Below are 43,271 nucleotides of genomic sequence, written 5' to 3'. Positions count from 1 at the left end.
AAGCAAGACAAACAGGACAAACACGATAAACAGGACAAGCAAGATAAGCAAACACCATTTGAGCCTACAATAGAAACAAATTCACATAACTTAGATATATGGGATGAAATTTCCCTAAAAGAAATACAAGCTGGCGAGCATACAAGTTTATTTGAAGAAAAAAGCAATTACCAAAATATTAATTTGCTACAAGTAAGCGATGTTCGTTTATATTTGGACAACCAACTACAATTTAGTTCCGTTGATGAGCAAATTTATCATGAAGCGCTTGTACATCCAATCATGTCTAAAGTCATTGATCCAAAACGTGTCCTCATATTAGGTGGCGGCGATGGTCTTGCCTTACGAGAAGTTTTGAAATATGAAACTGTGCTACATGTAGACCTTGTTGATTTAGATGAGGCGATGATTAATATGGCACGTAATGTTCCAGAAATAGTATCTTTAAACAACAATGCATTTTTTGATAATCGCGTGAATGTGCACGTATGCGATGCGAAAGAGTTTCTAAATTCTCCTTCATCCTTATATGATGTAATTATTATTGATTTTCCTGATCCATCAACAGAGTTGTTAAGTACTTTATATACAAGCGAACTTTTTGCTCGTATAGCTACATTCTTAACAGAAGATGGTGCATTCGTCTGCCAATCTAATTCACCTGCTGATGCACCTCTTGTATATTGGAGTATCGGTAATACAATTGAAAACGCCGGATTAACTGTAAAAAGCTATCATATCATTGTTCCTTCTTTCGGAACTGACTGGGGATTTCATATTGCTGCTAACTCCTCACATGTACTCAATCAAATTGAACAATTATACGTAGTACCAACTCCTCGAACATTACCTTCCCTTCTTGCTCCTTTATTTCAATTTAAAGAAGAGCATTTAGAGCACCATAACAACTCCCTTTTAAATTCAGATTCGAACCTTATCCTGCATCAATGTTACAAAAAAGAAATGGAATTTTGATCATTTTATAATAAGGAGTGCTACCCTATGGAATATTCTACTTTCGGTAAGCATATAATAGTAGATTTATGGGGAGTAGATTTTTCCCTATTAAATGATATTCAATTTTTAGAGCATCATTTAGTTTCTGCTGCTGATTACTCTGGTGCACATGTTTTAAACGTAAGCACAAAAAAATTCCAGCCATATGGCGTTACAGTATTAGTATTACTATCAGAAAGTCACCTTTCCATTCACACTTATCCCGAAAAAAACTTTGCAGCGATTGATTGTTATACGTGCGGTACAACCGTTGAACCGCAAATAGCAATTGATTATATCGTAAATATATTAAAACCAGAGCGGATGCATATAAAAAGATTAATTCGTGGTGTAGGAGAAATTGTTACTGTCGATTAATTATCACTCTTACTCATCCGTAAAAAGGAGGATTGCAAATACCATCAGTGGAACGAAAGCTCCACTGATGGTACGCACACATACATACATAATTCTTTCATTTTAATTGATGATTTAATGTTTCTATTTTTCGTTTCCAATATAGTGTCATCACAAACCATATAATGAAGTAAATAATAATAAAGCCTACTATACAAACAAGAATCGGACCAAGACGATTCGGAATCCACCCGATCCAAATTGCTGTAGGCAAAAATGTCCCTAGTAAAATGATAAAGTGAATACTTGTCTGTTTTAATATACTCCATTCTTCTTTTTCAAAAATAAATGAAGCGAAAGAAAAGATCAGTCCTACTATACTAGCTGTAACTAAATACATAATTAACGTTTTCATTTCTACTGTTTCTATCCCTTTTATATAACCGATCCATAAAAACAATAGACTATATATCATCGCCATCCCTAATCCAAAAGCGACTTTGTTTATAACTCTATCAATCATCTTTTAGCCTCCTCCTATATTTAAAGCCTCTTTAATAAGCGGTACATATTTCCTCGAAACATATTCTTTCATTCCATTAGAAAAGTGAGCACACATACTACCACTAAAAGACATTTCAAAACTTTTTACATGCTCTAAATTCGCAAGTATTGACTTAGAAAATCTGGCAAAACGCTTTCTAGCTAACTGTTCCTCTAATTCATATAAACGAGCCTTCACCTCAAGATTCCCTTTTTTCGTTTTTGCCATAACTTTTCTTTCCTCTGTATAAAACCAATAAATATCATGTAAATGCAACAAATAATATTGCTGATCTAACACACCAACGATTTGACTCGTATTTCCACCTTCTATTATTTTTAAAAGTTGCTGAATTTCGTCCGTTACTTCTTTTGTTTTTATAATTATTTCTACATCTACTTGTGATGGGTCTAACTCGATGCGAACTTTCATCTATTTCCCACCCCCTTTATACTTTTATTTTTACATAAAATTGAAAATAATAAATATAACCTTGCGTAAATGGTCTTCATTTCGTCATAACAGAATCTTTTCAAAACATAAAAAAACCTTGCATACGCAAGGTTCATTCAGCTGCTGACATCTTCCTATATAATTCTACAAACTCACTCGCTAATTCCTTTACCGTAATTGCATTCATTAAATGATCTTGCGCGTGCACCATCAGAAGAGTAACTTCTGTCTTTTCACCACCAGCTTCCTTCTGTATGAGCTCCGTTTGTACACGGTGCGCCTCTTGCAATTCATGTAAAGCTTCCTGCAACTTCGCCTTAGCTCCCTCGAAGTTTCCACGCTTTGCGCAATCAATTGCTTCCATTGAACAACTTCTTGCATTTCCCCCATGCAAAATTAAATGAAAAACTTTCGTCTCTATGATATCCATTTTAGTTCTTTACTCCCCCTTTTCTTCCGCCACTTTTTGTTTATCCCATATTTTTAAGAATGGTAAATAAATGAAAAATGCTAGTGCAAAGTTAATAAGCTGCAAAATAACACCAGAAATTTTCCCGCCCGATCCTAAATATCCACTAAAAAAAATCGGTGTAGTCCAAGGAACAGCAGCTCCGCTCGGACGGGCAACTAATCCCCATTCCATCGCAAAGTAAGAAACAATTGTTAACACAACCGGAACTAATATAAATGGGATAAGTAAAAGTGGATTCATAACAATCGGCATACCGAAAGTCACCATTTCATTAATATTAAAAATACCAGGTGCAATCGACAATCGACCGATACTTTTTAACTGCTGACTTCGCGCAAACAATAGCATTCCTACAACTAAAGCTAATGTTGCACCAGAACCGCCCATATAAATCCATAAATCAAAGAACTGTGCGGTAATCGTATTCGGTACGTCTTGACCAGCCTGAAAAGCAATTCGGTTTTGATCCATTAACGACAACCAAACCGGGCTCATTACACCACCAACAATTGCAGCACCATGAATTCCGCACGCCCAAAGTACATGGACAATAATAACTGCGATTACTGCCCCCCCAAGGCTAGCCCCTAGTACACTAAGTGGTTCTTGCAAAAGCTTTCCTACAACATTATGAATACTACCGAAAGTCGTTTGTTCAAAAATCAATCTAATGATCCAAACAACCGTCACAACAATAAAACCTGGAATAAGCGCAGCGAATGAACGCGTTACTGCTGGTGGAACTGTCTCTGGCATTTTTATAATTATCTTTTTTTGTACAATAAATCGATAAATTTCAGTAGATATAATTGCAATAATCATCGCCACAAACAGTCCTTGGCTCCCCATTAACGCCGCTGGAATTGCCCCATCTACAATCACACTTTCCTTCGTGCTTGGTATGATATATGCAACTTGAAATGGAGTTGCAAGCAAAAATGTCACAAGCGACAATGCCCCAGATGCTAAAGCATCCACTTTATAATACTCACCAAGCCTGTAAGCGATTCCAAAAACAGCTATTAAAGACATTATATTAAAAGTAGCACTTACTGGGTACCCTAAAGCTTTCTGCCAGTTCTCCCCAAACAAACCTGCCATAAAATCATTATACCCCGGTATTGGTAAAGCGCTAATAATAAGAAAAAAAGAGCCTATAATTAAGAATGGCATCGTTAAAATAATTCCATCACGAATCGCTTGTAAATGCCTCTGCTCTGCAACCCTGCCTGCTACTGGCATTACATATTTCTCTAAAAACCGTATCATCTATCCCACTCTCCTCATGGTTTCATCGACAAAGCTGCTTGTAAGATAGCTTCTCCATTACAAAGCCCGTAATGGACAGATTGAATAACATCGACAGGTATTCCTTTTTCCTTACATAATTCTTTCATTTTCGGTAATAAATAACGTACTTGCGGTCCAAGTAAAAGTACATCTGCTTGGTCGATGTGGCTATTCACTTCTGAACCCGATACAGCCCAAATCTTTACCTCTATCTCCCTCGCCTCTGCCGCTTTCTCCATTTTTGTAACAATCAAACTGGAAGACATTCCCGCCGCACAGCAAAGTAAAATATTCATCCCGCTTCCCTCCCTCTTTTTCTACACCTAAGTTATGGTGCAACCCTTGCCACCACTTAGGTTACAAATATATATGTCTAGATTTCTAACTGTATGCCGAGCTTAAAAACAAAAATTTCTCGGTTTTCACGCTATTCCATCTATCGGTATTTTCCTAGTAAAGAGGACTCTAACTCGCTATAATAATTCAGTATGATTTTTTTTATAATTGATAGGAGGGTATATTTATGAAGGCATATCGCTTTCCACTTATTTTATTATCTTCTATCCTAATTGGTGGTTTCATTGGTTATTTCATGGGTGCCGATGCCGTTGCTTTAAAGCCGCTTGGTGACATTTTCTTAAACTTAATGTTTACGATTGTTGTACCGTTAGTGTTCTTTAGCATCGCGTCATCTATTGCTAATATGGATGGATTAAAACGTTTCGGTAAAATTATGTCTAGTATGGCTGGGACTTTCTTATTTACAAGTATTTTAGCTGCTATTTTTATGATTATTATCGTGAAAGTATTCCCGCCAGCACAAGGTGTTGTATTAGAATTAACACAACCTGATAAAGCTGAAAAAGCTGTTAGCGTTGCTGATCAAATCGTTGGTATTCTAACAGTATCTGACTTCTCAAAGTTACTATCTCGTGAAAATATGTTAGCACTTATTTTCTTCTCTATATTAATGGGGATTGCAACTTCAGCAGTTGGTGAAAAAGGAAAACCATTCGCTACATTCCTACAAGCTGGTGCAGAGATTTCAATGAAAGTCGTATCTTTCATTATGTACTACGCTCCAATCGGACTTGCTGCTTACTTCGCAGCATTAGTTGGTGAATTCGGACCACAACTTCTTGGAACTTACTTCCGAGCAGCAATGGTATACTATCCAGCATCTCTAATTTACTTCTTTGTATTCTTCACGTTCTATGCATACCTTGCAGGTCGCAAGCAAGGTGTTCAAATTTTTTGGAAGAACATGGTCTCTCCTACAGTTACATCTCTTGCAACTTGTAGTAGTGCTGCTAGTATTCCAGCGAACTTGGAAGCAACGAAGAAAATGGGTATTTCTTCTGATGTTCGTGAAACAGTTGTCCTTCTTGGATCTACACTTCATAAAGACGGCTCTGTTTTAGGCGGCGTAATAAAAATTGCTTTCTTATTCGGTATTTTCAACATGGAATTTGAAGGACCGAAAACGTTAGCAATCGCACTTGTTGTTTCTCTATTAGTAGGAACAGTAATGGGCGCTATTCCAGGCGGCGGTATGATTGGTGAAATGTTAATCGTTTCTCTATACGGCTTCCCGCCAGAAGCATTACCAATTATTGCAGCAATTAGTACAATCATTGACCCTCCTGCAACGATGTTAAACGTAACAGGAGATAACGCTTGTGCCGTAATGACAGCCCGCCTTGTAGAAGGTAAGAACTGGATCAAAAACAAATTTGCTTAATAGATAGAAAGAGGATGCTCCAAACGAGCATCCTCTTTTTTGTCGTTATTTGTTGATAAGTCGATATCCCTTGTCGAAACGTCGATATATTGAAAAAATCGTTGGTATATTTGAAGTTGTGATAGATATATCCGAAAAATCATTGATATAATCTCATTCATCTCCTCCCGCCACAAATTTGTTAAAATCTTCACAAATATTCCACACCTCTCATCCTTACTCCGTACTATAATCATGTATGGAAAAGGAGATGGAAACAATGAAACAAAGCGCACCAGAGTTTAAAGTTTTGCAAAGCATTGCATTTCTTGCTGTCGTTTTGCAAAGTTCCTTATTATATACAATGAATCAAGGTAATGTCTTACTTGAACAATCCCTCATTATGGGTATGTTATTTAATCTTGCAAAATTTTCGGCACCTGCATTCATATTTATCGTTGGATTTCATTTAATTGGTCACTATACAAAGCAATTAGTATACAAAGAATATATTTCTGAAAAAGCCACACACTTACTCATTCCTTATTTCTTTTGGTCTATTCTTTACTTGTTAACAACAAACGATATGATTACATTACAAGGCGGAATAAAAAGTTTATTACTCGGAACGGCCGCACCTCATCTTTGGTACGTTATTATGATGTTCCAAATTCACTTATTGTTCCCTTTACTTTGCACACTATTTTATTGGTTTCAAAAACGAACAACAAATAAAAAAGACATATATACATATATGACTTTTTTCGCGTGTCTATACTTCCTATTAATGTGGTTCTCTTCTCACTATATTTTTAATGGAGAAAAATTAACGAGTTCGACCATTTTACATTATACAGATCGATCATTTCTATTCTACTCATTCTATTTCGTTATGGGCGGTATTGCCGCTGTAGCACTAAAAACTTGGCGTCTATTCGTCATGAAACATATCCCGCTGATCACAATATTATTTTTCATCTTATTTTTATTTATCAATTATGAGTTATTTAGTTTTTACGGAGCAAACTCTATCCATTTAACCGTTTCTACTTATTTAAAACCGTCTATGTTTTTATACATTGTCTGTGAAATTATGATACTGTACGTGTTATCTATTACAATTGTACAGCGCCGAGGCTTTTTATATAAAACGTTACGATTCATTGGAAACTACACGTATGGCGCTTATTTAGCACATTTTTTCTTCTTGCAACTATGCACACAATTTCTTTCCTTATTCACATTGCAAGAAAATACTATACTATATAGTTTATTACTCTTTGTCTTAACAGCTGCTATATCTATTTCAACAATGGTCATTTGCAGTACACTACCATTTCATATATGGATTACAGGACCTTCGCCTACAAAAAGTATAAAATGGGCAAAGATTGCACTTCGAAAAAACCATGAAAAACTATTCAAACCATATATTTGATATAATTATACACATATAAGAAAAGAAAGCAGGAGACATCTATGATTAATCAAGTTGGACAAATTATGCTATATGTAAATAACCAAGATGAAACCGTACAATTTTGGACAGAAAAAGTAGGATTCCAAATCATCGCAGAAGAAAATAACGGAAAAGGATTTCGCTGGATTGAGATTGCACCAGCAAAAGAAGCTGGAACAAGCATCGTCCTTCACGATAAAGCGTTAATTGCGAAAATGCAACCTGAATTAAACTTAAATACACCTTCACTTATGTTCTTCTCTAATAACTTAGATCAACTGTATAAAGATCTTTCTGAGAAAAACGTAACAGTTGGACAAGTTGTAGATTTACCTACTGGTAGAGCGTTCAACTTTGCGGATAATGAAAATAATTACTTTGCGGTAATGGAAAAGAAATAAGAAAAAGCTATCCGAAAAAATCGGATAGCTTCTTTCATTTTAAGAAATTTGTTCTGCATTCGTTTTTCTATGCTGTATATGACTCGTGATCCAAGCAATTCCGCCAGCAACCACGAGGTAACATAACAATATTAAAATTTGCATTTGTAATTGCGACCAATCTCCTAAAGAGATAACATCTTGTAATCCTCTAAGAGAATGAGACATTGGAAGAAACTGTCCGATTTTGCTAAGAACAGCTATATTTAATTCTCCCGGGAAGGTACCTCCACTCGTCGCTAATTGCAGGACAAGAAGCGTTACTGCCGCAAACTTCCCAACAAGACCAAATACCGTTACTAACATAAGAATAAATGTCATAAACGTAAAGGAAATAACAATACTTGATAAAACAAAGAGCGGCACACTTGCAACTTCTAATTTCATAACTCCTAGCACTACCACATCTACAAGTAGCGCTTGAATGAGTCCAATTAAATATACCAATCCTAGTTTATTAACAAAATGTACCGTTCCGCTTACCTTCATATTTTGTCTACGGCCAAGCGGTAAAATATTTGATGCCATAATTCCGCCAACATAAAATGCAAGCGATAAGAAATATGGTGCAATACCTGAACCGTAGTTAGGTACGTCAGACACTGTTGACTTCACTAACTGAACTGGCTCTGAGAACATCGTATTGCGTGCATCATCATTGCGAACATCCGCTATCTTCTCTGCGCCCTCTCCTAATTTCGTAGAAAGTTCTTTCGCACCATCGTCAAGTTTAACAAGACCGTTCGTTAACTTCCCAGCGCCATTATTCAGCTCCGTTCCACCGTTTGCAAGCTGATTTACACCTTCTTGCAAGGAAACAAATCCACTACTCCACTTCGTAAATCCATCAGCCAAATTCGAAGTACCATCTGCTATCTTCTTCGTTCCAGCAGTAGCTTCATTTAACTTAACTCCGAATGTATTCATGCCTTCTTCAATCTTATGTTGACCGTCAGCAATCTTCTTCGCACCTTGTGTCAATTGTTGTTGGCTATTATTTAAAGTATTTGTTGCTTTAGCTAATCCATTAGACGTAGCAACGATTTTTTGAAAGGCAGGATCTTGCTGCACTTCCAGATGACTTTTCACGTACTCTTCTAATTGTTTCTTCACACTACTTGCTGCATCATCCAATTTCACTTGCCCCTCAGCAAGTTTTTCACTTCCGCTCACCCATTCATTTGTACCAGCACTTAATTCACTAACTCCTGATTGTAACGTTTTTTCACCTTGTGCTAGTAACTCCATACCACTATGAAGTGATGTCGCTCCTTGACTTAACTCATTTGCTCCCCCGGTTAAAGCAGATTGGCTAGACGCAAGCTTGTCACTTCCCTCTTTTACTTTCGACGTCCCATCACTTAAACGATGAATACCATCTGCAAGCTGATTTGCCCCATTTCTTGCATCTGTCGTCCCTTCATGTAACTTCCCAGCACCGTTACTTGCATCACTCAAACCTTGTGCCAAATCTTGAAACTTTGAAAAGACACCTTCTGTATAAGATTTCGTAATACTATTTGAGATTTTTGTTTTCATATTTTCAACAGCTGTCGTTCCAATTTGAGCTGCTACAAAGTTTTTACCTGGATTTACTTTGTACTGCAATTGTGCCGGCTCTGGTTTCTCATCCATAAGCGTACTTACCTTTTTAGAGAAATCCTCTGGAATCGTAACAACCATATAATACTTGTCTTCTTTGAGCCCTTCATCAGCATTTTTTTCTGATACGAAATGAAAAGCCAGTTCCTTATTCTCTTTTAAATTTTTAACAAAATCGTCCCCTGCATGAATTGTTTTTTCATCCATCGCAGCACCCTTATCTAAATTCACAACTGCAACAGGTAATTTATCTAATTTTCCGTACGGATCCCAATATCCAGCTAAAAAGAATCCTGAATAAATTAAAGGAACGATTAACAAAAAAATTAAAGCGATACGCCCATGTTTATGGTGCCACATCGCTTTCCAATCTTTAAATATAAGCTGAATTCCCTTCATGAAACATACTCCTTCTCCTAATTTAACACCATTAGAATGGTTTAACAGATTTACTATACACGTCACTTTCCATACTGTATAATACATCTTTAATTATCAATTCATTCCTTTTGATCTATAGAAAGGAGAGTCAAAATGGAACTTCTTCAATTAAAATACTTTCAGACAGTCGCACGACTAGAACACATGACAAAAGCAGCTGAAGAATTACATATCGCGCAGCCTTCACTCAGCAAAACAATCGCTAGACTAGAAAAGGACTTAGGCGTCCCTTTATTTGATCGCCAAGGTCGACAGATTACATTAAACTCTTTCGGGAAAGTATTTTTAAAACGAGTAGAGCGCATTTTTCATGAATTAAGTGAAGGCGAACGAGAAATTAAAGATTTAGCTGACTTACAACAAAGCTCTATTACGCTAGCCGTTTCTATTCCAAGAATATTACCAGAACTACTCGGTTCTTTTTTACTAGAACATCCTAACGTTCGATTCCAGCAATTTCTCGCATCTACTCCTTCTATGAAAAGACAACTAGATAATATGGAAATCGACTTTTGTATCTCTTCTGTGCCAATTGAAGGAGAGGAAATAATTTGGGAACCACTTATTACAGAAGAAATTTTCTTAGTCGTTCCTTCAGGCCATCGGTTATCAAACCGCGAAAGTATCTATCTGCATGAAGTAAAAGACGAACCGTTTATTAGTATGAACACTGGTTACGGATTTCGGCACTTAACAGATGAATTTTGTAAAGAAGCTGGTTTCACTCCGCATATTGCTTTTGAAGTAGATGAACCAACTGTGATTAGCGACCTCATTAAACAAGGTCTCGGTGTCGCATTTGTCCCAAGCTTAACTTTATTGAAAAACTCTACTTTAGCATCAAATAAGTTACGTATTATTGAACCTAATTGCGCGCGAACCATCGGCTTAAGTTGGTCAAAAAAACGCTATTTATCAAACACCGCCCAGCAATTTCGTGAATTTGTAATTGATTACTTCTCCAATATTAGGCCATGAAATTATATCGACGATTTGTCAAATATATCGATCATAACTTCAAATATATCAACGATTTTTTCAATATATCGACGTTTCGACAAGGAATATCGATTTATCAACAAATAACGACACAAATAAAAGGTGCCATCCCCATAGGGTGGCACCTTCTATTTCTTACTCTTCTCTAATTCTATTTCCGCTAAAAGCGGCAAAACATTATCAAAAATATGAGTATTATTATTTTCACCTGTGACGTATCCACCGTAATATCTACTAAACACATTATCATTTCGGAATGTAGTCATTCGCTCATATAATTCCTTTGCAAAATTTGTATCCCCTGTGTGTAATACGTATAAAATTGTTAGTCCGTAAGCAGCCGGTGATTCATAATTTACAGTTTGTTTTCCCGTTTCTACATTGTATCGACCGTATAACTTCCCGTCCTCCTGGAACTTCTTCTTTATAAATTCCAAATATGCATCTGATGAAAGACCCCCTAAACTACGATGGTAAGCAACGTATGATTGGTCAATAAGACTCACTTCTTTATCGTATGTAAATGTACCATCTTCTTTATACTCTTTTGGGAATGCCCATCCATTTCTCGGATAATCAGCTAAAAACTGGATTACTTCTTGATACTGCTGAGCAGAAACTTTCCCGTACTTTTTCATGTAAGAAAATGCGTGCGGGTTTATGTAGGATGTTGTGACAGAATTATTTTGTTTACCTGCATCTGCATCATAATAATCAACGTACGTACTACCTTTTTTATTATAACGAAGTACAGCATCACTCAATTGATCTGCAAGATTTTTATAACGCTCTTCCTTATACATTTCATAAGCACGATATAATTGTTCTATAATACGAAGGTCATCTATAAGTGCATTTGTAGCTGACTGCATTTCTCCCTTTTCAGAGATTTTCCATACAACGATGCGATCCTTATGTAAAAAGTTATTTTGAATCACCTTTACTTGTTCATCAAATAACGCTTGGTCATCTTTATCAAGTGTATATTGTAACCATAGTCCTGCTGATTCTGATAAAGCTTCACGGCCTTTTGCTTCCCCCGTGCCAGCCTTTGTATCTGCTAAACGATATGTAGCAAGCGTCCCATTTTCATTGACCATATGTCTTAAAATAAAATATTCTGTACGGTTTCCTTGTAATGCTGACCAAAATACAATTCCACCTAAAGCGATTAAGAGCATAACTCCAATCCCTATATATAAACGTTTCCGCAATCTTTTCACCTCTCTAATAAGGCTAACCTTAATTTTAGCAGAACATACGTCAATTTAAAAAAGACAATCTATTAGATTGTCTCCCGTTCCTCTATCCCTCATAAGCCTCTTTAGAAGGTCTATATAGCGATTCCACAAGTCGATCATATTCACGACGCGTAATTTCTTTATTGTACAGCTTTAATAATAAATCTCTATGCTCTTTTGAAAATGCCATCTTTTTAATGACTTCAGGATACATAAAACATCCTCTCCATTTCACATAAACTTCTTCATCCCGAAAACAGAACTCATGTTCGCATAAAAGATTATAAAAGATTCCTAAACAAAAAACAAACAAAATATTATCAAATATTTATTTCTTTCTCTTCTAAATATTCAAACATTATATTACCATATTCACTTTTTAAATACACATATATTTTTGGTAGTTTTTTTGAATAAATCTTCCAATTCAATCAGAAAATAATGGCAAAAAAGAAGAGGAGTTTACATATGGATACCGTAACATTAGCAAGAGCGTTTTTTGGTTCTTCATTAGCATTCCACATTATCTTTGCAACACTTGGCGTCGGGCTTTCATTGATGATTTTCATAAGTGAAATACTCTATCACTGGAAGAAAGATTCCGACTATGCCATTATGGCGAAAAGATGGACAAAGGCATTTGCAATCCTTCTCGGTGTAGCAATTCCAACCGGAACAATTGTTGGTGTGCAAATCTCACTTCTATGGCCTGGTTTCGCCAAAATTGTTGGGCAAGTTATTTCTGTTCCCTTTCAAATTGAGATTTTCGCCTTCTTTTTAGAGGCTTTATTCATGTCTATTTATGTATACGCAGCTGATAAACTCCCTCCATTTATGAGATTAATCTCGCTTTTTTTTGTTATGCTTGGTGCCACGGCATCCGCCGTGCTTATTACATCAGCAAATACATGGATGAATACACCTGCAGGCTTTTCAATGGGGCCAGATGGATCAGTTTTTAACGTTGATCCGTGGAAAGCTTTCTTTAATCCAAGCTTTGGCACAAGTGCATTCCACGTTGTTATTACGGCCTATGCAGCCGGGGCAGCTGTCATTGCCTCTATCGCTGGATTTAAATTATTAAAGAAGAATTTGAGTGAACGTGAAATTGCTTACCATAAAAAAGGATTACTGTTAGGACTTGTTGTTACATTCATCACAGGTGCTACGATGTGGATTTCGGGACATGAATCTGCGATTGCCTTACATAAACACTCACCAGAAAAACTAGCATCCGCTGAAGCTTTGTTTGAAACGACATCACACGCACCTTTATCAATTGGTGGGGTTGTTGATCCGAATACACTTGAACTAAACTATGCACTCGAAATTCCGAACATGCTCAGCTTATTAGTAGGGCTCGATCCTAGTACCGTCGTAAAAGGGCTCAATGAATTCCCACAAGAAACGTGGCCACCATTTTATACACATACACTGTTCAACTTAATGGTCGGCACAGCTGCTTTTACCTTCGCAGTTGCCGCAATCGCTCTCTTGTATTGGTACTTTGTTTACCGAAAAAAAGGAGCAGAGTTACCGAAATGGCTTCTTTGGGGAGCTGCCGCCTGTGGACCAGTTATGATGCTCGGTATTGAGTTCGGATGGGTCTTCAGCTGTAGCGGTCGTCAGCCATGGACCATTTATGGTATGCAACGTACGATGGACGCTTCTACACGCGCTGATTTCGTCGGTCCTTTATTTATTCTATTCATCATTTTATATATTGGACTCGGCATTTTAACCGTCTTTGTACTACGGACATTCTTTAAGAAACATCCGTTAAAGAATGATTTGCATAACCAAGGAGGCGATTCTCGTGCATGAGGAAAGTATTGCAATCATCATCTTGTGGGCTCTGATTTTTGTTTATAGCATACTAGGATCCATTGATTTTGGAGCTGGTTTTTGGGGCATGGTATATGCGAAACATCCGACACTTGCTGCTAAACTTGCGAATCGATACTTATCACCAACTTGGGAAGTAACCAATACATTTCTCGTCTTTGTCGTTGTCGCTTTTCTCGGTTTCTTTCCGAAGGCCGCCTTTACCCTTGCAACCGTTATGTTCGTACCAGTTATGCTAATTCTAGTACTCGTTGCAATTCGCAGTACATTTATGGTATTTGCTTATTCACTGCCAAAATACCAACATCTTCTTCGTGTTATTTCAGGTATTACAGGGCTTTTAATTCCAGCTCTATTAATTACCGTTCTACCCGTTACAGAAGGTGCTTATATTACAATGTCTGAAGGAAAAGAAGTACTCCTTTATGGAAAACTTCTTTCTAGTCCTGTTATTTATTGTTATATGCTCTTTGGACTAACTTCGGAACTATTTCTATCTTCTCTCTTTCTTGCTGATTTCGCGAGAGAACAAGGTTCAGAAGATGCCTATAAAATTTATAGAAGAAATGCCATCATACTTGGTCCTGCAACGCTCGTTGCTGCTATTATCGCCCTCGTTGTAATGGACCCAGAAACACACTGGCTTATGGAAGGGCTAATAAAGCAATTCCAATGGTTTACCGTTTCTATCGTTTTATTCGTTATCGGGTACTCTTCACTTTGGTGGACAAACAAGAAGTACGACACACTTGGATTTCCTCGCATCGCCGTTTTAGCTGTCGTTGCTCAATATGGATTTGCAAGCTACGCTTACGGCATCGCCCATTTACCGTATATCATTTACCCGGACGTAACTGTATTTACAAGCTTTACGACAGTCGAAACATTCTATGCATTGCTTATTTTATATGCAATTGGGATTGCAATTTTACTCCCAGGATTCATTTTCTTCTGGAATTTATTCTTGAAGGATCGAACTTTTTTGAAGGAAAAATAATCTAACCTTGGAGTCTGTCCCAAAAATCATATTGGGATGGGCTCCTTTTGTCATGTTTTGTCGATAAGTTGATATATTTTAAAAATCACTGATATATTTTAAGTTACGCCGATAGATCTCCATAATCGCCCATATAAATTTCATTTACTATCTTACTGCCCATCTAATTTATAGACTCCTCTCACAATAGTTATTTCACTATTCGTGACACTTGTCCTTTCGCTTGAAAAACACATATTCACTTTATTCCATTATATGTCTAGTTCTTCCTATTTTCCGCTGAATATACTACTAATACAAACCTTGAGACAAGCTACATTCGTTCAAGGAAAAATAGAAAGGTAGGCAAAATATGAGTACTGAAATATGGATTACTATTATTGTATTCTTCTTCACGATGATTGTTATCTTTTGGCGACCTCGTGGTTTAAATGAGGCGTGGCCAGCAGCAATTGGTGCTGGCATTATCCTGATTACTGGACTTGTATCAAAACCAGATGTCATGGACATTATCAGTAAAATTGGCGGTGCCTCCATAACAATATTAGCGACCATCGTTATGGCGGTTATATTAGAAAGCTTTGGCTTCTTCCACTGGGCCGCAGCGAAACTTGCAAACTTAGCAAAAGGCTCTGGTCGCCGTTTATACTGGTATATTCAATTATTATGTTTTCTTATGACTCTTTTATTTAATAATGACGGTAGTATTTTAATTACAACTCCAATTTTAATTCTTCTTCTAAAAAACCTTCAATTAAAACCGCATCAACAAATTCCTTATTTATTAAGCGGTGCTTTAATCGCTACTGCATCTAGTGCACCAATTGGTGTAAGTAATATCGTAAACTTAATCGCATTAAATATCGTGAATATGACTCTTTATATGCATACCGCTATGATGTTTGTACCAGCAACATTAGGACTATTATTTATGTCATGGCTCATGTATACAGTTTTGAAGAAAAAACTCCCGAAAAAATTACCTGTTTCTTCATATGATATTGAAGAAATATTCTTCACGAAAAATTTTCATCCGTTAAAAGGAAAAAATTCTGTTGATACGAAACAAAAACGTACAAAATTCATGCTAAAAGTATTAGGCTTCGTCTTCCTTATGCGCTGTCTTCTATTCGTTGCATCCTTCTTATCGATTCCAATCGAAATCGTTGCTGTACTCGGTTCACTCGTTCTTCTCATCTGGAGATGGTACTACTTACGAACAAACCCTATCGATATTTTGAAAAAGACACCGTGGCACATTTTAATTTTCGCTTTCTCTATGTATGTAATTATTTATGGACTTCACAACGCAGGACTAACAGCTGCGCTTGTAAATTGGCTTGAACCAGTTGTAAGTCAGCATCTACTTTATGCTAGCTTTGCAATGGGCGGACTCGTTTCTCTCCTCTCTAACGTATTCAATAATCACCCAGCACTTATGATTGGTACAATCACATTAACAGAAATGGGACTAGATCCAGTCACATTAAAAACAATCTACCTCGCAAACATTATTGGTAGTGACATCGGTTCACTATTACTACCAATCGGTACGCTAGCTTCCCTCATTTGGATGTATATCCTGAAACAAAACAAAATCAAAGTAAAATGGAAAGACTATTTAAGTGTATCTCTTATCGTTATCCCACTCACAACAATCGTCACATTATTCCTCTTATTCTATTGGGTACACCTCTTCTTCTCCTTGTAGACAACAGAAGCCCCCTTTGCTACCGTCTTAGCAAAGGGGGCTTCTTCTATAATTAAGTTAGGTACTACAGTGTGATCAATCAAGTAAAGAGGTGTAACGTGTTATTGATATAAATGACTACCAGTTTCTTTAAATTCTTTCGCCTTCTCTTTCATACCTTTTTCAATTGCTTCTGTCGTTTCTAAATCATTTTCTTTCGCATATTCACGAATATCATGTGAAATTCTCATACTACAGAACTTCGGTCCACACATCGAACAGAAATGAGCTGTTTTCGCTCCTTCTGCTGGCAACGTTTCATCGTGATATTCCATCGCGCGTTCAGGATCTAAAGATAAATTAAATTGATCGCGCCAACGGAATTCGAAACGTGCTTTCGAAAGTGCATCATCACGCTGATGAGCCGTTTTATGCCCTTTTGCAAGATCAGCCGCATGTGCTGCAATTTTGTACGTAATAACCCCCGTGCGAACATCATCTTTATTTGGCAATCCTAAATGTTCTTTCGGTGTTACATAACAAAGCATTGCAGTTCCAAACCAACCAATCATCGCAGCTCCAATTGCCGATGTAATATGGTCATAACCTGGTGCAATATCTGTCGTTAACGGTCCAAGTGTATAGAATGGCGCGCCCTGACAAATATCAAGTTCTTTTTCCATATTCTCTTTAATTAAATGCATCGGTACATGTCCAGGTCCTTCAATCATCACTTGCACATCATGCTTCCAAGCAATTTTCGTTAATTCACCAAGTGTTTCAAGCTCTGAGAATTGTGCTTCGTCATTTGCATCTGCAATCGATCCTGGACGTAATCCATCTCCAAGAGAGAACGAAACATCGTACTGCTTCATAATTTCACAAATCTCTTCAAAATGAGTATATAGGAAGTTTTCTTTATGATGGAATAAACACCACTGTGCCATAATCGAACCACCACGCGAAACGATACCTGTCGTACGCTTTGCAGTAATTGGAATGTAACGAAGTAATACACCAGCATGAATCGTAAAGTAATCCACGCCCTGCTCCGCTTGCTCAATTAACGTATCACGATACACTTCCCACGTTAAATCTTCTGCAATTCCATTTACCTTTTCAAGCGCTTGATAAATCGGCACAGTTCCAACTGGTACAGGCGCATTACGAATAATCCACTCACGCGTCGTATGAATGTTTTTACCTGTAGATAAATCCATAATCGTATCTGCACCCCAGCGAGTAGCCCACGTCATCTTCTCTACTTCTTCCTCAATAGAAGAAGATACAGCAGAGTTTCCGATATTTGCATTTACCTTCACGTGGAAATTACGCCCGATAATCATCGGTTCCGCTTCCGGATGATTAATATTCGCTGGTAAAATAGCACGACCTTCCGCAATTTCCTTACGAACAAACTCAGGCTCTACTCCTTCACGAATCGCAACGTATTCCATCTCAGACGTAATAATGCCATTACGCGCATAATGCATTTGCGTAACATTTGCACCTTGCTTCGCTCTAAGCGGTTTGCGATCCATTTGCGGGAAAACAGGTGTATGTTTCGAAGCCACCTTCACACCGTCATCCTCTGGTTTTACTTCGCGCCCTTCATATGCTTCTACATCCCCGCGCTCCATGATCCAAGAATGACGCGGCGCCTCCAACCCCTTTTCCAGCTCCACTTTATACGCCGGATCCGTATAAGGACCGCTCGTATCATACACGCGGACTGGCGGATTTGGGACGCCGTTCGTTTCGCTTTGTTCAATCTCACGCATCGGCACTTTCATACCTTCTCGTGGTCCATCCACATATACTTTCTTACTCCCTGGTAAACTTGATTTCAATTCAATTTGCTCAGCTGAAACAGATTGTTTCATAACCTTTGTTGCCTCCCCTGTTCGTGACAAGGACGAGATATGGCCAGCGCATGCCAAAATAAAAAGAGCCAGGTCCATAAAAAAATAAGGACCTGGCTCATAAAAGACATCATTATGTAAAGCCGTTAACTTCCCTACGCTGGTACGAGCCAGATCAGGTCCAAAGGGTTAAGAAGATCACGCGCTTCTCTCTCAGCCTACGCATACGTTAGGCACCCCTAGTTTATCACTGATTTAATTTTCAATACTTTCCCATCATACACGATAATCTGAAAAATGCAAAGGTTATTTCTTTTGCTCTTTACGGAATCATCCACGTTAAATAATATGCTTGAACATACGTCATAATACCAACAATAATTACGAAGAACAAACTATGCTTCACTGTGAAGCGGAACAAGTCTGATTCTTTTCCAGCAAGTCCAACTGCCGCACAAGCAATTGCAATCGATTGCGGAGAAATCATTTTTCCTGTTACACCGCCCGTTGTATTTGCTGCAACGAGAAGCACTTCAGATACACCGACTTGCTGCGCTGTAATTGCTTGTAAGTTTGAGAACAGTGCGTTCGCTGACGTATCGGATCCTGTTAAGAATACGCCAATCCAACCTAGGAATGGTGAGAAGAACGGGAATAGTCCGCCAGTTCCAGCCAGTGCTAACGCTAATGTAGAAGATAGCCCAGAATAGTTTGCGATAAATGCAAATCCTAATACGAATCCGATTGATAGAATTGGCATTTTCAGTTCATTTAACGTTTCTTTAAATGTCACTACTGCATCTTTTGCACTCATTTTCAAAATAAACATGGAAATGATGCAAGCAATTAAAATCGCTGTTCCAGTTGCTGATAATACATCAAGCTTCAAAATCGCCTCATAAGGCGTCGGTTTATTTACAATTGGCTCTGCTTTCATTACTAAATTGTGCAAGCCTGGAATTTCAAACTTAAATACAAGACTTTCTAAAGCGCCCCCTGGGGCGAATAATGCCTTAAAGAAACTTTGACTCCAAATGACTACCATAACTGTTAATACGATAAATGGAGACCATGCCTTTACGACTTTTCCTAACGTTAATTTCGGCATCGATGCCGAAGTCGTTGCCGCAGCTACTTCACTATTTGCTTGCCCGGATTGATAGATTTCTTTCGGTTGCCATACTTTTAAGAACAGCGCCAAACTTACTAAACTTACAAGCGCCGATGTAATATCCGGAAGTTCTGGTCCTAAGAATGTCGCTGTAATGAACTGCGTAATTGCAAATGAACTACCCGCTACAAACAGCGCAGGCCAAGTTTGCTTTACCCCTTTAAATCCATCCATTAAAAATACGATAAAGAACGGAACAAATAATGATAAGAACGGTAACTGATGTCCAGCCATTTGTCCGATTTTATGTGGATCGATACCCGTCACTTGTCCAGCAACTGTAATTGGGATCCCCATTGCGCCAAACGCTACTGGTGCAGTATTTGCGATTAAACAAAGACCAGCTGCATATAAAGGATTTAACCCAAGACCTGCAAGAAGCGCCGCCGTGATCGCTACCGGTGCCCCAAATCCTGCTGCTCCTTCTAAAAATGCTCCAAATGAAAACCCAATTAAAATAACGAGTAAACGGTGATCATTTGTAATAGATAATACAGATGCACGAATCACATCGAATTGACCTGTTTTCACAGAAATTTTATATAAAAATACCGACATAATGATGATCCAAGCGATTGGCCATAATCCGTATAAGAAACCGTATCCGGTTGCTGCCATTGCCATCGTAAACGGCATCTTATAAGCGAACAGCGCTACTAAAATTGTAAGTACAACCGTAATAAATCCTGCCACATACCCCTTCATGCGGAAAACTGCTAAAGCTAAGAAAAAAAAGATAATCGGAATAAGTGCGATCGCCGCCGAAATCCAAATGTTTCCGAACGGATCATAAACTTGTGTCCATGTGTTCATTGTTCTCTCCCCCTAAAGAATCCCCTTTTAAATAGAATAACCTCATCAATAGACTATCAGGTCATCATACCTTTTAGCCTAAAAATAAAAAACGTTTAGGAAAACGTTTTCAATAACTTTCATTTATACTTTAGCACATTATTTTCTTTCAAAAAAGATTTTTTTGAAAATTTTATTATTTCACTAGAAAATCTTACAAAAACGTCACGTTCTTGTAAGGTTCATCGATAGTACGCTCGCAAAAATTATTGCATAATAATAGTATAACAACGGACATTATTTATGAGGTGATATATATGAACGGAAACAAAATATTAGCTGCTTTATCATACTTTAGCGTACTATTTGCCCCTATCTTATTCCCAATCATTGTTTGGATTGTGGGCGACTCTGAAACAAAACCACATGCAAAACGAGCCCTATGGACACACATTATTCCAAGTATCGCAACATTTATTGGAATCATTATTCTAGGAATTATGGGTATCGGATCGGATCAAGCAGACGTAACACTTGGAATCGGGGCAATGATTGTCTTATGTATTTGCGGCATCATTAGCTTATACTACTTCATTTGGAATATCGTGAAAGGTATTAAAGTGCTAAAAGCTTAATTTCCTTTTTAAACAAACGTTTGATTAAAAAAAGACACTTGCAAATTGCAAGTGTCTTTTTATCTTCTGCGTTTCTTCTTTTTTCTCATCATTTTCTTTCGGCGCGTGTTCACTTTATCCGCTATAATGTGGAGCGTACTCGCTACGACAATTCCCATTACGAACGTTACAAGTTCAACCTCATGTTCCTTCGCAATTTCTATTAAATTCCCGTCAAGTGCGATTACATTTAATAGGAATAAAAACGGAGAAAACACAATTAACATGTAAGCGATACGAATTATATCACCAAGTATAATTGTGTGCGTAAAAAAGGAACGATGCGGCATTATCCTCTTATACGGGTACCAGAATATACGCAAAAATCCCCATTTATTGTACGCATTACTGTACGTATCTAAATCCGGTGTTAAAAATGAAGTGCCCACTAAAAAGCCAATTGCAAAAGTTAATAAAAAATCAAAATCTGTTAATCCATACGAGAAAAGCATAAACAAAACAACCGGCAGGGATATTAAGTTTATTTTCGTATGCGTTCTTCCTGATGGCATAATGCACTTCCTCGCTTACGTTCGCCCTGTCACCATATGACAGTTCTCACCTATTGATCTAATTTCTGATCGATAAATGATGTGTCTATATCCGAACCAAACCATTCTGCCAACTTCATTCGTGCCTTATCTTTCACATCTTCATTGACGTATAACGACGCTTGTAATAGTGCGGCCATTAACGCCCCTAAATCATCCGTATAACCAATTCCAGCAATGAAATCTGGGATGGCATCAATCGGTGCAATAAAATAAGCAAGTGCTCCAATTACAATCATTTTCACTCGTTTTGGAACGTCTGGTCTTTGCAAAACGTAAAACAATAATAAACTTGCATAAATAACCGACTGCCCCGCTTGCTTTGCAACATGTTTTACCTTTTCCCAAAACGCTTCAACTGAAAATTTTTGTTTCATATAAAAGCCTCCTTATTTTTTTAAAAAATAAGCTACAATATGATATCAGTAAAAGTTCATCAAAATTACACATAATCTATCAATGAATTTTATTGTAACAAACAAAGATAAAAAGAACAAGTGTTCGTTAATTTTTACATACTTTCCTTCATATACTAGGTTTCTAGATAACCACTTACACGTATTCATTTCTTATTTCTCAACCATAGAAATTTTCAATTTCACTTAACATTCTGTTCTATGTTTGTTATATTTTCTAGTTGACGAGCATATAAACGAATGTTAAAGTTTTCTCTGGTAGTGACAAATCACATACAAAAAATGTAAAATGTTATAGTGTTTCTCAGAAATGAATTTTGTTGTATAATACAGAAATGACGTTATGCTTATGAGCAACACAAGAAACTAAAAGGGTATGCATAGTTATAGTCGTATATGGGTGAATATAGAACCTCTAATTATGGCCAAGAAAACTATGTATTTTTTATTTTAGCATTTTTCGCTCCAAAATCGACCAAGCCTGATAGAGAAAGGGTGGAAATGAATGAAAGAAACCTTGAAATCACAATTTCAAAATGTGCGCTTCACTTTATTCGTAGCTTTGGCCGTCTGGCTGAAAACCTACATTATTACACGCACAAGCTTCGATTTAAAACTTGAATCTTTCATGCAAGAATTCATTTTATTCATTAGTCCATTAGCAGCATCATTACTGTTTGTGGGCCTTGCATTATTTGCAAAAGGAAAAAAACGTAACTATATAGCACTTGGAATTAACTTTGTCTTAACGTTCATTCTTGTTGGTAACGTAATGTTCTACGGATTCTACAATGACTTCGTTACTTTACCAGTACTAGGACAAACATCTAACTTTGGGAGCTTAGGTTCTAGTGTGAAAGAATTGTTTAACTACAAAATTATCCTTGCATTTGCGGATATTCTTGTATTCTTCGTTCTATTGAAAAAGAAGAAAAACTTTGCACCGACAGAGCGTGTAGCACGTCCGATGCGTTCTCTATACTTCGTATCAACAATTGCTATTTTCTTCGTAAACCTAGGATTTGCAGAAGCTGAGCGTCCTGAACTATTAACACGTTCATTCGACCGCGTTATGCTTGTTAAAAACTTAGGCTTATATGTACACCAAGCATATGACCTTGGCTTACAAGCGAAATCTAGTTCACAAAAAGCATTTGCTGACGGTAGTAAATTACAAGAAACAGAAAACTACGTGAAAACAACACAAAGTAAACCAGATCCAAATATGTTCGGTACTGCAAAAGGGAAAAACGTAATTGTTGTCTCTCTTGAGTCATTACAAACATTCTTAATTGGCGCAACAGTTAACGGACAAGAAGTTACACCATTCTTAAACCAATTTACGAAAGAAAGTTATTACTTCGATAACTTCTTCCATCAAACTGGTCAAGGAAAAACATCTGATGCTGAGTTCTTAGTAGATACTTCGTTATATCCACTAGACCGTGGTGCTGTATTCTTCACACACGGTAACAACGAATACACAGCAACTCCAGAAATTTTACGTCAGCAAGGGTATCACACGTCGGTATTCCACGCAAACAACGCAACGTTCTGGAACCGTAACATTATGTATCCGGCACTTGGTTATGATCGTTACTACAACGAGCTTGATTACAAGATTACGCCAGAAACAAAATTAAACTGGGGATTAAAAGATATCGAATACTTCGATCAATCTATCGATATGTTAAAAGAAGTGAAGCAACCATTCTATACTCGCTTCCTGACTTTAACGAATCATTACCCATTCACTTATGATGACAGTACGAAATTAATCGATGAATACAATTCTGGTGATGGCGTATTTGACCGTTACATGGTAACTGCTCGTTATTTAGACGAAGCGATGAAACACTTTATTGAGCGTCTAAAAGCAGAAGGCATTTACGACAACTCTGTTATCGTATTCTACGGTGATCACTACGGTATTTCTGAAAACCATAACCGTGCGATGGCACAGTTCTTAGGAAAAGAAGAAATTACTACATTTGACCATATGAACTTACAAAAAACACCGATGTTTATTCACGTTCCAGGTCAAAAAGAAGGTAAAACAATTTCAAAACCAACTGGTGAAATTGACATTAAACCAACAATTCTAAACTTACTTGGTGTAGATTCTACGAATCAAATCCAATTCGGTCATGATGTATTCTCACCAGATAATAAAGGATTCGTTGTTCTTCGTGACGGTAGCTTCGTTACAGATAAGTACATGTACACAAACAGTACATTCTACGACCGTGCTACTGGCGAAGTTGTACAATTACCGAAAGAAGAATCTCAACCACTAATTGATCGTGCTCAAAATGAATTGCACATGTCTGACAAGATCATTGAAGGTGACTTACTTCGCTTCTCTGACAGTAACAAGATCAAAACTGGTGAAGTAAAAACAGCTATTAAAGAAGAAAAGAAGAGCGCTGAGTAATCTCAGCCTCTTTTTTTATATTCCTCCCTCCTACCTCTTATATTCATTAACTTTAAAATTACATAACCTTTACCAAATATTCACATAGGATTAATGAAAAATCTCTATAATAAAATATGTAAACGAGGTTCTACATATTTCTTATCTCTCATCTTCAATAAGGTCCCTTAAAGAAATGTGTGAATCGTTTGTTTCTACTTTCTTATAATTGTCTTTCAACATGTTTTGTTTCCATAAACAAAACATTCAATAAGACGATGTCCCTATGAAAGATAGCTACCCTCCTTGTGCAGCATTCCATAAGAATGTTGCTTTTTTTTATTTACAAGCAGGATTCTTATTTCTTATTTTCGAATTTATATATACAAAATGCTATAAATTACCACCACTTCTTTACGATTTACCAATACATATACGTCATATGTACAGAATTACTCACATAAAAATGACTATAGTGATTTTTATTCCGAATGAAAGTTTCATGTTACTTATGTACTTACGAAAGGATGGGACGACAATTGGCATATGAGAGATTTGTACTTTGGAATGATGCAGTTATTGATACAACAAAGCAAAAAACGTACATAGAACTTGAAGAAAGAGGGTTGCAGTTTGGAGATGGTGTCTATGAGGTTATGCGCCTATATAAAGGGAACTTTCATTTATTAGATCCCCATATAACAAGATTATATCGCTCCATGGAAGAAATAGAATTATCTCTCCCTTTCTCAAAGGCAGAACTCATCATATTACTTTACAAGCTCATTGAAGGTAATAATTTCCACGAAGATGGAACCATTTATTTGCAAGTATCTCGCGGTGTACAAGCTCGTACCCATGCGTTCTCATATGACGCTCCTCCGACAATCTATGCCTATATTACAAAAAAGGAAAGACCAGCTTTATGGATTGAATATGGTGTACGTGCTATATCAGAACCAGATACCCGCTGGCTTCGCTGTGACATTAAATCATTAAATTTATTACCAAATATACTAGCTGCTACGAAAGCTGAGCGCAAAGGCTGTAAAGAAGCACTATTTGTACGAAATGGTATTGTAACGGAGGGGAGCTGCTCTAATTTCTTTCTAATCAAAAATGGCACCCTGTACACGCATCCAGCCAATCACCTTATTTTAAACGGTATTATTCGTCAATATGTCCTTTCTTTAGCGAAAACCCTTCGCATTCCTGTACAAGAAGAACTTTTCAGTGTTCGTGACGTTTATCAAGCAGATGAATGCTTTTTTACAGGAACTACAATTGAAATCTTACCGATGACACACCTAGATGGAACAGCGATTCAAGATGGTCAAGTTGGACCTATCACAAAAATGTTACAAAAATCCTTTTCTCAAAGCTTGCTTCAATCCAACATGTCATCTTCTTAAACACGAATAATTTCTATCCTGTCTACATTCAATATATGTATTTAAATGGAAATCAAGGTGTGGAATTCATGCCTTGATTTTTTCTTGTAATCTTTTTGTCATATTCAGATTCCCGCATAAGTCTTGACAGTAATCGACATGCTCTTTAGAATTTTTAACAGTTGGTAAATATTTCTTCACTACATTACAGACAGAAAGGAATCGACAAATTATGAAAAAATACCTTGCCGGTCTTGCGGCAGTGTCTGTAGCAGGAGGAGCAGCACCTACACTTGATAGCGTTCAAGCTGCCCCTGAACAAAATACACAAAAAGCTGCTACACAAACTGTCCAAGCCTCTGCATCAAACAGCTCATCTTATAAGGTAAACGCTAGCGTATTACATGTTCGTGCAGGATCAAGTACTTCTCACGACATCATCTCACGCGTTTATAATGGTCAATCTTTAAACGTGATTGGCGAAGAAAATGGTTGGTTCAAAATTAACCATAATGGACAAACTGGCTTTGTTAGCGGTGAATTTGTATCCAAAAATGGAGTAAGCAATTCCAATGTAAATACAACAGGCGGAAACAATAAAGTTACTGCTGATGTATTGCGTGTGCGTACAGCTCCTAACACTTCTAGTTCTGTTTCAGGACGTGTATATGAAGGACAAACATTAAACGTGATTAGTCAAGAAAATGGTTGGGTAAAAATCAACCATAATGGACAAGTTGGCTACGTAAGTGGCGAATTCGTATCTGGTGTTTCTTCTAATGCAGGTTCTTCAAACAACAATACGAATAATAACAACCAAGAATCTGTAAAACCAGCAAGTGGAAACTATACAGTAAATGTATCTTCTCTTCGTGTTCGTACAGGTCCTAGTACTTCTCATACAACTGTAGGTTCTGTTACAAAAGGACAAGTAGTTCAAGTTGTTGGCGAAGTTCAAGATTGGTTCAAAATCAACTATGCGGGACAAACTGCTTACGTAAGCAAAGACTACGTAACAAAAGGCGGTTCTAACGACAACGGTGCACAAGGAAATAACCAAGAACAAAATAATAATGTAACCGTTCAAACTGGTGGTACTTATGTTGTTAACGCAACATCTCTACGCGTTCGCACAGGCCCTGCTACTTACCATAGCGTAATTGGTGGCGTATTAAATGGTACGACATTAAACGTAATTGGCTCTGAAGGTAGCTGGTTTAAAGTTAACTATCAAGGAAAAACAGGCTACGTTAGTAGCGAATTCATGAAATTCGTTAAAGGTGGCACTACTACTCCTGAGCAACCAAAACAACCTGAACAACCTAATCAAGGTGCAATTGGTGACTACTACATTAATGCTTCTGCCTTAAATGTACGTAGTGGTGAAGGTACAAATTATAGAATCATAGGCGCACTTCCACAAGGACAGAAGGTTCAAGTAATCTCTGAAAACTCTGGATGGAGCAAAATTAACTACAACGGTCAAACTGGTTATATCGGAACACGTTACCTTTCTAAAACACCAGTTGGTGGCGCAGTAGATAATAAGCCTAACAACAACCAAAATAATAACCAAAACAATAATAACAATAATACAGGCAATAATAGCGGTGACAGTTCTTCCGTACTTGCATATGCAAAATCAATGCAAGGTGTACCATACGTTTGGGGAGGTACTTCTGCTACTGGTGTTGACTGCAGTGGTTACATCTACCACGTATTTAAGAAATTTGGTCATAACATTAGCCGTCAAAGTGTTGCAGGATATTGGGGTAGCCTACCACAAACTTCAAATCCACAACCAGGTGACTTAATTTATTTCCAAAATACTTATAAATCAGGTCCTTCTCATATGGGTATTTACCTTGGGGGCGGATCATTTATCCAAGCTGGAGATAAAGGTGTAGCAATCGCTTCATTAAATAACTCTTATTGGAAGAGCCATTTCTTAGGATACACGAAAGCACCTTAATTAATAGTTTCAAAGCCTTCTAGATTACTAGAAGGCTTTTTTGTTATAGGTTCAACACATTACTCTCTTTTACCTATCTTCCCTCTACAAAAATAATGTATCTATTCTTCCATTTCATACACTATATTCTGCAAAAACAATCCATAACGTTATCATAATGTATATTTTTACATAAAAAACATAACCTATTTCATGCCTATTCATTTTATATGTGTTTTTTTGAAGAATTTTCTTTTTATTTAAACTTTTCGTTAGACGTTTGACCTCCGATGTCCATTATGATAAGTTACTTAAGATGTTATATTCGCAAAAGTATAGACAACTGGTTTATACACTTTTTTTACTATGAGGAAGGAGCATACACTGCATGAATCTTTTATGGGGAATTGGCGGCGTGATTGGAGTATTAGCAATTGCTTTCTTACTATCTTCCAACCGCAAAGCTATTAATTGGCGCACAATTTTAATCGCGCTAGCATTACAAATGTCATTTTCATTTATCGTATTACGATGGGATGCTGGTAAAGCAGGTCTAAAATACGCTGCTGACGGTGTTCAAGGGTTAATTAATTTTTCTTACGAGGGAATTAAGTTCGTTGCTGGGGATTTAGTCAACGCAAAAGGACCTTGGGGATTTATCTTCGTTATTCAAGCACTACTTCCAATCGTATTTATTAGTTCATTAGTTGCAATCTTATATTATTTCGGTATTATGCAGAAATTTGTTAGTATCGTTGGTGGTGCATTAAGTAAACTTCTTGGAACTTCTAAAGCAGAAAGTTTAAACTCAGTAACAACTGTATTTTTAGGACAAACTGAGGCACCAATCTTAATCAAACCTTACTTAGCACGCTTAACAAACAGTGAATTCTTCACTATTATGGTAAGCGGTATGACAGCTGTTGCTGGCTCCGTTCTTGTCGGTTATGCAGCAATGGGAATTCCGTTAGAACACTTATTAGCAGCAGCAATTATGGCAGCTCCATCAAGTTTATTAATTGCAAAACTAATTATGCCAGAGACAGAACAGGTAGATAATAACGTTGAACTTTCTACAGAACGTGAAGATGCAAACGTTATTGATGCAGCTGCACGCGGTGCATCTGAAGGTATGCAACTTGTTATTAACGTAGCAGCAATGTTAATGGCTTTCATCGCATTAATCGCTTTATTAAATGGATTATTAGGATGGGTTGGTTCTTGGTTCGATATTAAACTTAGCCTTGATTTAATCTTCGGTTACTTATTATCACCATTTGCAATCTTAATCGGGGTTTCTCCAGGTGAAGCTATACAAGCAGCTAGCTTTATCGGTCAAAAACTTGCAATCAACGAATTCGTTGCATACGCAAACTTAGGACCACACATGGCAGATTTCTCTGCAAAAACAAACTTAATTTTAACATTCGCAATCTGTGGTTTCGCAAACTTCTCTTCTATCGCAATTCAATTAGGTGTAACAGGAACATTAGCTCCTACTCGCCGTAAACAAATTGCACAATTAGGGATTAAAGCAGTTATCGCTGGTACATTAGCAAACTTCTTAAATGCAGCAGTTGCAGGTATGATGTTCCTATAAATTTTCAGGTAAATCCTCCTCTTTTCAAGAGGGGGATTTTTTATATAATATACACATACTTCATATATAGATGTATAGACATTATAATAAGATAATTAGTAAGTTTGTTTATTTTTTCTTGTAATAAAAGGATATTACTTATTATTGTTCTATTTGAAAGGATTTATAGTCTAATTCTTAATAATTGCACATACTACAAGTGTCCTTGTATGAATTACCTTTAAGGAGGAAAGATTTGTGAAAGATAAGTTCTATAAAATCCTATCTATGTGGATTTTACAAATTGTATTTTATTTTACTACTGTACATGTAACGAAATATGAGCATGCGCTCATTTTTACAATTATATATGTAATTGCAAATGTACTATTCCTATTCTTAGCTGATAAAACAGCATTTGTTTTCTTCATACTCGGAACGATTCTTTCCGTGTTCTATTTATTTTATGAAGCATGGCTTTACTTATGGAGTACATCAGATCAATGGGAATATATTATTACCCACTTCCTGATGGCAGCTAACTTCTTCATTGTTTATATATCAACCCACTTATTAAAAAAGGCCATTCACGAAAATAGAAATTTAACTGCACGCGTGAAAGAGTTAGAACAATACATTGGAGAATCGAAACTATTAACAAGACAAGAATTTGAAAGACGACAAGCATTAATAACGACTGCAATGAAGCGTCGTAATGAAACAGGCATTATTATTTATTTCGATTTCACTTCCTTTAGCAAGTATACGAAAGAAAGTGTTATGGATCGTGTCGCCTCCTTATTAGTTGAAACAGTGCGAACTGACTTTGACCTCGTTGCCGAGTATGACAGCAACACATTAGTCATTTTATTACAAAATACAAATGATGCCGGTGCAGATATCGTAATGAACCGTCTACAGCCAAAAATGGAGCAATGGCTTGCCCATCAAGCAATTCAAGACATTAAAATGACGCGTGAACACATTGCAACAAAAGGACCGACAGTATTATGATGACACTCGTTATGCTCCTACTATTTATTTTGTTTTGTTTACTTGTCTTTTGGATTAGCATTACATTCTCCATTAAGTATGTATTAATCTTTACAGCTTTTCTATTCTCGGGCTTACTCGTTTACTACTCGTTCTTAACAATCGCTGGCTTAGTTCACCGAAATAGTAAACGAAAAGATCGTACACTGGAACATTATCCGAGCGTCGATATTTTAATACCCGCTCATAACGAAGGTGTCGTAATTAAAGATACATTAGAAGCAATGGCAAAGATTGAATATCCAGGAAAACTAACCGTTTATTTATTAAACGATAACTCGCAAGACGAAACACCTGAAATTGGTGATGACTTTGACAACGCTTATGCTCACATTCGGCACATTCGTGTCCCACCTGGTGAACCGAAAGGGAAATCACGTGTATTAAACTACGGTCTTAGCATTTCCGATGGTGAATATTTCTGTGTTTACGATGCAGATAATCAACCTGAACCACATGCTCTACGAATGCTTGTAGAACACGCTGAAACAATCGAGGATGCTGTTGGTGCTGTTGGACACGTTCGTACAGTAAACGAAAAAAGAAACTGGCTAACGCGAATGATTTCACTAGAGTTTCAAATCTTCCAGCTCCTTATGCAATCTGGACGTTGGTTATTGTTCCAAACAGGTTCACTAACAGGAACGAATATGCTTCTACGTCGCTCTGCACTAGAAGAGCTTGGTGGCTATGATCCTTATGCCATTGCAGAAGATGCTGAGTTAACATTACGAATTACACAAAAAGGCTATCTCTTACCAATCGTCCCAGAATCGGTTACATGGGAACAAGAACCTGAGCATTTAAAAATTCTTATTAAACAACGTACACGTTGGCTCCAAGGAAATTTATACATTTTAGAAAAGATGTTTTCTTCCTTAAGTTTCTTTAAAGGAAAACTCCTTGTCCATTCCTTACAGCAAGTTTTAGTATATGTCGTATTTTGGCTATTCCTAATCATTTCAAACGTTTGGTTTATAATCGGGCTACTTGGGATATTCCAAATTCAATATAGCATTCCGCTACTATTTATGTGGTACGTCGCATATGTTACATATGTTTCGCAATTATTTAGTGCGCAAAGTGTCGAACGGACCTTTACACCAACTAATATTTTTATTAGTGTCATCATGTACTTTACGTACGCACAGCTCTTTACGTACTTATTTATTCGTAGCTTAATCTTATACTTACGTGCAAAGAGCAAGAAACAAGTCATTGGCTGGGATAAAACAGTTCGATTTAAAAAAGACAAATAAAAATAAGCACAGAGCGCCGTAAGCTCTGTGCTTATTTATTGCCGTATAAATTATATATCAGACAATACCCCTTAGCTGAAAGTAATTTCACGTCCATCCCCCAACGAACGATCGACCTTCATTTATATACGAAAAAGTGATTGCTATTTTTGTAGAACCAATTGCTTCTCTTGCTGTTCTTTGCGCGTTTCAGTCTTAGGTTCCGTGCTTTCTTGGACACTACGATGTGCCACACGTTTCAAACAAATATGCTTCCACTTTCTTTCGTAACGTTTCATTATTCTAGATGTCCCCCTTGAATACGCTTTAAAACTATTTGAAATCGCTTACAGGAAATAATATAGCACATATACATAAACGTGACAACACATTTCCGACAATTTTTTGTCAAAAATGTGAATAGAGTTTGTAAAATATCGAACATTGTCGAAATATATCGTTTTTTCTTTATATAAAAGGCATACTACTTATATAGTGTAGTACTTTATTTCCCTTACTTACAGTTCGAGTTTCTTCTATATAAAAAAGAGCTGATATAAAAATCAGCTCTTTTCCTTCTATTATTTATGTCGCTTCATACGCCCTTCTTTTTGTAACTCTTTAAATAATGATGCCATCATAAAGAAAATAACAAAAACGAACGGGAACGCTGCAATGATAGCTGCCGTTTGCAATGCTTCTAATCCACCAACATATAATAGGATAGAAGCTAGCGCGGCTAGAACGATACCCCAAACTAATTTAATACGGTTTGGCGGATTTAAACTACCATGTGTCGTTAACATTCCTAGAACGAATGTCGCAGAATCTGCAGATGTAATAAAGAATGTAGAAATAAGAAGAATAGCTAGAATAGATAAAGCTGATCCAAAGCTTCCCATTTGATCAAACATAGCGAATAATCCTACTTCTGTTCCCATCTCTTTCACTTTGTCAAAGATATGTGCATCACCAAACAGTTCCATATGAATACCAGTTCCGCCGAAAACAGAGAACCAAAGCGCACCAATTACGGTCGGTACGAGTAACACACCGATAACAAACTCACGAATTGTACGCCCTCGTGAAACGCGAGCAATAAACGTACCTACGAATGGTGACCATGCAATCCACCACGCCCAATAGAAAATTGTCCATGACTGAATCCATTGATTTCCGCCTTCATCTAATGGACTTAATCGGAAACTCATACTTGGCAACTCCTGAATGTAAGAACCAATTGTTGAAGTGAAGTAATTCATAATAAAGTTTGTTGGACCTGCAAACAATACAATAATCATAAGTGCAAATGCCAAAATAATATTCGCATTACTTAAATATTTAATTCCTTTATCAAGACCTGTTTGCGCAGATAACATGAAAAGAACAGTTACGATTGCAATAATAACAAGCTGTGTCGGTAAGGAGTTCGGGATAGATGTTAAATAACTAACACCACCTGCAATTTGTTTCGCGCCAAGACCTAATGATGTCGCAACACCAAACACCGTCGCGAAAACAGCTAACACATCAAATGAATGAGCAATACGCCCATGTTCCCCGCCTTTAAATAACGGACCTACTGTCGCACTAATTGTACTTGCTTTTCCTTTTCTAAAAGTAAAGTAAGCAATACATAACGCTACAAACGCATATAGTCCCCACGGATGTAATCCCCAATGGAAAAATGAGAAACGCAGTGCAAGACGCGCACTTTCCTCAGTTGCTCCTTCTCCAAACGGAGGTGCATACAAATGATTTAATGGTTCGGCAACGCCCCAGAAAACTAAGCCGATACCCATACCAGCACTAAATAACATAGCAAACCATGTCATATAACTATAATCAGGTTCGTCATCATCTTTACCTAAACGAATAGAACCGTATTTCGAGACAATTAAAAAGATAGACACACCTAAGATAATAGAAACAGAAATAATATAAAACCAGCCAAACTTACTAACTAATGCAGTTTGAATTGCGGTTGTTACATTTCCTAGGCTACCTTTTCCAATAATAGATTCGGGAATAATCCCCCAAATTGTAAATGCAATACATAATGTTAATGATACGATGAATGTTTTTGTCAGTTTCCTCATCAAATCCCCCTTCGTAGGTTTCACTTTTGTAAATAACATAAATTCCGATATGTTAAATCGGATAGAAAACTATAAATTTTGCGGTGATTTTCGTTCAACTCTCTTACTTTCACCTTCACCAATTAGAATTCTGATGGACAGCCTTACCTTCCGTATAACCTTTTCACTCTGCAAGAGCTCCAAGATAGAAATACTGCTGTCAAATTGTGCGAGAAAAATGCGGATGGGAATGTATTTTCCCAAAAAAGGATGTGTTACAGATGTAAAAAAGGGCATTTTTCTTCCTTGCAACCCTTTCTTCTTGTAACAATTATGCGGTTTTTTTGCTAGTATATAGCACATGTTTATAGATTCACAAACGAAATGTTTATGTTTATATAACTATATTACCCATAAAACGGTAAAATACTCAAGGAATGTAATCGTTTAGTAAACATTATGTAACACTCTCGTAATATTTTTATTTACGCCGAAAACAATATGTTGTATTAAATATTTTGAATATAACTAGAAACCTAATAATCACCTAGAGTGAAAAACGCTTTCCTATATTTTTTGCTATATTACAGGATATTAACGACTTATTACGAATGGTTTGTAATTGTGTGTTTTCCCCAAATCCGAAAAAATCTGTTGCTATAATGAGGACACGAAAACAAACGCAATGGAGGCTATCATGAAAAAATTAATTGGTATAGCAACAGCAGCAGTTTTTGGTCTTGGGATTTTCACATCATCTGCCAATGCAGAAACTGTTGTAACAACAGACGTATTAAACGTACGCGAAAACCCTACTATGGAATCAAAAGTTGTCGGTAAATTACTAAACGGTAATAAAATAGATGTTCAAAATACAGAGAACGGATGGTCAAAAATCACTTTAGATGGTAAAGACGCATTCGTAAGTGCAGAGTTCACAAAAAGCATCTACTACGTAACAGCTAACGTATTAAACGTACGTGCTGAAGCGAACACAAACTCAGAAATTCTTGGGACGCTTAAGAAAGACGATATGATCGAAACAACGAACCAAGTACAAAACGAGTGGTTACAATTTGAATATAACGGGAAAACAGCTTATGTTCACGTTCCTTTCTTAACAGGTACAGCACCTGTTATTGAGAAACAAGAACAACCTGCTCCTGCTAAAACTGTAGCACCAGCTAAAGCTCAAGCACCTGCAGCACAAGCAAAACCAGCTGCTAAGCCTGCTGTGAAAGCTGCTGAAACTAGCGAACCTTCTGGTGGTCGTGAGTTAACAGTTGTAGCTACAGCATATACAGCTCACCCGAGCGAGAACGGTGGCACATATGGCGGCCGCGTATTAACTGCAATGGGTCATGACTTAACAGCGAATCCAAATATGAAAATGATTGCTGTTGACCCGAAAGTAATCCCATTAGGATCTAAAGTATGGGTTGAAGGTTATGGAGAAGCTATCGCTGGAGATACTGGCGGTGCAATTAAAGGTAACCGTATCGACATTCTACTTGGATCAGATAGTGCTGCCCAAAAATGGGGACGCAAAACTGTTAAAGTGAAAATTTTAAAATAACCAATGACTGCTACAGCCAGTTCTCTTTGTTGAGAACTGGCTTTTATTTTTTTATAATACATATAAGGAGGTTACACCCATGAATATACAAGCAAAAGTAGACTGGATCGGTACACCAAAACCGTATATATATAAAGATGAAGTCACATATGACGCTACTTCCATTGACTTCTCACTCGCTGGCGATGACAATCGCTATAAATTAATTGTGCTCGACCATGAAGGAAATACACATTACAAAATTGTCCAATATGGAATCAAACCAGGCTCACAAAAGCCTTTTCCCATCGACATACCATTCGAAGAAAACATGTTACCTATTACAAAACAAATATTACATGATCCATATGTAAAAGCGGTATTGCAGGAATCGCGCTCTTAATTACAAAAAAGGATGTTGCCTAGCAACATCCTTTTTTGTAATTCAAATTTCATTTTTTCTGTTTTGAGCATTTTTTGTTTATAATGGTAGAGGAAAGAAATCTGTGTACGGAGGAATATTATGCTGCAACACTCAATTACGAAAGATGAAATTATGATGATTGCGAATGAGTTCGTTCAAGGACTAGATCCACAGCAAACGGCTGATCAGGAACATGTCGCTACAGCTCGGCACCTATATCGTAGTGGTGTTGTCTATAACGTTGACTTTGATGGTTATACGCTATCAGGAACTGTAGATGCGGAAGGCAGTGTATATAGCGTTCACATTCCGATTCGTAATGTCGCTGAAAGCTATTGCGATTGCTTCGCACCAACACAATGTGAGCATATGCTAGCTGTGTTACTATCTGCAGCGTCTAGTTTCGGGCAAGTAGGGGATGTATTAACTTTATTTAAAAATAATACGAAACCTTCCCTTCCTCCTATTCGAACTGCAAGACAAGTATTGCAATCATCAGCTTTTGAAGAAACGGATTATAAAAGTTGGCAATCGTATTTCGATAAAGAATATGATGCATTTAAAAAAGAACAAGCGCGGCTTACTTATAAACAAATGTATTTTCTTATGAGTATCTTTACGGACTTCTATACGAAACTTGAGCGAAAAGCTCCGCGCGTCATTGCGATACATGAATTATTCCGCCTACACGCGGCACTTTATTGCTTTCAAAAATTGTTAGAAGAAATTCAGGCATTTGAAGTAAACAAAACGTATTCTTATCATCAGCCTGTTAACGTCGTTCGGTTATTTGTAGATAAAGTGGAATCTATCGTTCGGGACTTACAATCAGAAGCGATTCCTCCTGATTCGGAATCAATTTTGCAAGAAACAGCTCGTCTCATTCACGAAGTATTCTTCTCGACCGACTCTTATACACAAGAACGATATTTCATTTATCGTCACATATGGAGTGAACTCTTAAACAATAAAGAGCAACTGCAAGAGGAAGAAAAACGAATTGATACGAAAATCAATCCACTTTCCAAAGCATTAGCATCTTCTCATCTACTCTTTTTAAATGAAGAAGACCAATTAGCAATGGACTTACTAAAAAAACAGCCCGCTTCTGTTGTAAGTCTGTATTTCTATTGGTTAGAAGAGCTATTAAGTGCCATGCAGTGGGCTCGTGCGAAAAACTGGCTTTCCTTTACGTACAAACAAGTAAAGGAAACAATACATGAACATGAAAATACAATCTTCATAAAAGATATCGTTCGGTTATTTGTAATCATGTATGAAACATATGCAACACATACAAATGAACAAGCTGGATTCGAAATGATTTTACAAGAACTCCTGCCGTATAGTTTCGCAAACTATGAACAATACGTACTCGCAAAGAAACAGTATCGTACATGGGCAGAACTTCATCTCTTATATGGGTTTGAAGCAATTGAACTGTTAAAGGAACCGCTGAAAGATATTGAAAAAGAAGCGCCGGAAGCAGCACTTCCTCTTTATCATCTTGCTACCGTAGAGGCAATTGAAGAGCGAAATCGTAAATCATATAGACGTGCAGTTCGTTACTTAAAGAAATTACGTACATTATATAAACGATTAAAACGTACAGACGAATGGGACGCTTTCATTATTCACATCGCCAATCTACATTCACGTCTGCGTGCACTACAAGAGGAATTACGGAAAGGAAAATTAATCGATGATCAATCAAACTGAAGTAACAATTAGGCTCCAGCACATTAGTCAAGGTTGGTTCCTTTGGGGAGAAGATGACAGCGGTACTCCATTATCCGTAACAAGTTGGAAACAAAATGCATTTACATGGCACTCTACTTCTTTCTACGGTACATTTCTAAAAGAAGCGACCTTTGAAGGAAAACAAGGCGTTATACTAACAAATGCACAAGCATTTGAATACATCGCAAACAAACCGATGAACTCCTTTGCACATATTCAAATGAACGGTCCTATTACAGCTCTTACGAAAGATGCAAATGAATTATGGGATACTTTCACAAGCGGTAGCTTCGTACCCGATATGGAGCGTTGGCCCAAACAGCCATCTTGGAAAGTTCAAAATAGACCAATCGAAGATGAAACATTAGCATCTCTATTCTCAGCGGCGGTAAATGAAAGCATATTACAAGATAACCGCTCAAATGACGGCTGGGAAGATGCAAAAAGGCTATATGAACATTATGACTTTACGAAAAGACAGCTGGAAACCGCACTACATGAAGAAGATTGGCTTCGAAAAATTGGTTATATTGAAGATGATCTTCCGTTTACAGTCGGTCTAAGACTACAAGAACCGCAAGAAGAATTTGAAATGTGGAAGCTTGAGACGATTGTTACACCAAAGCGTGGAGCTCATCGCATATATGTATATGAAACCATCGATTCCTTACCGAAAAGATGGCACGATTATGAAGAGCGTGTTACCGAAACACAAGAAGGTTTTAGTAAGCTCGTACCGTGGCTAAAAGAAGATGATACGTTCCGAAACGAACTCTTTGAAACAGAAGCGTGGAACTTCTTAACAGAAGCAAGTAACGAATTACTCGCAGCTGGTATTACGATTTTACTACCATCATGGTGGCAAAATTTAAAAGCAACAAAACCAAAATTACGTGTTCAGCTGAAGCAAAATGCCACGCAAACACAATCTTTCTTCGGCATGAATACACTCGTTAATTTTGACTGGCGCATTTCAACGAACGGCATTGATTTGTCAGAAAGCGAATTTTTCGAGCTTGTTGAGCAAAACAAACGGTTATTCAATATAAACGGTCAATGGATGCGACTAGATCCAGCCTTTATTGAAGAAGTAAGAAAACTCATGAGCCGCGCCGATAAATATGGACTAGAAATGAAAGATGTCCTTCAGCAACATCTTTCAAATACGGCTGAAACAGAAATTGTAGAAGAGGATAGTCCATTTACGGATATTGAAATTGAACTAGACGGATATTATGAAGAATTATTCCAAAAGCTCTTACACATTGGCGATATCCCAAAAGTAGATGTCCCTTCTTCACTGAATGCAACACTCCGCCCGTATCAACAACACGGCATTGAGTGGCTATTATATTTACGAAAACTTGGATTTGGGGCATTATTAGCCGATGATATGGGGCTTGGAAAAAGTATTCAAACGATTACTTACTTACTATATGCAAAAGAAAACAATCTCAAAACAGGCCCTGCATTAATCGTAGCGCCGACATCCGTTCTTGGGAATTGGCAAAAAGAATTTGAGCGTTTCGCACCGAATTTACGTGTTCAATTACATTACGGAAGTAACCGAGATAAGGGAGATTCATTTAAAGATTTCCTTCAATCGGCAGATGTTGTATTAACTTCTTATGCATTAGCTCAACTCGATGAGGAAGAACTGACTTCGTTATGCTGGGACGCTGTTATTTTGGATGAAGCACAAAATATTAAGAATCCGCATACGAAACAGTCAAAAGCAGTACGAAACTTGCAGGCAAACCATAAAATCGCTCTAACCGGTACGCCGATGGAAAATCGACTCGCCGAACTTTGGTCCATTTTCGACTTTATTAATCATGGATACCTCGGAAGCTTAGGTCAATTCCAACGTCGTTTCGTCACACCGATTGAAAAAGACCGTGATGAAGGAAAAATCCAACAAGTTCAACGTTTTATCTCACCATTTTTACTGCGCCGAACGAAGAAAGATCAAACAGTCGCATTAAACTTACCAGATAAACTAGAACAGAAAGCTTATTGCCCTCTTACTGGAGAGCAAGCTTCCTTATATGAACAACTTGTTCAAGATACATTACAAAACGTAGAAGGATTAAGTGGGATTGAGCGCCGTGGATTTATATTACTTATGCTGAACAAGCTAAAACAAATTTGTAACCATCCGGCTCTTTATTTAAAAGAAGAAGAACCACAAAATGTCGTTGAACGCTCTATGAAAACAAAAACGTTAATGGAGCTCATCGAAAATATAAAAGATCAAAATGAAAGTTGTCTCATCTTCACGCAATACATTGGCATGGGAAACATGCTAAAACGTGTGTTAGAAGAAAACTTCAGTCAGCGCGTCCTCTTCTTAAACGGTAGTGTACCGAAGAAAGAACGGGATAAAATGATTGAGCAGTTCCAAAACGGAACGTATGATATTTTCATTCTATCATTAAAGGCTGGCGGAACAGGCTTAAACTTAACTGCTGCCAACCATGTTATTCACTATGATCGTTGGTGGAATCCAGCTGTAGAAAATCAAGCAACGGACCGTGCATATCGCATTGGTCAAAAACGATTCGTTCATGTTCATAAACTCATTACTACAGGAACGTTAGAAGAGAAAATTGATGAAATGTTAGAACGAAAACAATCATTAAACAACGCTGTCATCACAAGCGATAGTTGGATGACTGAACTATCGACAGACGAATTAAAAGAATTACTTGGTGTATAAACATAAAAAAGGAGCTAATCTCTAAATGAGATTAGCTCCTTTTTCTATGCCAAAACCAATTGCTTATTATAATTCCTGTTAACCCGCCGCACGTATCTAGCAATGAGTCTTGCCACATTGGTGTACGATCTCCTGTAAACGATTGATGAATTTCATCAAATGTTGCATACCCCGCAACGAAAAGGAGAGCGTATATAAAGCACCTTTTTTTCGAATAACCCGATCGATAAAAAGCGTAATACGTCAATGAACCAAGCATGAAGAACACCATAAAATGAGCGCCTTTACGAAGGAAAAACTCAACAAATCCGCCTACACCTTTATTTTCAATACTAACAGGTGTACCTCCGCCATAATCGATAGATACCCATGAAAAATGCTCTTTCACAAATTCAACATTTATATATTGCTCAATATCTGAGCGCATATCCTGCTTTTTATACGGTTGTGCTGAAGAATAGAAAATCAGCCCCATCCATAGTAATACAGGAATCCAAAATAATTTACGATTCATTCTTCCGAAACTCCTCTCCTAGTCTTTTAAGAGTACCAAAAAAAAAATAAAATTTCACGCCCAAACATGACATTTCAGCCCTATTTATAAAGTGAAAGGGGGTGATAAATATGGCAGTTGAAACAATCGTAATGGATTTAACACTACGTCTTGTATTAAACAACGGATTAGATAAGAACGGCAAAACAGTTTTTAAGAACAAACAATTTAAGGGTGTGAAAACAAACGCAAACTTAGAGCAAGTACACAACGTAGCACGTGCTCTTGCCTCATTACAAGAATCATCACTTCACGCTGTACAGCTTGTAAGCATATCAGATCTTTCTAACCTATAAAGTGAAACTTTAATCAGTGGGGGCATCCCCACTGATTATTAGCCCGCACCAATCGGACGTTTACGTGATAAATACAAAGGAGGAAAACATATGCAAGTACTAGAATTAATTTTCGCGAAAGAAAATGGAAAAACAGTAGTTTTTTCTATTGAGAAGCCCATCACACCCATCAATACACAAGTCGTATCTCAAGTAATGGATACCATTCTTGCCTCATCCGTATTTTCATCAATTGATGAAAACACTCGAAAAAAAGGAGCACGTCTCGTAGAAAAAAATGTCTCTGAAGTTCCAATTACGCTATAAAGTGAAACTTTAATCAGTGGGGGGTTCATCCCCACTGATTATTAGCCCGCACCAATCGGGCATTTACGGGCAGTTGATCTCCACCTAACTTCTTTTCTCCAGCCGAATTTTGAGAGAGGTGTCTTACTGCCCGCAAATAGCGGGGCAAATGAAAAAGACGAATCTGCATCATTTTGCAGGTTCGTCTTTTTTCTTCGGCATTTCAATTGGGATAAAGATCTTTGAAACACCAACACAAACATATTTATAGTTTTCTCCGCCTAAATCAAACTCGGTCGTATATGTTGAGAAGAAAATATAATCATTCCGTTTTGTATAATGATCGATTAATAACCCAACTTGTGGCTCAACATACTTTTTCGCCAACTTCTTACCAGCCGATGCTAAATCGCCAAGGAGACCTTCTTCGTTCTCTTTTTGAACTTCATCTAGCTTCTTACTCACATCGTTACGTTTCATAAACTGCTTCGCTGCCCAGTCTGTATATTCTCCTTTACTCGGATTGCTATTTGCTAAATATACTAGGAGAACAACAACTAGAGCCATAATAATATACCTTTTCTTCATACTATCTCACCGCCTACTCTTTTCTATTTTCATATATATGTACAAGCGATGCAAATTAGAAAAACTATTACATATTGTATTGTAAACGAACAACCAAAATTTACAATACGAAACAAAAGATTAACATTTAATTTACTTAATTCATATATAATGATATTAATAACAATATTTTATAAAGGAGGACTTAGAATTATGGCTAATGATGAAAATGATATTTTTATTTCTAATTCTACAATGATGCTAGAGCCTTGCAAGCACCCTTACTATTGCACAACAATTATCGACAGTAGCGGTGATCATATACACTCCAGTCAAACTGCCATCCAACTCATAAAGAAATCTTGTCTAACGAATGTTCACTCTACTTATCAAGGCAGACGTAATGCAGTCCAAACGAATTTCAAATTCAAACAAAATGTCCCAATTCCAATTAACCATAGGGAATATATTTGCGCTTTCCCAACAGAATCTCCTTCTTCTCCAAACTGTATATGGTTATTTTACAACCATATAGATGACATAGAATTTTTCAAAAAGAGCAAACAAGCTACAATTTATTTTTCAAATGGTACTTCTACTACAATACACATCAGTCCCCATAAGTTAAAACAGCAAGTATTAAAAGCTGGATACGTACTATCACGTATGAACATGCAAGATTCACTACAATTTAAAAACCTCTTGTTGCATTTACTACCTTAAAATAACAAGTAGAATGGAAAGCAACATCTCTTGCCTTCCATTCTTATGTTAATATTTATCCTCTTAAACTATCTCGCATTTTCTCTAGTGCTTGCCGATATATCCATCTCACTTGATAAAATGTCATTTCTGTCTCTAAAGCGATTTCCCCTATCGTCTTCCCTACAAAAAAGTGTTCAAAAATAATATACTTCTCCTTCTCATCTAACACACTCATCAAATCTTTCGCTCTCATTTCAATATCTTCAAAATGGAAAATATCTTCATACTCTCCTACACATACATATCTTTCTTGCACAGTAGATTCTTTCTTCAATCTTTCTAATATATAACCACGCACGGTTACAAGTGCATATGCGGGGAAGAATCCCTTCTCCGCATCAAATCTTTCATATGCATACCAAAGACCGATTAAACCACATTGATAATACTCTTCATAATCTTGACGAATACCTAGCTTCTTTATTTGATTTACAATCATTCCTTCATACAACACAACTGCCTCTTTAAAAGTTGCTGGTTTCACACAGTACCCACTTCTAAAAGGTATACCTCTTTGTTATTCCGCCGGTACCTTCACAATATAAAAATAAAGAATAGAATTCACTGTGAGTAATTTCAAATATTGCTATCCAAATTTGAAATAGCACTAGGCAGAATCTGAAATTCAGCTGGCCATATTTGAAATAAGGGT

Annotated in this window: 40 protein-coding genes and 1 riboswitch; of the genes, 23 read left to right on the top strand and 17 right to left on the bottom strand. The window is 37.1% G+C overall.

From position 1 onward, the window contains the following. A partial coding sequence (locus DN410_RS10135) for a polyamine aminopropyltransferase (protein ID WP_149176392.1) occupies positions 1–975 on the top strand: 975 nt, incomplete at its 5' end. A 27-nt stretch (positions 976–1,002) separates the two neighbouring features. After that, on the top strand, positions 1,003–1,374 hold the full coding sequence (gene speD / locus DN410_RS10130; RefSeq protein ID WP_149176391.1) for an adenosylmethionine decarboxylase: 372 nt from the start codon (positions 1,003–1,005) through the stop codon (positions 1,372–1,374). 97 nt (positions 1,375–1,471) lie between these two features. Here the strand turns inward: speD and DN410_RS10125 are convergent, their stop codons facing one another. The 5 genes from DN410_RS10125 to DN410_RS10105 form a co-directional block, all read right to left on the bottom strand. Next, the gene (locus DN410_RS10125; RefSeq protein WP_149176390.1) at positions 1,472–1,876 is read right to left on the bottom strand and encodes a DUF3021 domain-containing protein; all 405 of its coding nucleotides are present in this window, start codon (positions 1,874–1,876) and stop codon (positions 1,472–1,474) included. A gap of 3 nt (positions 1,877–1,879) precedes the next feature. Continuing rightward, a complete protein-coding gene (locus DN410_RS10120) occupies positions 1,880–2,329 on the bottom strand; it encodes a LytTR family DNA-binding domain-containing protein (protein ID WP_149176389.1) in 450 nt (149 codons plus the stop codon). A gap of 133 nt (positions 2,330–2,462) precedes the next feature. Further along, entirely contained in the window at positions 2,463–2,780 is a 318-nt protein-coding gene (locus DN410_RS10115) for a PTS sugar transporter subunit IIA (RefSeq protein WP_149176388.1), read from the bottom strand. A gap of 9 nt (positions 2,781–2,789) precedes the next feature. After that, the gene (gene celB / locus DN410_RS10110) at positions 2,790–4,091 is read right to left on the bottom strand and encodes a PTS cellobiose transporter subunit IIC (RefSeq protein ID WP_149176387.1); all 1,302 of its coding nucleotides are present in this window, start codon (positions 4,089–4,091) and stop codon (positions 2,790–2,792) included. Positions 4,092–4,105: 14 nt separating this feature from the next. Next, on the bottom strand, positions 4,106–4,408 hold the full coding sequence (locus tag DN410_RS10105) for a PTS sugar transporter subunit IIB (RefSeq protein WP_149176386.1): 303 nt from the start codon (positions 4,406–4,408) through the stop codon (positions 4,106–4,108). Between the two features lie 227 nt (positions 4,409–4,635). Here DN410_RS10105 and DN410_RS10100 point away from each other — a divergent pair, with 227 nt between their 5' ends. The 3 genes from DN410_RS10100 to DN410_RS10085 all read left to right on the top strand — a co-directional run bounded on the left by DN410_RS10100 (position 4,636) and on the right by DN410_RS10085 (position 7,692). Next, positions 4,636–5,853: a dicarboxylate/amino acid:cation symporter gene (locus tag DN410_RS10100; RefSeq protein ID WP_149176385.1), complete on the top strand. Its 1,218-nt coding sequence runs from the start codon at positions 4,636–4,638 to the stop codon at positions 5,851–5,853. A gap of 259 nt (positions 5,854–6,112) precedes the next feature. Further along, positions 6,113–7,270: an acyltransferase gene (locus DN410_RS10090; protein ID WP_149176383.1), complete on the top strand. Its 1,158-nt coding sequence runs from the start codon at positions 6,113–6,115 to the stop codon at positions 7,268–7,270. 41 nt (positions 7,271–7,311) lie between these two features. Continuing rightward, positions 7,312–7,692, top strand: a complete 381-nt coding sequence (locus tag DN410_RS10085) for a VOC family protein (protein WP_149176382.1) — start codon at positions 7,312–7,314, stop codon at positions 7,690–7,692. 39 nt (positions 7,693–7,731) lie between these two features. Here DN410_RS10085 and DN410_RS10080 read toward each other — a convergent pair whose 3' ends face one another. Next, complete coding sequence (locus tag DN410_RS10080; protein WP_149176381.1) at positions 7,732–9,732, bottom strand: YhgE/Pip domain-containing protein; 2,001 nt, start codon at positions 9,730–9,732, stop codon at positions 7,732–7,734. Between the two features lie 135 nt (positions 9,733–9,867). Between DN410_RS10080 and DN410_RS10075 the strand changes: the two genes are divergently transcribed. Further along, positions 9,868–10,752: a LysR family transcriptional regulator gene (locus DN410_RS10075; RefSeq protein WP_149176380.1), complete on the top strand. Its 885-nt coding sequence runs from the start codon at positions 9,868–9,870 to the stop codon at positions 10,750–10,752. A gap of 149 nt (positions 10,753–10,901) precedes the next feature. Here the strand turns inward: DN410_RS10075 and DN410_RS10070 are convergent, their stop codons facing one another. Together DN410_RS10070 and DN410_RS27895 are read right to left on the bottom strand one after the other, a co-directional pair. After that, positions 10,902–11,987, bottom strand: a complete 1,086-nt coding sequence (locus DN410_RS10070) for a transcriptional regulator (protein WP_149176379.1) — start codon at positions 11,985–11,987, stop codon at positions 10,902–10,904. Between the two features lie 91 nt (positions 11,988–12,078). Next, a complete protein-coding gene (locus tag DN410_RS27895; RefSeq protein WP_000283175.1) occupies positions 12,079–12,228 on the bottom strand; it encodes a hypothetical protein in 150 nt (49 codons plus the stop codon). 254 nt (positions 12,229–12,482) lie between these two features. Between DN410_RS27895 and cydA the strand changes: the two genes are divergently transcribed. The 3 genes from cydA to DN410_RS10055 all read left to right on the top strand — a co-directional run bounded on the left by cydA (position 12,483) and on the right by DN410_RS10055 (position 16,567). Continuing rightward, positions 12,483–13,838, top strand: coding sequence for a cytochrome ubiquinol oxidase subunit I (gene cydA / locus DN410_RS10065; RefSeq protein ID WP_000381971.1), 1,356 nt, complete (start codon positions 12,483–12,485; stop codon positions 13,836–13,838). Continuing rightward, positions 13,831–14,856 carry a cytochrome d ubiquinol oxidase subunit II gene (locus tag DN410_RS10060; RefSeq protein WP_149176378.1) on the top strand — a complete coding sequence of 342 codons (1,026 nt, stop codon included), beginning with the start codon at positions 13,831–13,833 and terminating at the stop codon, positions 14,854–14,856. The genes cydA and DN410_RS10060 overlap by 8 nt, the downstream gene beginning before the upstream one ends. 352 nt (positions 14,857–15,208) lie before the next feature. Then, positions 15,209–16,567, top strand: a complete 1,359-nt coding sequence (locus DN410_RS10055; RefSeq protein ID WP_149176377.1) for an arsenic transporter — start codon at positions 15,209–15,211, stop codon at positions 16,565–16,567. A gap of 101 nt (positions 16,568–16,668) precedes the next feature. On the opposite strand, the gene thiC is transcribed toward DN410_RS10055, so the two are convergent. Continuing rightward, positions 16,669–18,429: a phosphomethylpyrimidine synthase ThiC gene (thiC, locus tag DN410_RS10050; RefSeq protein ID WP_149176376.1), complete on the bottom strand. Its 1,761-nt coding sequence runs from the start codon at positions 18,427–18,429 to the stop codon at positions 16,669–16,671. Between the two features lie 114 nt (positions 18,430–18,543). Then, positions 18,544–18,659, bottom strand: a riboswitch (TPP riboswitch). A gap of 71 nt (positions 18,660–18,730) precedes the next feature. Next, a complete protein-coding gene (lldP, locus tag DN410_RS10045; protein ID WP_149176375.1) occupies positions 18,731–20,392 on the bottom strand; it encodes an L-lactate permease in 1,662 nt (553 codons plus the stop codon). A gap of 296 nt (positions 20,393–20,688) precedes the next feature. Between lldP and DN410_RS10040 the strand changes: the two genes are divergently transcribed. Next, positions 20,689–21,006, top strand: a complete 318-nt coding sequence (locus DN410_RS10040) for a magnetosome magnetite crystal formation protein family (RefSeq protein WP_149176374.1) — start codon at positions 20,689–20,691, stop codon at positions 21,004–21,006. 59 nt (positions 21,007–21,065) lie between these two features. On the opposite strand, the gene DN410_RS10035 is transcribed toward DN410_RS10040, so the two are convergent. Then, positions 21,066–21,557 (bottom strand): metal-binding protein, encoded by a 492-nt coding sequence (locus tag DN410_RS10035; RefSeq protein ID WP_001139078.1) that lies wholly within the window; start codon positions 21,555–21,557, stop codon positions 21,066–21,068. Positions 21,558–21,607: 50 nt separating this feature from the next. Next, on the bottom strand, positions 21,608–21,973 hold the full coding sequence (locus DN410_RS10030; protein ID WP_149176373.1) for a YkvA family protein: 366 nt from the start codon (positions 21,971–21,973) through the stop codon (positions 21,608–21,610). Between the two features lie 544 nt (positions 21,974–22,517). Here DN410_RS10030 and DN410_RS10025 point away from each other — a divergent pair. The 6 genes from DN410_RS10025 to DN410_RS10000 all read left to right on the top strand — a co-directional run bounded on the left by DN410_RS10025 (position 22,518) and on the right by DN410_RS10000 (position 31,658). Beyond that, entirely contained in the window at positions 22,518–24,446 is a 1,929-nt protein-coding gene (locus DN410_RS10025; protein ID WP_149176372.1) for an LTA synthase family protein, read from the top strand. Positions 24,447–24,952: 506 nt separating this feature from the next. Beyond that, positions 24,953–25,837 (top strand): D-amino-acid transaminase, encoded by an 885-nt coding sequence (locus DN410_RS10020; RefSeq protein ID WP_179958598.1) that lies wholly within the window; start codon positions 24,953–24,955, stop codon positions 25,835–25,837. Between the two features lie 211 nt (positions 25,838–26,048). Further along, positions 26,049–27,788 carry a C40 family peptidase gene (locus DN410_RS10015; protein WP_149176370.1) on the top strand — a complete coding sequence of 580 codons (1,740 nt, stop codon included), beginning with the start codon at positions 26,049–26,051 and terminating at the stop codon, positions 27,786–27,788. Positions 27,789–28,155: 367 nt separating this feature from the next. Next, positions 28,156–29,367, top strand: a complete 1,212-nt coding sequence (locus DN410_RS10010; RefSeq protein ID WP_149176369.1) for a NupC/NupG family nucleoside CNT transporter — start codon at positions 28,156–28,158, stop codon at positions 29,365–29,367. A 237-nt stretch (positions 29,368–29,604) separates the two neighbouring features. Then, the gene (locus tag DN410_RS10005) at positions 29,605–30,360 is read left to right on the top strand and encodes a diguanylate cyclase domain-containing protein (RefSeq protein WP_149176368.1); all 756 of its coding nucleotides are present in this window, start codon (positions 29,605–29,607) and stop codon (positions 30,358–30,360) included. After that, positions 30,357–31,658 (top strand): glycosyltransferase family 2 protein, encoded by a 1,302-nt coding sequence (locus DN410_RS10000; protein ID WP_149176367.1) that lies wholly within the window; start codon positions 30,357–30,359, stop codon positions 31,656–31,658. The genes DN410_RS10005 and DN410_RS10000 overlap by 4 nt, the downstream gene beginning before the upstream one ends. A 143-nt stretch (positions 31,659–31,801) precedes the next feature. Here the strand turns inward: DN410_RS10000 and DN410_RS28395 are convergent, their stop codons facing one another. Continuing rightward, positions 31,802–31,936 carry a hypothetical protein gene (locus DN410_RS28395; RefSeq protein WP_000833067.1) on the bottom strand — a complete coding sequence of 45 codons (135 nt, stop codon included), beginning with the start codon at positions 31,934–31,936 and terminating at the stop codon, positions 31,802–31,804. A gap of 282 nt (positions 31,937–32,218) precedes the next feature. Then, positions 32,219–33,736, bottom strand: coding sequence for a glycine betaine transporter OpuD (gene opuD / locus DN410_RS09995; RefSeq protein ID WP_149176366.1), 1,518 nt, complete (start codon positions 33,734–33,736; stop codon positions 32,219–32,221). 676 nt (positions 33,737–34,412) lie between these two features. Here opuD and DN410_RS09985 point away from each other — a divergent pair. The 4 genes from DN410_RS09985 to DN410_RS09970 all read left to right on the top strand — a co-directional run bounded on the left by DN410_RS09985 (position 34,413) and on the right by DN410_RS09970 (position 40,153). Beyond that, on the top strand, positions 34,413–35,291 hold the full coding sequence (locus DN410_RS09985) for a cell wall-binding protein EntA (RefSeq protein WP_149176364.1): 879 nt from the start codon (positions 34,413–34,415) through the stop codon (positions 35,289–35,291). Positions 35,292–35,370: 79 nt separating this feature from the next. Next, a complete protein-coding gene (locus tag DN410_RS09980) occupies positions 35,371–35,673 on the top strand; it encodes a DUF3910 family protein (RefSeq protein ID WP_149176363.1) in 303 nt (100 codons plus the stop codon). A 120-nt stretch (positions 35,674–35,793) separates the two neighbouring features. Continuing rightward, positions 35,794–37,413, top strand: coding sequence for an SWIM zinc finger family protein (locus DN410_RS09975; RefSeq protein ID WP_149176362.1), 1,620 nt, complete (start codon positions 35,794–35,796; stop codon positions 37,411–37,413). After that, a complete protein-coding gene (locus DN410_RS09970) occupies positions 37,397–40,153 on the top strand; it encodes a DEAD/DEAH box helicase (RefSeq protein ID WP_149176361.1) in 2,757 nt (918 codons plus the stop codon). The genes DN410_RS09975 and DN410_RS09970 overlap by 17 nt, the downstream gene beginning before the upstream one ends. Positions 40,154–40,184: 31 nt before the next feature. Here DN410_RS09970 and DN410_RS09965 read toward each other — a convergent pair whose 3' ends face one another. Then, entirely contained in the window at positions 40,185–40,667 is a 483-nt protein-coding gene (locus tag DN410_RS09965; protein WP_149176360.1) for a VanZ family protein, read from the bottom strand. Between the two features lie 110 nt (positions 40,668–40,777). Here DN410_RS09965 and DN410_RS09960 point away from each other — a divergent pair, with 110 nt between their 5' ends. Beyond that, positions 40,778–41,002, top strand: a complete 225-nt coding sequence (locus DN410_RS09960; protein WP_149176359.1) for a DUF1659 domain-containing protein — start codon at positions 40,778–40,780, stop codon at positions 41,000–41,002. Positions 41,003–41,092: 90 nt separating this feature from the next. Then, a complete protein-coding gene (locus DN410_RS09955) occupies positions 41,093–41,308 on the top strand; it encodes a DUF2922 domain-containing protein (RefSeq protein ID WP_149176358.1) in 216 nt (71 codons plus the stop codon). Positions 41,309–41,476: 168 nt separating this feature from the next. Here DN410_RS09955 and DN410_RS09950 read toward each other — a convergent pair whose 3' ends face one another. Next, entirely contained in the window at positions 41,477–41,875 is a 399-nt protein-coding gene (locus DN410_RS09950; protein WP_000747728.1) for a DUF4359 domain-containing protein, read from the bottom strand. Positions 41,876–42,067: 192 nt separating this feature from the next. Between DN410_RS09950 and DN410_RS09945 the strand changes: the two genes are divergently transcribed. Further along, positions 42,068–42,577, top strand: coding sequence for a competence protein ComK (locus tag DN410_RS09945; protein ID WP_149176357.1), 510 nt, complete (start codon positions 42,068–42,070; stop codon positions 42,575–42,577). Between the two features lie 55 nt (positions 42,578–42,632). Here DN410_RS09945 and DN410_RS09940 read toward each other — a convergent pair whose 3' ends face one another. Beyond that, a complete protein-coding gene (locus DN410_RS09940) occupies positions 42,633–43,103 on the bottom strand; it encodes a sigma-70 family RNA polymerase sigma factor (protein ID WP_149176356.1) in 471 nt (156 codons plus the stop codon). Between the last annotated feature and the right edge of the window lie 168 nt (positions 43,104–43,271).

The organism is Bacillus sp. SH5-2 (assembly GCF_008368905.1).
Classification (GTDB): Bacteria; Bacillota; Bacilli; order Bacillales; family Bacillaceae_G; genus Bacillus_A; species Bacillus_A luti.
This window is presented reverse-complemented; position numbering and strand designations above follow the sequence as displayed.

What these genes read in the sequence shown, in the direction of transcription:
- speD (WP_149176391.1), top strand. Translation starts at nt 1,003, where the DNA reads ATGGAATATTCTACTTTCGGTAAGCATATAATAGTAGATTTATGGGGA.
- DN410_RS10125 (WP_149176390.1), bottom strand. Translation starts at nt 1,876, where the DNA reads ATGATTGATAGAGTTATAAACAAAGTCGCTTTTGGATTAGGGATGGCG.
- DN410_RS10120 (WP_149176389.1), bottom strand. Translation starts at nt 2,329, where the DNA reads ATGAAAGTTCGCATCGAGTTAGACCCATCACAAGTAGATGTAGAAATA.
- DN410_RS10115 (WP_149176388.1), bottom strand. Translation starts at nt 2,780, where the DNA reads ATGGATATCATAGAGACGAAAGTTTTTCATTTAATTTTGCATGGGGGA.
- celB (WP_149176387.1), bottom strand. Translation starts at nt 4,091, where the DNA reads ATGATACGGTTTTTAGAGAAATATGTAATGCCAGTAGCAGGCAGGGTT.
- DN410_RS10105 (WP_149176386.1), bottom strand. Translation starts at nt 4,408, where the DNA reads ATGAATATTTTACTTTGCTGTGCGGCGGGAATGTCTTCCAGTTTGATT.
- DN410_RS10100 (WP_149176385.1), top strand. Translation starts at nt 4,636, where the DNA reads ATGAAGGCATATCGCTTTCCACTTATTTTATTATCTTCTATCCTAATT.
- DN410_RS10090 (WP_149176383.1), top strand. Translation starts at nt 6,113, where the DNA reads ATGAAACAAAGCGCACCAGAGTTTAAAGTTTTGCAAAGCATTGCATTT.
- DN410_RS10085 (WP_149176382.1), top strand. Translation starts at nt 7,312, where the DNA reads ATGATTAATCAAGTTGGACAAATTATGCTATATGTAAATAACCAAGAT.
- DN410_RS10080 (WP_149176381.1), bottom strand. Translation starts at nt 9,732, where the DNA reads ATGAAGGGAATTCAGCTTATATTTAAAGATTGGAAAGCGATGTGGCAC.
- DN410_RS10075 (WP_149176380.1), top strand. Translation starts at nt 9,868, where the DNA reads ATGGAACTTCTTCAATTAAAATACTTTCAGACAGTCGCACGACTAGAA.
- DN410_RS27895 (WP_000283175.1), bottom strand. Translation starts at nt 12,228, where the DNA reads ATGTATCCTGAAGTCATTAAAAAGATGGCATTTTCAAAAGAGCATAGA.
- cydA (WP_000381971.1), top strand. Translation starts at nt 12,483, where the DNA reads ATGGATACCGTAACATTAGCAAGAGCGTTTTTTGGTTCTTCATTAGCA.
- DN410_RS10055 (WP_149176377.1), top strand. Translation starts at nt 15,209, where the DNA reads ATGAGTACTGAAATATGGATTACTATTATTGTATTCTTCTTCACGATG.
- thiC (WP_149176376.1), bottom strand. Translation starts at nt 18,429, where the DNA reads ATGAAACAATCTGTTTCAGCTGAGCAAATTGAATTGAAATCAAGTTTA.
- lldP (WP_149176375.1), bottom strand. Translation starts at nt 20,392, where the DNA reads ATGAACACATGGACACAAGTTTATGATCCGTTCGGAAACATTTGGATT.
- DN410_RS10040 (WP_149176374.1), top strand. Translation starts at nt 20,689, where the DNA reads ATGAACGGAAACAAAATATTAGCTGCTTTATCATACTTTAGCGTACTA.
- DN410_RS10035 (WP_001139078.1), bottom strand. Translation starts at nt 21,557, where the DNA reads ATGCCATCAGGAAGAACGCATACGAAAATAAACTTAATATCCCTGCCG.
- DN410_RS10030 (WP_149176373.1), bottom strand. Translation starts at nt 21,973, where the DNA reads ATGAAACAAAAATTTTCAGTTGAAGCGTTTTGGGAAAAGGTAAAACAT.
- DN410_RS10025 (WP_149176372.1), top strand. Translation starts at nt 22,518, where the DNA reads ATGAAAGAAACCTTGAAATCACAATTTCAAAATGTGCGCTTCACTTTA.
- DN410_RS10020 (WP_179958598.1), top strand. Translation starts at nt 24,953, where the DNA reads ATGGGACGACAATTGGCATATGAGAGATTTGTACTTTGGAATGATGCA.
- DN410_RS10015 (WP_149176370.1), top strand. Translation starts at nt 26,049, where the DNA reads ATGAAAAAATACCTTGCCGGTCTTGCGGCAGTGTCTGTAGCAGGAGGA.
- DN410_RS10010 (WP_149176369.1), top strand. Translation starts at nt 28,156, where the DNA reads ATGAATCTTTTATGGGGAATTGGCGGCGTGATTGGAGTATTAGCAATT.
- DN410_RS10000 (WP_149176367.1), top strand. Translation starts at nt 30,357, where the DNA reads ATGATGACACTCGTTATGCTCCTACTATTTATTTTGTTTTGTTTACTT.
- DN410_RS28395 (WP_000833067.1), bottom strand. Translation starts at nt 31,936, where the DNA reads ATGAAACGTTACGAAAGAAAGTGGAAGCATATTTGTTTGAAACGTGTG.
- opuD (WP_149176366.1), bottom strand. Translation starts at nt 33,736, where the DNA reads ATGAGGAAACTGACAAAAACATTCATCGTATCATTAACATTATGTATT.
- DN410_RS09985 (WP_149176364.1), top strand. Translation starts at nt 34,413, where the DNA reads ATGAAAAAATTAATTGGTATAGCAACAGCAGCAGTTTTTGGTCTTGGG.
- DN410_RS09980 (WP_149176363.1), top strand. Translation starts at nt 35,371, where the DNA reads ATGAATATACAAGCAAAAGTAGACTGGATCGGTACACCAAAACCGTAT.
- DN410_RS09975 (WP_149176362.1), top strand. Translation starts at nt 35,794, where the DNA reads ATGCTGCAACACTCAATTACGAAAGATGAAATTATGATGATTGCGAAT.
- DN410_RS09970 (WP_149176361.1), top strand. Translation starts at nt 37,397, where the DNA reads ATGATCAATCAAACTGAAGTAACAATTAGGCTCCAGCACATTAGTCAA.
- DN410_RS09965 (WP_149176360.1), bottom strand. Translation starts at nt 40,667, where the DNA reads ATGAATCGTAAATTATTTTGGATTCCTGTATTACTATGGATGGGGCTG.
- DN410_RS09960 (WP_149176359.1), top strand. Translation starts at nt 40,778, where the DNA reads ATGGCAGTTGAAACAATCGTAATGGATTTAACACTACGTCTTGTATTA.
- DN410_RS09955 (WP_149176358.1), top strand. Translation starts at nt 41,093, where the DNA reads ATGCAAGTACTAGAATTAATTTTCGCGAAAGAAAATGGAAAAACAGTA.
- DN410_RS09950 (WP_000747728.1), bottom strand. Translation starts at nt 41,875, where the DNA reads ATGAAGAAAAGGTATATTATTATGGCTCTAGTTGTTGTTCTCCTAGTA.
- DN410_RS09945 (WP_149176357.1), top strand. Translation starts at nt 42,068, where the DNA reads ATGGCTAATGATGAAAATGATATTTTTATTTCTAATTCTACAATGATG.